Source organism: Acinetobacter sp. I-MWF, assembly GCF_025433935.1.
Classification (GTDB): Bacteria; Pseudomonadota; Gammaproteobacteria; order Pseudomonadales; family Moraxellaceae; genus Acinetobacter; species Acinetobacter guillouiae.
In genome coordinates, this window is sequence record NZ_JAMBAR010000001.1 from 1,751,825 (window position 1) to 1,809,495 (window position 57,671).

The following is a 57,671-nucleotide window of genomic DNA, read 5'->3' on the forward strand; positions in this document are numbered from 1 at the left end:
GTCACAGATAAATCTGAGTTAACCCGTATTTCAGGGATTGTGACCCAAGCCGATATTGGCGCATCTGATGGTTCTCTTACCATCTATCGTTTGACTGTAGAAGACCCAACAGCACTTTGGAAACACCGTAGAAACTCTCGAGTATTTATGAATAAGTCGGTTGTGGATGTGATCCAAACCGTATTCCAAGAATGGACACAACGCAGTCCGTTGTTTGCCTCAAGTCTGAGTTTAGATAAGAGTGGACTGAGCAAAGACTATGATGTGCGCCCATTCATTATGCAGGCATTTGAAAGCGACTTTGACTTCCTGACCCGTTTGATGAGAAGTGAAGGGATTAACTGGCTGATCGATGAAGCACAGCTTAAAGTATCGAGTTCAACAGAACAAATCCAAGCACAAAAACTTCGTTTAATTGATGATAATTCGCAATTTAGTGCCTTAGAGCGCCGCAATATTCGCTTTCATAGAAGCAGCGCCGTAGAAAAAACTGATTCAATCACCAATTTTATTGGTCAGCGTTCCATTCAACCGACTTCAGTGCATATCCAGCGTTGGCAAGCTGATGTATTGGATATTGATGAAGGCGCTGGCAGTGTCCAAAGTAAACACAGCCATAGTGAAAATTATGACAATGCCAGTCTAGCTTTAGAACAAGCATGGCACTTTAGCCCTGCATGGATTCAAGACTTGAATGGCGAAGATGGTGCAACGCCATCGGGCAATAGTCAGATTGAAAAATTTAACCAAAACCTCAGTAACTACTACGATTCACAAGCCAAACAATTTACAGCAACGTCAACTGTGCGCGATGCACATGTTGGTTATTGGTTTGAACTGAATGAACACCCTGAGATAGATCAACACTCAGGTGCAGACAAAGAGTTTTTAATCACGGCTAAAAGCTTTTATAACCAAAACAATTTACCTAAAGATCTCACCGATCAAGTCACCGCTTTAGTCCAACAAAGCAATTGGCAAGTCAGCCAAATCACCAGCAACACGAGTGATGAACGTCAAGCCAGCAATTTAACCATTCAACGTCGTAACATCAGCACGGTTCCAGCCTATAACCCATTACAACACCGACCTATTGCATCACCACAACGGGCCAAAGTGGTGGGGCCAAGCGGAGAAGAAATCCATGTCGATGAATGGGGGCGTATTAAAGTTCGCTTCCTGTTTAGCCGTAATGAAGACAACACCCATGATGGCGGTGCACAACACCGACCTATTGCATCACCACAACGGGCCAAAGTGGTGGGGCCAAGCGGAGAAGAAATCCATGTCGATGAATGGGGGCGTATTAAAGTTCGCTTCCTGTTTAGCCGTAATGAAGACAACACCCATGATGGCGGTGCGGGTTCTAATGACAATGACACAGATTCCGCTTGGGTCGATGTCCTGACCCCATGGGCAGGTGAAGGCTATGGTGCGCGATTCTTACCGAGAATCGGTGAGATTGTTGTGATTGATTTCTTTGATGGCAACATTGACCGTCCATTTGTGGTTGGGCGTATCCATGAAGCACAACGTCATCCAAGTAAGTTTGATGACAAAGGCAAACTGCCTGACACCAAGAAGCTGGCAGGAATCAAAAGTCGAGAGTATCAAGGCAGTGGTTACAATCAACTGAGGTTTGACGATACTACTGGCCAAATCAGCAGCCAGTTACAAAGTAGTCATGGGGCCAGCCAACTCAACTTGGGCAAACTGAGTCATCCTAAAGATAAAGCAGAAAGTGATGATCGTGGAGAAGGTTTTGAGCTGAGAACTGACCAATGGGGAGCAGTTCGCGCAGGGCAAGGTTTACTGCTTTCGACCTATAAACAAGACCCAGCCAAAGGTGATCACCTTGATTCAGAGCTTGCTAAAAAGCAACTTGAAGGTAGTCAGACCAACAGTAAAGCCTTAAGTGATATTGCCAAGAATCAAAAGACGGATGAAATAGAATCGATTGAGCAACTCAAAGCTTTTGCCGAAGAAATTGAAAAAGATGTTGCCAAGTATAAAAAAGCCATCATGTTACTCAGTTCTGTTGATGGGATTGCCTTAAGTACCCCTGAAGATATCCATCTTTCAGCCACAGGCATCATTAACCATACTGCGGGCGATAGTATTAACCTCAGTACCCAAAAGAATCTTTTGGGGCAAGCTTTAGGCAAAGTAAGCCTATTTGCTGCACAAGGTGGCATTAAAGCCATTGCAGCACAGAGTAAAGTTGAAATTCAAGCGCAGTCCGATGCTTTAGATGTATTTGCCAAACTGGGGATTACCATCTCATCTACAGAAGATCGGATAGAAATCAGTAGTCCAAAAGAAGTGTTGATTACAGGCGGTTCCTCACAGATTGCCCTAAATGGCTCAGGGATTTTCCCCAAAACAGGCGGTAAGTTTGAGGTCAATGCAGGGCAGCACACATTTAAGCCGGGTGCCAGTGTCAGTAAATCAGCACAACTGCCGCCATCGAATCCACTCAAAGGCGCACTCGACTTATTAAAAAGCTATGGTGGGCAAGACTTCTTTAAACAAACCGGCTTTAAAGTGATTGATTCATTTGGCAAGCAAGTGTCTGGCAAGCTGGATGGCAATGGCTTTGCCCAAGTGACAGGTATTGCACCTGGCCCTGCCAAAGTTGAATTTGAAACTGATCCACGAAGTGCATGGGATAAAGCAAGTCATTTTAACCGTGATTATACTTGGTCAGAAGAAGTGGTCGGTGGTGCCACAAGCTTTGCACAAAATGCTTTAAATTCAGTGGGACAAAATATGATGTCTCAACTCAAAAACAATTTATTCTCTTTGAATGCTGACTCATTGAAAGATATGGGCAAAAACGCTTTAAAAGACTTAGGCACACAAAGCTTGGGACAATTTAAAGAACAATTTACTCAAAGTGCATTAGGTTCAGTCTCTTCAGCATTGAATTTAAATTTATCTCCGTCACAGATGATGAACGTGGGCCAGATGATTGCTAATCCAAGTCAATCCCTACAAAATATTAAAGATCAAGGCATCGATTTCTTTAAAGACCAAGCCTCAGCATTGTTTGCTCAACAGACCAGCGGTTTAGTTTCTAATATAACTGCTGGAACAGGATTTGGGTCGTCACTGGGTCAAGGTTTTGTTGCAGAGTCATTTGGCGCTGCTCAAAATGGCTTAGATGCCCCAGTGAAAGTGGTGGATGATTTTATTAAAAAAGATGAATATTTCTCTCGCTTCTTAACCTATAGCATTACCACTCGAAAAGGCGATGCATCAGTACCCACGATCCCGCAAAACATTCCTCAACAAGTCAGTCAGCCTGCGCCAATTTTGACTCAACAGACTCCACAAGCGACAGCACCTGTCGAAGTGAGAAAACCGCAGTCGATTTATGATATGGATAAGGATGTGGTACGGATGGATCTGGAAGAGTCGCGTTATGTCACCAAACAAGTGACTGTGCGAAAAACGGCTGCTGAACAACCAGATGTATATAACGCGCGAAATAAATAATTGAACATTTTTTTGAATTTTAATTGATTGAAATTAAATTAAAAATTAGAACGTATTAAGGTTAAGTTTATGGCATTTATAGACAGTAAAAATCAGACCGCAGGGTCAAATACACAGCAACAACCAGCTGCTAAAGAGACCAAGCCAGCGGTAGAGTTGGCAGTATTTAATTTGGCCAGCCTGACGCATACAGAAGACCATAAGTTTATCGCGCATCAAATCCAAAACTATTTACAGGCTTGTGGAAATACCAGCCTAGAACAGATCAAAGCAAGCGCCAATGTAGCGACAGTCGCCAATATCTTTGCATTATCCGGCAGTGTTTTAGACCTTATTTTATTTGCCACTGAACCCAAACAAGCTGAGGCAGGCGTACAACAATCGGCATTGTTAAGCATGAACTTAATCGGTTTATTTTTACAACCGAATACAGAAGCACATGTGCGTATGGCTTTACGTCCAATGCTGGGTTTAATGGCAGAATGTTTATACCCAGCCAATGGCAAAATCAAAGAAGCTGATTTACGACGTATGCAGCTACACTTAAATGCGCAGATGGCCGGCGATTTAGAAAAATTCCTACAAGAAACACAAAGTAAATTATCAGGTTTATTGTCGAGTGCTACGACATTAGGGACTTCAATTCTGCAAGCTTTTAGTAGCAGTGTTGTAGCTGGATTACCCAGCGTTGCTTCAGCGGGAGCAACAGCTGAAAAACGTGATCCCAGCAAGCAGTTTAGCAACTGGGCACAGCCATTGATTGATTTGTTGGGTACACCTGCACAAGCTGATATGACTGCAAAGATGACCCCGAATATCGCAACACGATTAACAGAAGAAGTGCTTAAGGCGACACCACAACTTGCTACAGTGATTCAACAACAAAGCAATACAGGAACTCAATATAGCCTTGCTTGGTTGATTCAAGAAACCCTAAAAGCCATCCAAACTCAAGGTAAAAAAGCCACAGCCAGTGTGCCGTTAAACCAAACAGGCGAACATGAGCAGCATATCAATGGTGATATTTTAGAGTTTGTCACCTTACAACCTGATGCTTTAAATGATCCGAGTTGTGCAACCCAACAACCCGATTCCTTACCGAGTGATTCAGCAACGACACATAGTATTAGTTATGCGGTTGGTGCGGAGCGGGTTAATCATTCAGACTTTTACTTGCCTAAAGTTGGTTTTACCTTTAGTCGTCAATATAACTCTCAGATGAATGAGTTTGACCACAGTATGATCGGCGCACGTTGGATGATGCCATTTTCCAATGTGATCATACAAAATCAAAATGGGTATTTATTTATTGACAGCAATGGACGTAAACATCAGCTGCCTGCTTCGATCGTCTATGAAAAATATTACGTACCCTTTGAAGGCTTTAGTGTCGCGCCACATGACGATGGAGATTTATTGCTGAATTTTGGTTCAGACTGGAATTTCCATTTTCATAGTTTTAATGCTGGAAAACATTATCACCTCGTTCAACAATTTAATGATCAGACTGATGAAAAGGTGGTTCTAACCTATTTATTGTTTGAACAATTTGCCTATTTACAGGCGATTGATTTTCAATTGAAGCGCGCTAAACACTTAGTCAAGTTTGCTTTTAATGAACAAGCCAAAGTCATTGCCGCATTTGTCGATGAACAAGCGGAAGCATTGGCACGTTATGAATATGATCAACAAGGCAATCTGATCAAAGCCATTGATCAAAATGGACATACACGCAGTTATGAATATAATCATGCCCATCAATTGACCCGTTATACAGATCGTACTGGACGTGGGCAAAATATTCGATATGAATCTACCGCACCCAAAGCCAAAGCGATTGAGGAATGGGCAGATGATGGTAGTTTTAAAACCCGTTTAGAATGGCATCCACGTTTGCGTCAGGTGGCAGTCTATGATGCTTATGAAGTTCCAACCTATTATTATTTTGATTTAGACGGTTTTACCTATCGTACTCGTTTAGCCGATGGTCGTGAAAAGTGGATATCTCGAGATAGTCAAAAACGGATTACTCGACAAATTGATTTTGCAGGCTTAGAAATTGAACAAGCTTATAATGAACTAGGTCAGTTGGTGAAAATTGTACAGTCAAATGGTGGCATCATCCTTTTTGCCTATGATGAAAATGGTAATCTGACTGAAACTAAGGACCCAGAAGGCAATATCTGGAAAAAACAATATGATGCTGATGGTAATGTCAGCAAAGACATTAATCCTTTAGGACATATCACCCAGTATAAATATAATAATGATAATCAATTGGTTGAAGTGATTGATGCCAAAGGCGGCTCAAAGAAAATTCAATATAATGATCTTGGGCAGATGGTGTCGTATACCGATTGTTCAGGGAAAAGTAGTGCTTGGGAATATGATGCAGACGGTACACTGACTGCACAAGCCTCTGCGGATGCACAACAGGTTCAGTATCTCTACAGTACTCAAGGTAAAGACCGAGGGCAGTTACAAGCAATCACTTATCCTGATGGATTAAAAGAACAATTTGAACATGATGAAGAAGGGCGTTTACTTAAGCATACCGATAGCAAAGGCTTAATTACCCAATATAAATACAATCAAGTCGGACTATTAGAACAACGGGTCGATGCAAATAGACACCAAATCGGCTACCAGTGGGATAAACAAGGTCGAATTCAAAAACTAAGCAATCAAAACCATGCCGAATATCTATTTGACTATAATCATTTTGGGCAATTGGTGCGTGAACAAGCCTTTGATGGTGAAGAAAAGCACTTTACATATTATGACAATGGATTTTTATTTCAAATCCGCCAACCAAATATTCTGACTCAATTCGGCTATCATACGGATGGTTCGATCGCGTCAAAGACTTATACCCATTTGCAGACTCGGCATAGCCAAGTTGAAGAGTTTGAATACAACTTAAATAACCAACTCAGTAAAGCGACCAATACAGAAAGCCAAATTCATTTTTATCGCAATCAACTTGGACAATTGGTACGTGAGCATCAACACTATAAAGTACCAAATCTAAACCCACTGACCGCAGTATTACGTTATGAGTACGATGAATTGGGGAATTTGACTCAAACCATTCGTCCTGATGGACAAGTACAAGCCAATCTAAGTTATGGATCGGGGCATATTTATGGCATTGCCTTTAACCAACAAGATATGGTGGCATTCCAACGTGATGATTTACATCGTGAAACCACGCGACTGCTGGCCAATGGTTTAGTGCAAACTAAGGATTATAATGATGTGGGCTTACTCAGCTCACAAGTCATTCGCCCAGAGCAAGAAACAGCGGACAGGGTACAATTTCAAGCAGAACGTCATTATCACTATGATAAAAACTATTTGCTGACTCAAGTCGATGACAGTCGCCTAGGAAAGTTAAATTACCAATATGATCCAATCGGGCGTTTAATCAAAAGCCAAAACCTATATAAGACTGAAAGCTTTAGTTTTGATCCTGCGGGGAACTTGATTGATCCGATTGCCACACAAGCTGCGCAAGTGAAAAATAACTTGATTAGCCAGTATCAAGGCAAACATTATAAATATGATGCACAGGGCAATGTGATTGAAACCACTCAAGCAGGTCAGACCTTAAAACTCACTTGGGATAACTTAAATCGTCTGATTCAAAGTGACAGCAATGGTCAAATCACAGACTATGGTTATGATGTTTTTGGCAGACGATTATTTAAGAATAACCAAACAGACCACAGTTTAACCTTATTTGGTTGGGATGGTGATTTAATGATATGGGAGTCATATCAAGCAAACCAAAATCAATCAAAACAGCAAGACTACACCAAACACTATGTCTATGAACCGAATAACTTTGTACCGTTATTACAGACTGGTTATACAGGCTTTATTCAGCTGATTGAAACACCTGATTATCGCCAATTCCAAAATGTACCTTATTCGATTTATAAAGATCCTGTATGGAAAACAGAAACCAGAAAAAACAAAGCTGAATTAGAACGTGTTGCCTTTTACCACTGTGACCAAGTCGGTACACCACAAACCTTGAGTAATGAGTTAGGCGAGTGTGTTTGGGAAATCAAACAGGATACATGGGGCACTGCTTTAGAAATTAATACAACAAACCAAGACAATCCATTGCAACAAAGTAATATTCGTTTTCAGGGACAATATTACGATAAGGAAACAGGGCTACACTATAACCGTTATCGTTATTACGAACCGTATAGTGCAAGGTATGTGAGTAAAGACCCGATAGGGTTATTTGGGGGATTAAATAATTCTGCTTATGTAAGTGATCCAAATCAATGGGTGGATCCGATGGGGTTGATGGCTAACAAAAGCGATAAACAAAGGAATCAAGAAATATTAGAGCGAATTAAACAACAAAGAAAAGGAATTGAGCAAGAGAATAAAAAATATAACGATTGGGCAAAATCATCTAATGAGCAAAATAGAAATGATTATGAACAAAAAAAATTACAATTAGAAAAACAGAAACAGGCAGCGGAACTAAAGCGTATCATGCAAGGTGATGAATTTTATCGTGATGTGATTTGTGACAACATACCAAGTGCAAGACAGCCTGGCGGTATTCGTTCACAAGCAGTATTAGGCAAGAATGCCTATAGACATCTTTGCCCTGCTACAAATTCACAATTTATTGACTATCTAGTATGTAGTAGTAGCATAGGAGCAGTTGGAAAAACTGAAGTAATTAATTTACATAATGGGCAGATATGGTCATCACTAACAATGGATCCTATTGAAGCTGCAAAAAGCGTAAATAAGGCTCAATCCTATAAAAATAAATTATCATTAAATGATGTTGGAAAGAAATCAGTTAATAGCAATTACAAGTTGGGAGGTGGAACCCTAGGTCAAGTTTCTAAAATTGTTAAAGAGATGGGGGGTGCGAGTTGTATGGCTGGGCATATTGTTGGTAAAAACCAGTTCGATCCTATAGCGGAGCAGACAGACAATTTCTTAGGTGGTTGGGCTGTAAGTGTATCAAGTGGAAAATTAGTGAAGGCTGGTGTAACAGTCCCTTTAAATGCTAGTACTTTATCATCAAGTGGTACTTTTGGAATTGAGGGTGGGGTTGGATTTGGTTCCAATGGTGTTAGTTTCTCATATGGTGAAAAAAATGAAAACTTCAGTCTATTTGATTTTGTTGATCAAATTAGAAAATAGAATTAAATAACCTAAAGGGTAATGTATTGTGAAGAAAATTATTTTTTTAATGATATTAATTATATTTTTACAAGCGTGTAATGGTATAGGTAAAGATAGTTCCAAAAATAATGAAATTAATGTTGAAAAAGAGGTTTCATATTTATTTGATGGATATAATTATGATTTAAAGGCGGGGATGCAACGAGGTTTTGCGAACTACTATAATGTTTTTATTCCTAAGTCTGATTTATCCTTGTCCGATTTTAAAATGATAAAAAGTAAAATAGAAAAAAAATGGAAGTTAGTTTATACATCTGAGGATCAGTATGTTTTTTGTTATAATAAGTATAATCAAATGACAATTATTTATCCAAGAAAAATAGAATACTATGATAAATTTGGTCAGAAGTTATACATAAAGTCTAGTTCTCTTGATAAGTGGGGGATAAGTATAAAGTATATAAAAGAAGGAACTTCATATTGTAAGAATATAGAATTTTAAACTAATAGACTTTTTGCATAGAATAAAATGAATTACTCAGGTACATCTAAATTCTTTAAATTGAAACGATTATTTGAAGGTAAAAGCCCTAAAATGATAATTGAAAAGTGAGTGATGAAATGAATGTAAGGTATAGAGCGATATTTTTTATTTTTATGTTATTTATTATATCAATAATAGTATTTTTTTTAATCAAGGATTATCAGTATAAGCATAGAAAAATAGAAGAAAAACCTTACACTGATTTTGTATCTTTAGTTAAATCAGGAGATTACTTAGAGGCATACAAAAACTTGTATCCTCTTGTTTTAAATAATGATCCTAAAGCTATGAAATTGATTGGGGACGCATACCATGAGGAATATGGAATTGAAAGAGATTTAATAAAGGCAAAAATATGGTATCAAAAAAGTGAAAATATGGGGAGGGATGGAGGGAACGTCGAATATAGCCAAGCTATGGATTTTTTGAAAATAAAAGATTACGGAATGGCTTCAGAGTTTTTACAAAAATCAGCTGAACTAGGAAATCGTGATGCCATTGAGAAAATTAAAAACGAAGAATTTATTAAATTAAATAAACTGAATATAGATCCTAATTGGAAAGAGTATTGGAAAAGATTTGATTATGAAGATTTATATCCGTATAGAAAGGAGATGAAAAATAATAATTAAACTATTTTCTAATTTTATTCTTATAAGCGGTTATTAACTTTATTGAATAAGTATAATGATTTATAAACTATGATGAATCTCAAAAATGATCACAGGGCTTTACAAAGGGGGCATGAAAAAAGGTAGAGAATGAGATACAACAGAAAAATGAGGTGCTAATACTGAAAAATAATGAGAAAAATAACTAGTGTTCAATGTTGCTATTTAAGTGTTTGAATTATTTTTAAATTTTAGGAAATTACAATGTTAGAATTTGTTATCACTTTGATATCAAGCTTTTTAAGGATTGAGGATAAGCCATATCTAACTTTTTTCATAAGGACTGTTACTATTAGTCTAATAACGGCATTATTTTTAATTATTTTTGAATCTAGTGGGAAAGAAATAGTGGTAAGTTTAAATTGGTTAGTTGGTTGTTCTTTATTTATTGGACTGTTAATAAGTTTTATTGCTAGGATTTGTGAGATAGGGCGAGAGAATGTTGAAAGATAAACATATAAAATTATAGATATGTGATAATATTTTTAACCTGTGGTAAAGTTTCTGATATTGCTATAAGTGAATATATCATAGAAGAAGCTTTTTATAAATTAAATAAAAAAAAGTTTAATAAAGATATCGAAGTGATAAATCTAATTTTGTTTTGTCCCGGTTAAATTTTATTTTCGTTAGTATTTTAATTTAAATGAGTTAATTCAGTTGTAGCAAAAGAATTTCCATTTTTCGCTGATTCCTCAAACCAAGTTCTTGAAATAGATAAATTTTTATCAATACCGAGTCCATCTTTATAAATTTTACCTAAATGGTATTGCGCATCACTATCACCTTGATTTGCAGCTTCTAAGAACCACCGTCTTGCTTCTGAATAGTTTTGTTTAATATGATCACCAGTTAAATACATAAGCGCAATGTTGTATTGTGCAGTTATTACTCCTTGTTGGGCTGATTTATGAAACCACTCAAAAGCTTTTAATTTATCTTGAGCTACTCCTCGGCCATGCATAAGCATAATACCCATATTTGTTTGAGCATCTGGATCTCCATGATTCGCTGCTATGGAGTAATATTCAACAGCTTTTAATTCATTTTTTTCGGCTCCTAGCCCAGTACTGTATATATAGCCTAATTTATTGAATGAGGGCATATCTCCTTGACTTGCTGCTTTTTCATACCAAAATTTTGCTTTTTCATAATCATGTTTAATATTGGGATTGCTACTATATAAAAAGCCCAAATTATATTGAGCATTAACATTTCCTTGTTTTGCAGAAGATAAATACCATTTTATAGCTTCATTTATGTTCGGTTGAATATCTCCATATCCATCAGTATAAATTACACCCATATTGTATTGTGATTCAGAATCACCTTTTTCAGCTTTTGATCTAATATCATTAACATCAAGGTCATCTGAGTTAGGTTTTTGTTGAGTAATATTATTTTCATTATTATCCGAATCTACAGATTTTGCACAACTTGAATTTAGTGCGCTAAGCAAACAAATTGTTAGAAGAATTCTTCTTGATAACATAAAATTACCTGAAATTATTTGGGATTTTACTCCAAAGAGTTTTTTGTCTTAAAAATTAATACAAATGTAATATAAAAGATAATCTGTTTTTTCTATAATAAATAATTACACCAATCCTTTTTTAAGGATTAACCTAAATTTATTATAGCTTTTCTGATGAAAAATTTAAAGCATTTATCTATTATACAATGTTACAAGAATATCTTATTAAAACTAATGAAGTATAGGTTTATTAATTATGAAAATCTTAAAGGTTTTTGAATATTTTATTTATTTGTAGTACTTGTGCTCATAGTGCTTCATATGAAAAAAGTTATGAATTAGGATTAGCTAAGTCAGGAAATATTGACGCACAATACAATGTTGCAATGAATTTTCTAAATGGTGAAGAGGGATTTCCTAAAGATGAAAATGTTGCTAAAGAATGGTTTGAAGCAGCAGCAGAAAGGGGAGATGCCCCATCCCAAAATGCTTTAGGAATTATGTATCTGAGATGAATTGGTGGAGAGAAATACTTGGATAAATCTGAGCATTATTATAGATTGGCAGCTAATCAAGATCATGAGAATGCACAGCTTCAATTAGCTTTAATATTATTAAATAAAGATAAAAATAAGAATTTAAAAGAAGCTATATTTTGGTTAAAAAAAGTTGAGAAACAGGGGAATACAGAAGCTCAAGACAAATTAAAAGAGTTAGATCAAGCCGAGTAAAAGTCATATTTTAAAAGCATTTAATATTTGATCCAACCCAATGAACGAGTACAAAATATTTGAAGATTAACGTTAATGTGTTAGCTAAATGATAAGAGTCTATGGCTTAGTATGCGAATTATGGAAAAATCTATCACCGACATTAGGACAACGATAATGCTAAAGAAAACGCTCTTTATATTGTTAAGTAGTACAATTTTTACAGTACATGCAACTCCTGATTTTTTAAGCTATAAAAATTGCAGTCCGCTAAATTTAAGTGATGCAAATTTTAGTCTTTCATCGAAAGATGTCTTTCCTAAATATTCATACATCACTAAAAATTATAACTTTTTGACGTTACCGATTTCAGATCAAGATCAACGTTACTGTTTAATTATCAATAATAAAAATAAAGTGATTGTTGATGCTATTCCGACAATGTTAAGTGGTATGTGTGCTGGAAAGTGGGATAAGCAAAAAGATCTACCTATTTGGGAGGCTGATGTCGGTGGGGGAAGAGGCGCAGTTGTTTATATGAATTATTCAACAAGCCAAAATTTAAAGAAATTGAAAAAGTCTGAAAGATTAGAAATAGATGAAATAATCAAAAGTATAAATTGCCAATTGCCTGTATATAGCAAAAATGATATTCAAGAGCTTAATGATTCTGCATTTTATTTATATAAATTAGGTTATTACAATGAATCTTTAAGCATTTTAAACCATGTTATAAAGCTAGATCCAAGTAGAGCAGTAGCTTACTTAAATATAGCCGATATTTATGTCGCACAAAAAAATGAACCGCTCGCTAGGAAAAACTACGCTATATATTATGCCGAGATGAAAAAATTAGGTCTTTTAAGCAAAGTGCCAAATAGAATTAAAAAATACTTATAGTTAGTTTTTTTAGAGAAGATTTTTCTCTAATTATTTTATATCCATTAGGAAAATTCGCAAAGACTCCAGTAGGTATTCCATTAAGCTATGATGACATTAATGTCTGGCAGATTTTTGTTTATAAAAGTACATCAAAGTTAGCTGCATGTAATCAAAATTCAAACGATTTTATTGATTTTAAGACGCTTTGATTTGAATCGTTGCCATAAGTTTAGTTTTTCAATAAAACCTAAAAATCACAGCTTTTTACCCCCTTATCGTGATTGAATCAATCCGCATTAAACACAGTCTGTAAATTCCGACTTTATAGTTTGCCCATTGTTTGTTGTACATAAATTCTTCATTTTTATATGAGGTTAAACAAGGATGTACAACAATGAAGAAGTTATTTCTATTTATAGGTTCAATGGGGCTTTTGGTCAGCATGCCTAGTTTTGCAGCAGATTTAAGTATAGGTGACCCTAAAACAGAATCAGGTGAACTTAAACTTTCAGGCGCAATCCGTACCCGATATATGTACAAAGATTATATCGTTGAGGCAAATGAAGGTTCTAAAAACAAGGATTGGCAGCTTGCAGATATTAAAACGGTATTGAGTTATGAAAACCCAAATTGGATTGCCTCATTAGATCTACGCTGTTACCAATACAGCCGTTTATGTGACGGATTATTTCTAAAAGATGCTTGGGCTGGGTATAAAATTTCAGACCAACAACGCTTTACCGTGGGCTTTCAATCAGTTGATTTTGGATTTGGTCGACTGTGGGGTAACAGTTATTATGAAACCTTGCTAAATACCGTTGGCTTAGAAGATATTCAAAATCTAGGTGCGAAGTATCAGTTTAAAAATGATCAATACAATTTTATTTTAGGCTTTTATCCAACAGATGGTGGTAATTATACAGGAACGTCTAAAGACGCCAGCCGCTATAGTGGTAACTTTGTTCAAGCCGATGATTTAAGCCAAGGCACAGATATCGATGAAAAAAATATGTGGGTGACGCGCTTATCTAGAAAATTTGAGCTAGACCCAGCGCAAAAGTTTTCAACTGAGATTGGTGGTTCATTCTGGTACTCAGATCTGGAAAATAATCGCACGCAGCAAGATGGTCATCGAAGTACATGGAGCGTATTTAGCACAACCAATTATCAAGCATGGCAATGGCTTTTCCTTGCAGGTGAACAGAACATTAAAAATGCCGATAATCTTCTGCCAAATAGCTCAACCATCGGGGCATTTGATTACCCCTACCAAGTGGCCAATAAAGGCAAATTTATGGCCAATGAAATTAATTACACTTTGGCTCAACCCTTTTATCAGTTGGAAAATATTAAACCTTATCTGTCCTATAGCCGCTTCTTTAAAGATCAAAAGGGCTATCAAGATTCAGATCGTTTAATTGCTGGGGTGTATTTTAATTATAAAGCAGTAGGGATTCAGGGCGAATATATTTGGAGTCGTAATGATCCAATGACAGGCGGTAGTGCCAATGGTCTTGCACAAGGCGACAGTAATCAGTGGAATAAATTATTTTACTTATCACTGGGTTATTACTTCTAAAATTAACATTGAAGATCAACCAGTCTATTTAAAATAGGCTGGTTCTTTCGGTTCTGCCTACGCCAGCAACTCTTAGGAATAGATGGTACTTAGGAATAAATGGCTGTTAGGGTTAGACTGCTCTTAGGATCAATGCCCCGATTAAAATAATACATGAGGAGATAATACGTATCGCATTAACTTGTTCTTTAAGAATAAAAATCGAAATTAGCGTAGCAAATAAAATCGAGGTTTCACGCAGTGCGGCAACAATAGCAACTGGTGCAAGTGTCATCGCCCACAATGCAAGTCCATAAGAGAAAAATGAGCCAATCCCACCGATTAAACCGAAATGCCAATTATGACGAAAATAATCACCCATCTGGCGATACTGCATTTTCAAGGCAAACATAAAAAAGATCAGACCCGAGAGCACAAAGCTCCATAAGATATAAGAAATGGGTGATCCTGAGAGACGAATTCCATGACCATCCACCAAGGTATAGCCAGCAATTAAAACTGCATTAAGCAAGGCTAAACCAATTCCTTTTCGTCCTGTTTGAGAGGTTGCGAAGATCATGGATAAAATGCCGATGGAAATGGTAATGATCCCAAGCCAAGCATTGAATTCTAGTGTTTCATGCAGCAAGAATGTCCCTAAAACTGCCACAATAAGCGGTGCAGTACCACGCATCAGAGGATAGCTTAGTCCCATGTCAGCGACACGATAGATTTTGGCAACCATACCAAAATAGAGAATCTGTATTCCTGTTGAGGCTAAAATATAAGGCCAACTAGCGCGATGTGGTATCGGGAAAAAGGGCAGTAGTAGCGCTGCTAAAACTGCTGCTGATGCAGTCACCAGTACAGTGGTTAAAAATTTATTTGCGCCTGCTTTGACAATAGCATTCCATGTGGCGTGAAATGCCGCTGCGATTAAAATAAGGCCAAATATTGCCGTGCTCATATGCTGCCTGCATGTTCATGATTGAATTAATGTGCATGATGTTGTTAAAAAAAGAAAGCAGGCAGCTGATCTCGATTATAAAAATACCTTTTCAGCGTGCTGTGTTACCGATTCTACTGGTTGAATCAGTTGTCCACGTGATAGGTTCTGAACATGCTGCAATCGATTCTGTAATTCATTTTGGATAAACAGGATACAGGTCTGTAATTTAGACGAGCTTTTTAAACGTGACGGGTAGACAGCCCATACATCGGCATCTTGCCAGTATTCAGGCAAAATATGCTGTAACTGACCGCTAATCAACTCATCTGCAACATCCCAAATTGAACGTAAGATAATGCCATGACCTTCGACTGCCAATTGGTGAATAATTTCACCATTGTTGGAAATAAAACGTGGGGTGACATGTACCGACATATCTTCTGAAGCGTGGCGTAATTTCCATAATACCGAGGATTGATCACGTTCACTGATGGTTAAGCAATCATGACTACGTAAATCGTCTAAACTTTCAGGCATTCCATTTTTTAGTAAATAGCTTGGTGCAGCACAAAAAATTCGGAAATTAGAAACCATCTTTTTGGCAATCATATTGGGTGCAATTTCATTGCCAATCCGAATATCCAGATCAATACTGTGTTGAATTAAATCTTTCGTATTATCAATCGTATCAAACTGAATTTCTAATTTTGGATACATGGTCAGCAGTTTAGACAGGATTGGTGCAACGTGTTTCCGCCCAAAACCAAAGCTGCTGACAATATCCAGATGCCCTGTGGGGGTACTTAATGGGTTATTGACCAACTCACTGATTTCATCAAATTCATCCAAAATATGAGCGACTCGCTCCAAAATCAGTTTGCCATCCTCAGTCAAACTGACATGACGGGTACTGCGATGAAACAATTTACAGTTTAAATTGTTTTCTAAAATGTTGATGCGCTTACTAATAAACGCAGGCGAAACACCCAGTTCCTCAGCAGAATCAACAAAACTTTTACGTTTTGCGACTGTGCAAAAAACCTTTAAATCCGATAGGTTAGGTAGATTATTCACGATCCGTGTCCATTGGGGTGATAGTTTTATTATTGATCATTTTTGCTGAAAATAGCATGTTTACAGCTAAGGATATTAACCAAAGGTGTAAGGGAGCGTTATGGCAAAAAAGTATAAAGTTGCGACGATTGCAGGCGATGGAATCGGGTTAGAAGTTCTACCAGAAGGGATCAAGGTTGTAAAGGCAGCTGCAGACAAATATGGCATAGCGCTACAGTTCGATGCATTTGAGTGGGCAAGTTGTGATTACTATCTTGAACACGGAAAAATGATGCCCGACAACTGGTTTGAAATTTTACAGCAATACGATGCGATTTTCTTTGGTGCAGTGGGTTGGCCTGAAAAAGTGCCAGATCATATTTCTCTTTGGGGGTCATTGCTACAATTCCGTCGTCGTTTTGACCAATATGTGAATTTACGTCCAGTACGTTTAATGCCCGGGGTGAAATGCCCACTTGCAGGTAAAAAACCAGGGGATATTGATTTCTACGTGGTACGTGAAAATAGCGAAGGTGAATACTCTGCGATTGGTGGTAAGGCTTTTGAAGGTACTGAGCGTGAGTTTGTTTTACAAGAAGCTGTGTTTACCCGTCATGGTGTAGACCGCATTTTGAAATATGCTTTTGAGTTTGCCAATCAACGCGATGCTAAAAAAGTTACCGCTGCAAGCAAATCAAATGGTATTGCAGTCAGTATGCCGTACTGGGATGAACGTGTTGATGAGATGGCAAAACAATATCCGCAAATCAAGGCAGACAAACAGCATGTCGATATTTTGGCCGCGCGTTTTGTGTTACAGCCTGAACGTTTTGATGTCGTGGTTGCTTCAAACTTGTTTGGTGATATTTTGTCGGATTTGGGACCTGCATGTACAGGAACGATTGGTTTAGCTGCTTCTGCAAACTTAAATCCAGAACGTAATTTCCCATCGTTGTTTGAACCTGTACATGGTTCTGCACCCGATATTTATGGTCAAAAAATTGCCAATCCAATTGCTGCAATCTGGTCTGGCGCAATGATGTTGGATTTCTTGGCAGATGGCGACGAACAGGTGGTTCAAGCAGGCCAAGAGATTATGCAGGCGATTGAACATGTATTGCTACATGGCCCAAAAACACCAGATGTGGGTGGAACAGCCAAAACGGACGACGTTGGTGATGCGATTGCAGCATTTGTAACACATCAAAAAATGGACTTATTCGCGATGGAGTAATCGCCCTTAGGGAATAAACAATCAGGATCCAAGATGGATTGAATGGATATGGATAATCAAAATACAAAACTTTATACAGATAAGACACTTGCAATAACCAGTCTTGCCGTTGTGTTTATTTCGGTGGCTGGTTTGGCAATTTACTCGACTGAATCTATACAGCTTGCTGCTCAATGGATGAAGTGGACAACATCTGTTTTTACTACACCAGTGCTTTTATTTGCATTTTTATCAATTATTTTTACCTTTGCTTTGGCGTTCAGTAAATATGGAAAAATCAAATTAGGTGAAGGCAAACCGCAATACAGTACCATGTCATGGATTTTCATGTTCATTTTATCGGGTATTGGTTCTTCGACCTTATATTGGGGCTTCTTAGACTGGGCTTATTATTATCAAACACCGGGTTTAAATTTAACTCCTGAATCTGCGGAAGCATTGAAATATAGCGTTGCTTACTCATTCTTTCATTCGGGATTGAGTGCTTGGTCGATCTATGCGCTGGCTTCAATTTCACTGTGTTATAGCTACCATGTCAGAAAGAATAAAGGCTTGAGTTTGGCTTCAATGATTGAAGCGGTCACTGGCTTTAAAGCAACTGGACCTGTTGGGCGCCTTGTCGATCTGATGTTCTTGTTGTGTATGTTCGGTGCTTTAACGATTTCTTTGGTGCTGACTGCGGTGACTTTTACCAATATTTTGTCGCAGCTGACAGGTATCCCCAATACCTTTATGACCAAAGTGGTGATTATTTTTGCAGTATCGATTTTATTCGCCCTGAGTTCTTATGTGGGGATGGATAAGGGCATGCAACGTCTCAGCCATATGGTGTGTTTAGGTGTGGTGTTGTTTGCGATTTATGTGCTGTGCTTTGGGCCGACCCAATTCATTATGAATAACTCGCTGATGAGCTTTGGCTTAATGGCAACCAATTTTGTCGATATGAGTTTATTTACCGACCCAATGGGCGATGGAAAGTTCACCCGTGAATGGACCGTATTTTATTGGTTATGGTGGATTTCTTATGCACCGGGTGTGGCCTTATTTGTAACGCGTGTTTCAAAGGGACGTACCATCAAAGAAGTGATTCTTGCCATGGTCATCGGTGGTAGCGTTGGTTTATGGTTCATCTTTGGGGTGTTTGAAAACTACAGTGTCTATAACTTTATTCACGGTATGGTCAATGTGCCACAAGTTTTAAGCCAACAAGGTGGTGAAGTTGCGATTAGCCAACTGCTTGGTTTATTGCCTGCTGGCAAGCTGATGATGTGGATTTTCCTTGGGATTATGGTGATTTTTCTTGCAGCACATATGGATGCTGTGGGCTATGCAGTGTCGGCAACTTGTACCCGTGGTTTACGTGAGGGGCAAGACCCATCACCAAATGCACGTTTGTTCTGGTGTGTGATGCTAACCCTTGTCCCGATTGCGATGATTTTCTCTAAAGCACCTTTGGACACCATGAAGACCGCGACCATTGTGACTGCTTTGCCATTCATTGTGATTATTTTGATACAGACCTATGGCTTGGTGAAATGGTTGATTGAGGATTATTCAAAGGTTCCATCCCATCTGATAGAGCAAATGAGTTTTAGTGAGTTGGAATCTTTAGATCAAACAGACGCAAATAAACATATGCACATTGATGTTGCAATTGAACCCACTGCGGATAAAACCAGTCAAAAGGAATTGTCATGACACAACAACCGAGCATGCACTATAGATTGAGTGAAGAAATGCAAAGTCTGGTGTACTGGAGCAGCATTTATTCACCTGCGGATGATGATATCGATTCTATTCGGGCTGCGTATGATGCGATGTGCTTACATTACACCTTACCACGTGATGGTACGGTCAATATTGAAGATAAAACTGTGCCGCAGCTCAATCATCCAGTCAATGTTCGGTTGTATTCACCACTGGGTGAAGCACCAGCGACAGGTTGGCCATGTATTTTGTATCTTCATGGTGGCGGTTGGATGGTGGGGAATCTTGATTCACATGAGTTTATCACCCGCTATTTATGTCGTGATTTAAATGTTGCTGTGTTGAGTGTGGATTATCGCTTAACACCAGAACACCATTTTCCAGCTGCATATGAAGACTGTGAAACGGTATATCACTGGCTCTATCAACATGGCCTGCAATGGAAGATTAATCCAAATCAAATTGTTTTGATGGGGGACAGTGCGGGCGGTAATTTAGCGGCTGCACTTGCAGTGCAATTACAACATACAGGTGCTCAAGCCTGTGGTCTGGCAATGATTTATCCATGTTTGAGTAGCAGTTTTGATACAGCATCCTGTCAGCAGCAAGCAGATGCACCGTTACTGTCGCTAGCGGATATGCATGATTACTTGCAAGCCTATGCGCCAAATGCAAGCGACTGGCAGGACTTACGTTTATCACCACTGTTGGCACAGGATTTTTCCGATATGCCCCGTAGTTTTATTGCCGTCGCTGAGTATGACCCTCTCAGTGATGATGGGCGTATTTTTGCTGACAAGTTAAAACAGGCCAATATTGCAACCGAATTTTATCTCGGTAAAGGATTACTACATGGCAGTTTACGGTTAGTACGTGACTGTCCTGTGGTGCAAGATTTATATCAGCGCATGCTGAATTCGTTAAAGCCAATGTTCAATTGATTTGAACATCAGCCAATTTTAAACAAACGGTCGTTAGGACAAAAAAGAGTTTAATGGAGTAAAAACATGAATGCAGTTGAAAAATTACCAGAAGATTTCTGTTCAAACCCAGACGTTGCTTGGACATTTCCCAAAGTGTTCTATACATCGTCTCAAGTTTTCGAGCGTGAAAAAGAAGAAATTTTTGCAAAAAGCTGGATTTGCGTTGCACACGGCAGTGAAGTGGCACAAGCCAATGACTATATTACCCGTAAGGTCATTGGTGAAAATATTATTGTGATTCGCGGTAAAGACAGCGTATTACGGGCTTTTTATAATGTCTGTCCGCATCGTGGGCATGAGTTGTTAAGTGGCAGTGGTAAAGCGAAGAATGTAATTACCTGTCCTTATCATGCATGGACATTTAAGCTAGACGGAAGTTTGGCGCTGGCACGTAACTGTGATCATGTTGAATCCTTTGATAAACAAAACTCAAGTATGGTGCCTGTAAAAGTTGAAGAGTATGCCGGTTTTATCTTTATCAATATGGATGAAAATGCCACTTGTGTTGAAGATCAATTGCCAGAGTTTGCACAAAAGCTCAATGAAACTTGTGCGGTCATCAAAGATTTAAAACTTGCAGCACGCTTTGTGACGGAAACACCAGCGAACTGGAAAGTGATTGTAGATAACTATATGGAATGTTATCACTGCGGACCTGCGCATCCGGGCTTTGCTGATTCTGTTCAGGTGGATAAATATTGGCATACCACACATCAAAACTGGACCTTGCAATATGGTTATGCACGTTCTTCAGAAAAATCATTCAAGCTGGATCCATCGGTACAAGATCCAACCTTTAGTGGTTTTTGGACATGGCCTTGCACCATGTTTAATGTGCCACCAGGCGGTAATTTTATGACCGTGATCTATGAATTTCCTGTAGATGCTGAAACGACATTACAACATTATGATATTTACTTTACCAATGAAGAACTGACTCAAGACCAAAAAGATTTGATTGAATGGTATCGTAATGTCTTCCGCCCAGAAGATTTAAATCTGGTTGAAAGTGTGCAACGTGGCTTAAAGTCACGTGGTTATCGCGGTCAAGGGCGAATCATGACGGATAAGCAACGTTCGGGGATTAGTGAACACGGCATTGCTTATTTCCAAAACCTCGTTGCGCAATATCACAAATAATCATTTAAGGGAGCCTCTCAAAATATCACTGGGGCCAAGAGCTCGATCATGTGTTTTTTTGAGAAGCACTCAAGTTAAAGGTGCGGCAAATAAAGTCGTACCTTGCTTTCAAACCATAGGATCATGACATGTCAAGTTTGCAAGGTAGTCCGCTATTTCAACAACGCGGATGGGTAAATGGTCAGTGGATCAATGCACAATCCAATGCCACTGTACCCGTCACCAACCCAGCAACAGGTGAAGAGATTGGGCTTATTCCCAATATGGGGGCAGCAGAAGCAAGCCTCGCTGTTGATGTTGCATATCAAGCCTTAGCAACGTGGAAAGCCTTAACTGCACAAAAACGCGCAGATTTATTATTGGCTTGGTATCAGTTGGTATTGGCACATGCTGACGAACTGGCTCGTATCATGACCATTGAACAAGGCAAGCCTTTGGCTGAAGCCTTAGGTGAAGTGAAATATGCTGCTTCATTTATTCAATGGTTCGCAGAAGAGGGCAAGCGAGTTTATGGTGATGTGATTCCTACCACCAACAATCAACAGCGTTTTATCATTACCAAGGAACCTGTAGGAGTGGTTGCAGCGATCACGCCTTGGAATTTCCCAATCGCTATGATTACTCGTAAGGCTGCGCCAGCTTTAGCTGCGGGTTGTACGATTGTGATTAAACCTGCCAATGAAACGCCTTATTGCGCCTTGGCCATTGCCAAACTTGCAGAAATGGCAGGGATTCCTGCTGGGGTGATCAATGTTGTAACAGGTCAGTCACAAGAAATCGGTGCAGTATTTACCAGTCATGAAAAAGTCAAAAAACTGACTTTTACTGGCTCAACACCTGTTGGTCGTTTATTGATGCAGCAATGTTCAGACACGATTAAAAAACTTGCGCTCGAACTTGGTGGAAATGCGCCATTGATTATTTTTGATGATGCGGATTTAGATAAAGCAGTACAAGGTGCAATTTTTGCCAAATTCCGTAATGCAGGGCAAACCTGTGTTTGTGCCAACCGTATTTATGTACATGACAAGGTTTATCAGGCATTTACTGAGAAATTTGTGCAAGAAGTTGAAAAATTTAAGATTGGCAATGGTCTTGAAGAAAATGTACAGATAGGGCCTTTAATCAATGAAAAAGCCGTCCTTAAGGCTCAACAGTTGATTGATGATGCAAGAAAAAAAGGTGCACAAGTGGCTTGTGGTGGTAAACAGCATGCACTTGGACAGACCTTTTTTGAACCAACCGTGCTTACTGATGTGGATCAAAGCATGGAAATTGTCAAAGAAGAAATCTTTGGGCCAGTGGCACCACTGATTCGATTTAGTGATGAAGCAGATGTGGTTGCCCAAGCCAATGACACCATCTTTGGTTTGGCAGCCTATGTGTATAGCGAAAGCATTTCACGGATCTGGCGTGTCGCAGAACAACTTGAATATGGCATGGTGGGGATGAACTCAACTGCAATTTCAAATGAAGTGGTCCCGTTTGGCGGTGTGAAGCAATCAGGGGTAGGCCGTGAAGGTTCTAAGTATGGCTTAGAAGAATTCATGACCATTAAATATATGTGTTTAGGGCTATAGGATAAAGGCGTGTTGGACATTCATTGATGATCATCCAACACGCTGCCCTCCAATGAGAAAGCGCTTGAATAAGTACTTAAAAAAGCAACATGTGGTAAAGAGGATTTAGACATGGCAAGTCATTATGAAATGTTTGCATCAGTGGTCACTGGGGTAGAGCAACTTACACCATTGATCAAACGGTTTACATTTAAACGTCAGGATGGACAAAGTTTTCCTCAGTTTAATGGGGGCAGTCATATCATTGTAAAAATGAATGATCAGCTTTCCAATGCCTATTCACTGATGAGCTGTGCTCAGGATCTTAGCACTTACCAAGTATGCGTACGTAAAGATGTAGAAGGTAAAGGTGGCTCGGTCTATATGCATGAGCAATGCAATGAAGGCTGTGAAATTCTGATTTCAGAACCTAAAAATTTATTTCCACTTGCTGAAAATGGCGCAAAACATATTTTAATTGCAGGTGGGATTGGGATTACGCCTTTTGTGCCGCAAATGGATGAGTTGGCTGCACGTGGGGCAGATTACGAATTGCATTATGCCTATCGTTCGCCAGAGCATGCTGCACTGTTGCAAGAGCTCAAACAAAAACATGCTGAACATATTTTTAGTTATATCGATTCAGATGGGAAATGCCTTGATCTCGATCAATTAATTTCCGCACAGCCAAAGGGCACACACGTTTATGTCTGTGGGCCAAAGCCAATGATTGATGCGGTGATTGATCGTTGTAATTTTCATCGTTATCGAGATGAATATATTCATTGGGAACAATTTACTTCAACCGTACCTGAAGATGGTGAAGCGTTTACTGTGGTTTTAGCGAAATCCAATCAGCAAGTCGAAGTTCAAGGCAATCAGACTATTTTACAGGCGATTGAAGCACTGAATATCGATGTTGAGTGTTTATGTCGTGAAGGGGTGTGTGGTACCTGTGAAACTGCAATCCTAGACGGTGAGGCAGAGCACTTTGATCAGTATTTGAGTGATGATGAAAAAGCATCACAGCAATCGATGATGATCTGTGTATCTCGTGCTAAAGGCAAAAGATTGGTATTAGATTTATAAATAATCCTTGGCGTAAACCGAAGTGATTTATGTTGATATATTGCAGCTTTACTTTAACCCGAAATTGACGGTTTCTAAATTAACGCCGAATGAATTTCATTCGGCGTTAATGACTGATTATGAGTATGATTTAACAACTACATTTGAGCATCTGCGCAAAAAACCAAATATTGCTAAGTGCAAAGCATAGCCACTAAAAAGCCCAAACAAATTTTAATACACTCGTATGGCCTTCAGGGCGATTCTCAACATGAGTTTCTTTTAAATACTTTGCTTCAATTGACCAGTTTTTATCTTGATATTGTATGGCAGGACCAATTGCCAAAACTTGTCCACGCATCGCAATATTTTCACCCTGTTGCTTATCTGACTTGGTTTGCTTAAAAGCGTAGCCTTCAACAGCCACTTTAACCTGATCAGTAAGTTTATATCCAAGACTATAATCACCAGCAAAATATTCCCCAGATTTGTATTGGGTATCATCATTTTCAGTGTTAAAGCTATAAGAAATTTTAGTTGAAATATCTAAACCATTTTTTGGCGCATAGCTGTAAGCAAAAATCGGTCGAACAGTATTATAGTTTTTGCCAATATTGGCGACCAAAGGCTGTTGTGCTGTGGCCTTATCATATTGACCTGTGGCGAGTACTGTTTCTATCGCAGCAATCCAGTGGTGATCTCCTTGATGCCAACCTAACATTGACCCCAACATTAAATCACCTAAGGCAGTGTTATGGTCTGACATCCCCGCTGCAGATAATCTGAGATCTACCATAGGTTGTATGGCATAGAAACCCAGTTGACCACCGAGATAGTTTTGTTCTGTCATCCAGACCAAACGGGGTATAAAGGCATTTACATCTAAATGAAAATTCGCTGGGCCATTATCAAAACTTCCAGCATGGTAATTTTGATAATAGCTTAATAGATACACACCAGCAGGTGGTAGTGCACCTGCCATCATACCTTCAGCACCGAGAGCAAATGAGTCAGCCCCATTTTCTGTGGCACAGGCAATGCTACTGGTTAAACCGAGCATCAATGGAACTGAAAGTTTGAACATCAATTGTTTCATAGAAAATCCTTTTCAATGATATTTTTATTGCAGGTAGCTGTAGCTAAACCTAAGCGGGTTAAGCATCACTACATTGTTGACTAAGCAGCTACTCGACGACGATCAACCTCTGTAGAGGGGACTTGATCAGCGTCTTTGACCAATTGGAAATTAAACTTGATGTATTTAAAGGCTTTATCTAAATTGTATTGTTTAATTTTCGCGAGATCCGTTACATCCAGTGCAGTAGCAATCAGTCCATCACGAGTAGCAAAGGCAAAGTCATCCCAAAGGTATTTGTCACCTTCAATATTAAATTGGGTGGTCAGTTTGCGATAACCCGGCGCAGAGACAAAGTAGTGAACATGCGAAGGGCGGTTACCATGTCGCCCCAACAAATTGAGTAAAGCTTGTGTTGTACCTTCAGGTGGGCAGCCATAACCGACCGGCATGGTGGTTTGAGCGATATATTGACCTTGTGTATCGGTGAAAATACTGCGGCGTAAATTAAATGCAGACTGAGATTTATCAAAGAATGAATAGTTGCCTAAACTGTTTGCATGCCAGATTTCTACTTTTGCATTGGGAATAATCTGTCCAGCAGTGTCAGTGACAATGCCTTCAATGATTAAGGCATCGACATGCCCAGATTCAGAGCCATCGTCCATACGAGCAAAGCCAACGGACTCAGGCGCACCTGCAACATAAAGCGGTCCTTCAATTGTTCGTGGTGTTCCACCTGTAATACCGGCTTTAGCATCTGCTTCATCTGCACGTAAATCTAAGTAATGTTCTAGCCCTAGACCTGCTGCCAAAAGCCCCAGTTCATTGGCTTGACCTGCATCTGTCAAATATTCTAAGCCTTTCCAAATCTCGGTTTGCGACATATCTAAGTCTTCAATGGCTTGGAATAAATCACCAAGTAAACGAACAACGATTTGCTGAACACGCAGATTGACTTCACCTGTTGCTGTCGCGACGTTCATTTGCTGAACGAGGCTATCGATTTGTTGTCTATTCATTATCATCTTCCTTTGATTGATATGAGTATTTGGCATGAGTATCTTGAGAGCGATCTGGAATCAGTGCAGATCACTCAAGCTGGTGTTGCTATATTGGATAATTTAAGGGTTCAACCACTCAGCTTTAGATGTGTCTAAAAAGTGCCGAACGTGATTGCCCATTTGCACCATCTGCCGCGCTTAAAAAGCGTTCAGTATGGATGTCTTTTTCAAATAAACGGCTTTGCATCAAGGTGGAGATGGCGGCATCAATCATCGGTGGTGGGCCACATAAATATGCCTTGTGCCCACTGCATTTATTTTCAAAATAATTGGCAACCGCTTCATGTACATAACCTGTAAACCCTGTCCATTGGTCTTCTGGCTTAGGCGCATTTAAGGCAGGGATGTATCTGAAATTTGGATATTCTTTGACAAGCTGTTCGAATTTTTCACGGTTATATAATTCAGCAACATCCCGTGCACCTTGGAACAAATAAATGATACGGGTGTCACCGTGTTCTAAAAGATCCAGAATCATCGATTGAGGGCTTGAAAGCCCTGAACCACCTGCAATGAAAATGACATTTTGCTGATCAGACTTACGCACAAAAAATTGTCCATAAGGTCCTGAAAGCGCTATTTCTTCACCAACACTCAGTTCATCATGCACATAGCGTGTTGCACCACCACCTTGCACTTTACGAATATGTAATTCGATCAGATTTGCTTCGCTCGGTGTATTGGCGATTGAAAATGCCCGGGTTCCTTCAATATTAGGGAGTTGGATATTGATGTATTGGCCTGCTTGAAACTGCATTGGTCGATCAAGTTGAAGTCGAACACCTTTAATCGTCGGCGATAAATCCGTTATTTCAATGACTTTGGCTTGGTAGTCTTGGACTAAATAGCCTAAGAAATCCTCGTCTTCATCCACGTCCGCTTCGATGACCATGTCAGATTCTGGCTTGCAACAACAAGCCAACACTTTATTTTCTTCACGTTCAATGTCCATAAGTGCAAAAGGCGAGGCTTCACCTACATCATAAAAGCCGTCTGTGACTTGAACTTTACATGTACCGCAAGTGCCATGTCCGCAAGCAAAGGGCAACCAAACACCTTGACGCAATGCTGCATCTAAAATGGTTTGATCTTCTTCAACTTGAATGATGGTTCCTGCTGGTTCAATCGTGACTTGATAGCTCATCTGTGTTCTCCTTAAACATGTGTGCCTTGGTAACCTGCTAAATCAGGCGTTACAAAGCGCAGGAGAGATTTATGATCAAAACCTAAATCTTCTAGGGACTTAGAAAAATCAGCCTGTAAAAGATTGCGGTTTAAACGGAATTCAACTTTAGACCAATCAATATGTTTAAAATCGGGATGTTGCTCAAAACCTGCTTGAATTTGCCCATCGATCAAGGCTTGTAAGCTTTGTTTTGGTGAAACCACAAAAGCATGCGCCGAACAAAATAAGGTGTGATGATCCCAACCAATAAACAACAACATGTTTTCGCCGTAATTTTGTTGTAGATCTAGTGGTTCAAATTGATATTTTTCAACAATCGCTTGTACAGTCATGGTGTATTTCCTTAAACTTTTGAATAAATCCTTGAGCGGATGCTGTCGAGTTAGACAACATCCATTGCTTATTTTTTAATTTTTGGATGAGGGTTTAAGCTGCGTTGCCTTTCCACTTTTTCCAGCGCTGTTGGTCAGGTGAACCTTCAATATCGAGATTGTCTGCACCGACATTAAAGTTGTAGTAATCCCTTAAAATACTTTCTAAATCTGGACCACCACAGTTACCCTGCAAAATTTGATGTACAGGCAACCACGCTTGGATGTATTTCTCAGGTTCGCGTTCAAAAATGTCATGACAACCATCAGAGCAAGTGTGATAACGCTCATCTTTGTAAATTGAATCACGATAGCTAAATAGTGTTGGGTCGCCATCCATTTTAGTAAAGGTCATTGGAATTTGGCACACTTGGCACAATTGAGGTAAACCTGCGCTATAGAAGCGTTTACCTTCAGCTTCCATTTTTCGAGCAAGTTCCCAACGTGGGCGATAATATTTATCAAACGTGTCAGGATATTTTTCTGAGAGCCAATCCATTTCCTCATCTGTTGGGATCCACGTATGGAAGCCTGCTGCATGACCGAAGTTATAGAAAATCCACCATGCTTGATGCGAAACATGTTCTTTCTCTTTGCTAATCACTTCACTATATTTCGGCATACGAATCCCGTAGCGACTTAAGTCTTTAAATAAAGCGCCACCCGCTTCTTCAAAATAAGTTTCCCAAGCTTCTTTCCATGACATGACTTTATTTGGCAACATGTAATCCATCATCATGCCGACGATGGACAGCAGGCGAGTTCCTCGCCAGAACCATTTATCAATCCATTCTTGTACGATTGGCACATTATCTTCGTGCTGTTCCAGTAAGAATTTTACAATTTCCAGTCCTAGCGTCATGTGGCGTGCTTCGTCTGATTGTGCACTAAAGCCAAATGTTACGGTTGCCATATCACCATTGTAAGCTGCTCCCGACATGAAAGGAACGAACAATAAGTTAGTTAGGACATATTCAAAGGCAAAGCTGATTGCCAATAAAAACTCAAAAGGCCCCGCTGAACGTGCATCTTCAAAGAATGATTTAGGTACAGACAAGTACCAGACACGGTCATGCATATGTGCCCAGTCTTGGAAGCCATCAAAGAACTTGTTGTAATGGCTCATCGCATGAATCTGGGTTTGTACATGACGTAATTCATCAATGGATTGCATTTGCGAGGCGATACGTGCACCAATGCCACTGAACTGACGTCCAACATGTGCATAGCCTTGGTACGCTTGATATTCAAGCGGGGTTACCGCGGTTAAAAACAGTTTAATTGCGTTGACATAACGTTCATTTGAAACATTCATTTGCCCATTGTTTTGTGCAAAAGCATCAAAAATGGCATATAGCTTCTTTTCTTTTTCTGCTTGGTATTTCCAATAGTTATCCATGGTTAAACGGAAAGGATCTTCCCATTTCGACCAGTCGGTAATTTTGATGCCTTCAAACTCTTCATACGGAAAGGCATCTTTACGATCTGCATAGGAAAAGTCCCAATCTAGATCACGGGTGAGTATCCGATAACGTTCTTTGGCATTGAGCTTTTTATTGTTTACTTTGGCTTGGCTATTCATTTTGATCATCCTTTAATTTACATGCAGCTACCTGCTATTTATGCTTTAAATCTAGGGGAAGTGCGGCTTAGTTCCACTTCAAGGTAAAACTGTCATCATCTTCATCAACATTGCCACCCAAGGTAATCATGTTGAGTTGTAGTTCTTGGATATCCCAGTTTTGCCCAAGTTTTTCTGATACTGTTTCTGCACGTACCACCAGCTCGCCAGTGCTTTCGACCCGAATCATCGCGGGAAGATATTGAATTGTTGCTTCAGGATTGTCCTGTTCAATCGCTTCAATGATGTAGCGTGAAGTGTCATTGTCTTGCAGTGCTAAATAAACTTTAGAGGTCATGATGGCAAATCCTTATGCTGCTAAATCGAGTAAAATGTTGCCGGCTTTTTTGCTACGTTCAGAGATCTTATTTAGACCTGAATCAATCCCTGAATCCGTCAGTGCGGTTTGTGCCCAAGCACTAAATGCTTGTTTAACTTGGGGTAGTAATTCCGTGATCCATGTTTGAATCAGGGTTTTATTCTCTTCAGATTCTGAAATCGCAGTTTTTAAAACACTGTCTGACCACTTCGCTAAATCAGTTAAACAGTCCTTCATAAATTCGGTAAGAATGGCAATATCACGCCCGCCATTTTCAACCAGCCATTCATCGAGCTGTCCAAAAACCAGCTCTTGTAACATGCTGTCAATCAAAAGATTTTGCAAAATATAAAGTTTGAACCAGTCTTGTTCGGTTAGGCTTTGTTCACAAAGTTTACGTAAGGGTTGCCAAGTTTCATCATTTAGCCAAGCGTGTTTGGCTTGTTGTAAGGATTCACCTGTATTGCCATCAAGGATTAAGCCAATACGTGAAATGTATTGCGCCATACCGAGACGATCCATAGCCGCAAAAATACATGCTTGGGTGATGACAGTGCCATAACCATAGGCACTGCCTGACATCATATGTAAGTTGGCTGTTTGTTCGACATAGCGAAAAGGTAATAAACACTGGATGATTTTTTGTTTCACTTCATCACTGAGATTATTGACCAACTGACGTTTTTCAAAAAAAGCATAATGACTTTCAGCGGTATCTTGCAGACGTGCACGATGTTGTACATAAGCGCCATAATAAAATTGACGAGGGTCTTTAAATGCATACCAATCTTGCATTTGCAAAGCGGTATGGGTTTTATCATTTAAGGTTTTATCTGGCTTCCATAAGGGGCGATAGTGAAAATTTGTCGAAGCTTGAATATCAAAGCTGACTTCTTGATAGCGTGTTGCGGGCTTGGCTCCAAAACGGCGTTCGATATACGCATAAGTCTGACGAATCGGTTCTAAATTGGATGTTTTAATTTCTAAAGTCATTAGCTTCTCCTTGTAGAATTAAGCCTGATCTTCTTGATCAGAATGTTGGCGAGCATGATTTAAAACAGTCGGTTCAATGCCATAACGCCATTTATCTTCCTGCGCATCGTTCCAAGCCTGTTGTTCTGCGGTCATTTCAATGACATGATTAGTTTCACAAAAATGCTGGAAAGCCTGTTGGGGGAGAATCAGTTCAACAAAAAGCGTAGGATCTTGAATGGCAAAATCGAATTCGACAAATTTGGCATTCCGCTCACCAGTAATACGGATATATTTGACCAATGTGGTAGGCTGTTTAGCGTCAATCATGTGCTTATCCTTTTATCAACATCAAAACAATTTTGATGTAGAGCTTCATGCTCATATGCTAGGTTTGCTCTAGATATTCCAAAAGTCGTGCCAACTTTAAAATTTAATTAAAATTCAATTATTTATTATTTTTTGCTCATAAGGATATGAAGCGCGACAGCATTATTTTCATCAAATAATGAAGCTAAAGAGATGCTGATTTCATCAAAAGATGAAACAGTGATTTTGATGGGAAAGATCGAGTTAATGTTTATAAAAACCAATAACGACTTGATATCGATTAAAATAAAAACAATATACCTTAAAGGTATGAAAATATAAGAAAAGGTAGTGAAGCTTTTGGTTCAGAATTAGGTAATATCAAGATTGCATTCACAAAGACATATAGCCAAGGATGGATATATCATGCCCCCAGCCAAAGATGTGAAGGTATATAAAAAAATACTGGAACAGAACAAAGATATTCAAGATTTACTCGATAAAATCGTTTTTGATGCTCAACACGGACAAATCTGGTTTGATGAAAATCGAATGTTGTTAATGCATACCAGTATTTTGGGCTTTTTAAGAAAAGATCTCTATCAAATGTTGGGGCTTGAACGCACTAAACGCTTTTTTATTCGTTGTGGTTACCAAGCTGGCATGCGCGATGCAGAAGTGACCTCAAAACTACGACCAAATTTAAATGAAGCAGAAGCTTTTATGGCTGGACCGCAAATGCATGGCATTCGTGGTATGGTGCAGGTTGACGTCAATGAGCTACATTTAAGTCATGATTTAAAACAGTTTTATGCTGATTTTAACTGGCTTAATTCATTTGAGGCAGAGGTGCATTTAAGTGAATTTGGTGCTTCAGATCAACCTGCTTGTTGGATGTTATTGGGCTATGCCTGTGGCTATAGCAGCTTTGTCATGGGGCAGACCATTATCTATCAAGAGACACATTGCGTTGCTCAGGGTGATGAGCATTGTCGAATCATTGGAAAGCCATTGAGTGAATGGGAAAATGCCGATGAGTTGATTCGCTTTATGTCACCCGATGCTGTCTCGGACGAAATCATTGCCTTACAGGCGGAACTCAATCAATTAAAGAAAAATATTTATACCGATGCTGAAAGTGATTACACCATGTTTAATGCGGTAGGCGAGTCCGTTGCCTATCGAAAAGTCTGTGATCTACTTAAAAAAGCAGCAGGGAGTAAAGTCGCAGTTTTATTACAAGGTGAAACAGGCGTTGGCAAAGAAGCATTTGCACGGGGTATTCATAATGGCAGTCAGCGTCAAGCGCAACCATTTGTGGCAGTGAATTGTGCCTGTATTCCTCCTGATCTGATTGAGTCAGAACTGTTTGGTGTGGAAAAAGGCGCATTTACTGGTGCGGTTCAATCTCGAATGGGAAAATTTGAACGTGCTCATGGCGGAACAATTTTTCTAGATGAAGTGGTTGAGCTTTCACCACGCGCACAAGCTGCATTATTACGGATGCTGCAAGAAGGTGAGTTTGAACGGGTAGGAGATAGTCGAACACGCCAAGTCGATGTCAGACTTGTTGCTGCGACCAATGAGGATTTAGAGCAGGCCGTTAAAGATGGAAAATTCCGTGCAGATTTATATTATCGCTTAAATATTTTTCCTGTGATTATTCCGCCTTTACGTGAGCGAAGAGAAGATATTCCCTTGCTGATTAATCATTTTTTGGCACGCTTTGAAAATATGTATAACAAGACCCTAAAAGGGCTCAGTGATAAAGCAAAAAACTTTATGATGAAATATGATTGGCCTGGCAATATTCGTGAGTTGGAAAACTTGTTGGAAAGAGCCACCTTACTGACCGATCATCAACAGGAAATTAAATTGGACAGTTTGTTTCCTCAACATAAGGATTTAGAAGCAGTGAGTGAAACTGCACAATCACTGATCAATGTAGAGGATTTATTTAGTGAGAATTTCTCTTTAGATCAACTTGAACAAAATATTATTCGTAGCGCTATGGATAAAAGCCAACAGAATGTCTCAGAAGCTGCACGTATGCTTGGAATTAGTCGGGCAACATTGGATTACCGTTTAAAGAAAATTACGCTGGGCTAAAATCAAATTTGCCTCAATAACCATAGAAATGTGCTTGGATAGCGCTTTGATCAGCTTCAGGCCGCTATGTTATCTGTCTATAGTTGTTGATAGTTGTCAATTTAAAACAGATGAGTTGAATGCTTGTTTCAATGAAGTCAATTTTACACTTGGATATTGATCTCATATTTTATTTAAATCGTCGGGCTTAAATAAAATACTAAAACAACTTCCCCCTAAAGCTTGTGACTTGGAATATTCAATGCGACCTTCATGCGCGATCATAATTGCATTGACAACAGATAGACCTAAACCACTACCACCATTCTTCTTGCCTCTGGATTCTTCAAGTCGATAAAACGCATCAAATATAAAGGGGATATGCTGATCTGCAATACCGGGTCCTTGATCTTCAATGGTTAAAACCAAACCTTCTGATTTTTTTTGGGTGCTAATCCGTAAAATCCCTGCCTGTGCATAACGAATTTCATTTTCAAATAATGCAATTAAGATCTGTTCAAGCCGTTGTCGGTCAAAAAAGCAGGCTTGATCTGATAGATCGGTTTCGATGACTAATTTTGCTTGATCAAAACGGTCTTGAAGTAAGTTTACAGATTGTGTAATGACGTCAGATAGACAAACTGACTCTAGGTTAAGTCGAAGTTGTTGATTATCCGCCAGACTTAGGGTTCTTAGATCTTCGATTAAAAATGACAGTTGCTCAACTTGATTGAGCAAATTTTTTAATAAGGCCTTATCGGGGGTAAATATATCGTCAAGCACGCCTTGTAAGCGACCTTGTAAGATGGTCACAGGAGTTCTTAATTCATGTGCTATTGCGGCATTCCAAATAGATGCATTGTTGACTGAGATTTCCAGTTTTTCTGCCATACGATTAAAGTCATTGATCATCTTTGTGATTTCAGCGACAGAAGAGGGATTGTCCAATTGCGCTCTTACGGAAAGATTGCCCAAACTAATTTCTCTTGCTGCAATGGCTAAAGAATTTAGCGGGGCGATAAAGCGTTGCGCTAATTTTAATCCTAAATAAACAGAAGTTAGTGAACCGAATAAAGTCACCAATAAAATCCAAGTGAGATCAACAAAATTAAATGACCAGTCTTCGGAATTTAATTGTTCAAGTGAGACCAATTTAAACTCAATGGCGACAAAATAAGTTAAATAGCCAAAAACCAAGGAAAAACAAGTGGTCAATAAGCTCACTTTGGCCATGGTGATAATCAGCTGGCGGCTAATTCCAATGTTATTTTTCATCATTTTGCCTTAAACGATAGCCAACACCACGGACATTGATCAGTAAGTCAGTTTGATGATGATCTTCCAGTTTTTTACGTAATTTACTGATATGACTGTCTACAGTACGCTCTAAGGCATCACCATCAGGCAAGCAATGGTTCATTAATTCTGATCGGGTAAAAACCTTGTAGGGCGCTTGCGACATCAACGCAAGGATCTTAAATTCCGTTAAGGTAAGGTTTAACAGTGCTTTAGAATGTTCTTTGATAATGTATACACAAAGTGTTTCTATATTAATTTCAATTGATTTAAAGCTAATGATTTGGGCTTTCGCCTGAGATGACATTGCACTTCTTCTCAATACGGCTTCAACTCTGGCAATAATTTCATTTGGATTGAATGGTTTTACCACAAAGTCATCAGCGCCGATTCTAAGTGCTGTGACTTTATCCACTTCTTGATCTAATGCGGTCAGCATAATCACAGGGGTTTGTTTGGATTGACGAATATGATTTAAAACTTCCCAACCATTTAAGATCGGCAATTTCACGTCAAGAATCACCAGATCAATCTGTTGCTGCGCATGTATTTCGATGGCTTGCTGTCCATTAAGTGCTCTAAGCACATTGAAGCCATTTTTTTTCAGATAATGCTCCACAATATCACCGATATCATAATCATCTTCAACGACTAAAATTTGTTTACTGGCTGGATCAGACGCAAAAGAAATATTGCCCATCGCTGGATACTTTAAAATGGATACAGCCCCATCATAATTTATTTTTAGTGGTTATATCCACACAATCTCCACACTTTAGTGACGCTAAGTACACAAATATTGCCAATAATCGTCATATCTAGAACTCTGGGTGCAGATGATGCCTAAGCCTTATTTTTTTATTATTTTATTGGTTGTTTTAAGTGGGAGTGCGTTAACTGGATGTAATCGCTCAGGAAATGCTGAAGCAGAACAAGCACAGCAGGCTGCACCAGCCAAAGTCAGTATTTATACAGTTCAACAGCAAGATATTCATTTGATTGAAAACTTACCTGCACGTGTACAAGCCTATCGAATTTCAGAAATTCGCCCACAAGTTGGCGGAATTATTGAAAAGGTGCTGTTTACCCAAGGCAGTGAAGTTAAGGCTGGACAACCTTTATTTAAGATCAATTCGGAAATTCTTCAAGCAGATGTCAATAGTAATCAGGCTTTATTGGCAAAAGCACAGGCAGAAGTGGTGCGTCTAAAAACCCAACAGGAGCGATATCGACAACTGCTTCCTTCCAATGCCATTAGTAAACAGGAGTTTAATAATACGGAAGCCGCTTATCAACAGGCTTTGGCCGAAGTTGCTCAAACCAAGGCAGCATTGGCACGACAAAATTTAAACTTACGCTATGCGACTGTACGCGCCCCGATTTCAGGTCAAATTGGTAAGTTGCTGGTAACCGAAGGTGCATTGGTCAGCACCAGCGATACCAATCCAATGGCTTTGGTACATCAGTTAGATAAAGTCTATGTTGATGTTAAACAATCAATCTCTGAATATGAGCAATTGCAAGATCGTTTGAGTGATGGTTCGTTATTACAACGTGGCGGTGCTGAAGTCAGCATATCCAATAGTCAGGGTAAATTATATCCAGTGACTGGAAAGATTTTATTCTCAGATACCAGCGTAGATCCCAATACTGGTGATGTCACTATCCGTGTGGAAGTAAATAATCCTCAACGGAAATTATTGCCAGGGATGTATGTCAGAGTTGGTTTAAACAGAGCATCACAGCCCAATGCCTTACTTGTACCTGAGCAAGCCGTGCAAAGAGATATTTCAGGTCAAGCACAACTGTTGATTGTAAAAGCAAATCAGACTGCAGAAACACGTCCAGTGAGTTTAGGACAGTTATATAAAGGTTTCTATGTGGTGAATAGTGGAATTAAAGCTGGTGAAAAAGTCATCGTTGAGGGATATGATCGAATTCAACAGCCAGAACAGCCTTTAAAAATAACCCAGTGGAAGTCGCAATACACAACCGATGTTGGGACTTTACAAACGCAAAATAAGGGCAGTGATCAAAGCACTGCAGGTCAGTCTTCTCCGAATACAGGAGAAAAATTATGATATCGCAGTTCTTTATTAAACGGCCAATCTTTGCTTGGGTGATTGCACTCTTTATTATTCTGTTTGGTGTCTTAAGTATTCCAAAGTTGCCGATTTCTCGTTTTCCTTCAGTTGCACCACCTTCGATTAGTATCTATGCAACTTATCCGGGAGCAACACCAGAAACCTTGAATGATAGTGTTGTTACCTTGATTGAGAGAGAGTTATCGGGAGTAAAGAATTTACTTTATTACAGCGCCACCTCTGATGCCAGTGGTCAAGCGAGTATCACTGCCACATTTAAACCGGGGACTGATCCAGAGTTGGCTCAGGTAGATGTGCAAAATAAACTAAAGTCTATTGAACCGAGATTGCCACAATCGGTTAGACAGCAAGGCCTGATTGTTGAAGCGGCATCCTCTGGATTTCTGATGATGGTCGGAATCAACTCACCAAATGATCAATTTAAAGAAATTGATTTAAGTGATTATTTGGTTCGAAATGTGGTTGAAGAATTAAAACGGGTTGAAGGAGTAGGACGTATTCAATCCTTTGGATCTGAAAAGGCCATGCGTATTTGGATTGATCCAAACAAATTGGTGTCTTATCAGCTGTCGATTAAAGATGTCACAAATGCCATTCAAGCACAAAATACGCCGATATCTCCGGGAAGTGTCGGGAGTTTGCCTGCGGTTCAAGGACAGATGATTACACTGCCATTAACGGCTGAAGGGCAGTTAAGTACAGTTGAAGAATTTCAAAATATTACCCTACGTGCCAACCAGAGTGGCGCACAAGTCACACTGAAAGATGTTGCACGGGTGGAGCTTGGGGCGCAAACCTATAGTTTTTCTATTTTAGAAAATGGAAAGCCAGCAACCGCTTTGGCGATTCAAATGAGCCCGGGTGGTAATGCAGTCAAGACCTCTGAAGCGGTCAAAGCAAAAGTTGAGGAGCTGAGCAAGGTTTTACCAAAGGGAATGCAATATTCGATTCCTTATGATACTGCGCCGTTTGTTAAAATTTCGATTGAAAAAGTAATTATGACTTTGCTGGAAGCAATGGTGTTGGTTTTCTTTGTCATGTATTTATTTTTACATAACATTCGCTACACTTTGATCCCTTCAATTGTTGCACCGATTGCACTTCTAGGCACATTTGCGGTGATGTTGATCAGTGGTTTTTCGGTCAATGTTTTAACTATGTTTGGTATGGTTTTAGCCATCGGTATTATTGTCGATGATGCGATTGTGGTGATTGAAAATGTGGAACGCATCATGGCAACAGAGGGTTTATCACCAGTTGATGCCACCTCTAAAGCAATGCAAGAAATTACCAGTCCAATCATCGGGATAACCTTGGTGCTGGTGGCGGTATTTTTACCAATGGCCTTTGCCAGTGGTTCGGTCGGGATTATTTATAGACAATTTACCGTGACCATGGCGGTATCCATTGCATTCTCAGCATTTTTAGCACTGACCTTAACCCCTGCACTTTGTGCAACCTTGTTAAAACCGATTGAAGCCGATCATCAGAAAAAAGGCTTCTTTGCGTGGTTTGATCGCTTTTTTGACCGCATCAATAAAAAGTATGAAGCAATTTTAGTGAAATTGTTGAAACACATTTTTACTGTGATGATTGTATTTGTTGTCCTGACAGGTTTCTTATTATTTGCGTTTAAATCGATCCCAACCGCTTTTTTACCAGAAGAAGACCAAGGCTCATTTATCACCTCATTTCAATTGCCTGCAGATGCCAGTCAAGAGCGGACATTGACCATTGTAAAATCATTTGAGGAACATTTAAAAAGCAGAGAAAGTATTAAGGAAAATGTCTCTGTGCTTGGGTTTGGCTTTAGTGGTTCTGGTAATAACACAGCCATTGCCTTTACAAATTTAAAAGATTTTAAAGACAGAAATACCTCAGCTGCAGATGAAGTTAACGCTGTAAATGCGGCCATGGCAGACAGTGCAGAAGGTACGATTATGTCTGTTTTACCGCCTGCAATTGAAGAAATGGGAACAACTTCGGGCTTTACTTTACGTTTACAAGATCGCGGTAATCTTGGAATGCAAGCTTTGAATGAGGCACAAGCGCAGTTGATCGGTCTTGCAGCAACCAGTAAAAAACTGGCTTATGTTTATCCAGAGGGTTTACCGCCAGGTAGTAATGTCGATTTAAAAATTGATCGGAATAAGGCAGAAGCTTTAGGAGTGAATTTTGCTGATGTGACAGACACCATTTCATCTTCAATGGGTTCAATGTATGTCAATGATTTTCCAAATCAGGGACGAATGCAGCAAGTGATTGTTCAAGTCGATGCCGATTCACGGATGAAAGTTACTGATATTCTAAATTTGAATGTGGTTAACAAGACTGGAGCACTGGTTAAGCTGTCTGAGATTGTAACACCTGTGTGGACACAGTCTCCGCAGCAATACAATCGCTATAATGGACGACCATCATTGAGTATTGCAGGGGCAGGCGCAGAAGGTGTTTCTTCAGGAGTAGTGATGAAGGAAATCGAGCGATTGATTGAGCAGTTACCAAAAGGAATTGGTTATGAGTGGACAGGGCAATCCTTGGAGGAAAAACAGTCAGAAGCGCAAACCAATTTCTTATTGGCATTGTCAATGTTGGTGGTCTTCCTCGTCCTTGCTGCCCTTTATGAAAGCTGGTCGATTCCATTGTCGGTGATGTTGGTTGTACCTTTAGGTATGATTGGTGCAGTGGTTGCGGTATGGATCCGAGGAATTCCCAATGATATTTTCTTTAAAGTGGGTTTAATTACCATCATTGGATTATCTGCAAAAAATGCCATTTTGATTGTTGAATTTGCCAAAATGCTAAAAGAAGAAGGAATGACTCTGATTGAAGCCACTGTTGCGGCTGCCAAACTTCGTTTAAGACCGATCTTGATGACATCCTTGGCTTTTACCGCTGGTGTGATTCCATTGGTAATTGCTACAGGTGCAAGTTCTGAAACTCAACATGCGATTGGTACAGGGGTTTTTGGTGGTATGGTCAGTGCGACGATACTTGCAATCTTTTTTGTGCCAGTATTTTTTGTGTTTATCCTCAGTGCTGTTGAGAAATTACGTGGCAAAGCTTTAGCTGTACGTAAACTGCCTTAAGCGCTCTGCGTTAAGTTTTTAATTTTAAGTCTTGTGTTTTGTAGAGGATGAAGCATTTGTCCTCTACAATATTCCTAAGTCCTCCATCGCATTTATTATATGCATTTATTTGGATGCCTAATTTTTCTTCCTATTATTTTTATCTCGTATTGTTTTCTTTAGATATACAGGTCAGTTGTTTTAACTGCATTATTTATATAAGTTTATTTTTTACATTTAAATAAATACATTCAGTGGCCCACTGTTTTATCGTCAAATCATACCTCCTAAACCATTCTTATTTACATTTAATTACATTTCTCATTAGGCATTTTTGCCTTCTCATTCGTCTATATAGATAAAGGCAGTGTTTTTTAAATTCACGGCAATTGACCTGATAGACGAAGCAGGAAGGATTCATGAACAGTACAACGCAATACAATAGATTGAGCAGACAAGAAAAGCACAGGGTTTTATCCAGCACTCAGCAAATGCGCTACATTTATTTGTGCTGTATCTAAGCCTATGTCTGCTGTAATTCTCGCTTCAAATGATAAGCAAAAATACTCTACGCTTTGTGGGGTAGTGATCAGTCATATATTGTTGTTATGGTCTTTGTCTTATTTAAAAACAGATGTTCGTATTGAATCACATTCACCTGAAAATGCGATTCAAATTCGTTTTATCAGCTTGAACAAAACCGATGTTGTACAACAAAGCAGTACAAAGCTGCAGACGGCATCAGAGCAAGCTGCAACGCAATCAAAAGCACAACCTCAATCTACAGTAGCAACAGCGGTACAACATCAACAACAGGTCAAAGTGATACATAGTACTGAGTCAAAAAAGTTGAAGATGGATCAAACAACACAACAGACAACAAAAGCACAAGAAAAAAAACCAACCGATCAACAGACGGAAAGTAAATCTGAATCAAATCGTCAGTCAACACAAACATTCACTGAAACAAAATCATCTACGAATACTGAACAGACTGCTTCAGGTCAGTCAAATGAGATAGCCAAACGTGCAGGTGGTGAAGCAGGCAAAGACAATAAAAAAGAACAAAACGCTGCCTCTACTTCTCAACCACAGCAACCGCTTCCCGTGAGTCGGGTTGATGTACTCAGCTTTGGCAAGCTTAATTACGATGATCGCGAATTGCAAAACCAGCAGCGCTTATTGGTTCTCACCATCAAAATTAATCCACAAGGGCAGCCGATAGATGTCAGAGTAAAGCAAAGCTCGGGCATGAGTAGTTTGGATGAAAGAGCTATACAAGCTGCACAAAAAGCAAAATTTAAACCACATATTGTCAATGGTGAAGCATTGGCAATCGTGGTGGATTTTCCCATTCAGCTTAAGCTTGGTCGTAATCGCTGATTGGATCATTAAACAATGAAAGGGTTTATTTAGGAGTTTTTATGAACGCATCAACAGAAAAAGTGATCAGCAGTAGTTTAATGCAACGCTTGAAACAAGAAACACTGGCAGAGCATGAACGTATGGAAATCTTGATGCAGCAATCAGGCGCGTTTGAGAGTAAAGAGAATTATGCGCAATTCACCCTGTCGCAATATTATTTTCAGAAAGATGTTGAACATCTTTATCAAGATTCACAGGTTGAACAATTGATTCCCGATTTAGATGTGCGTGGGCGTTCCGATGCAGCTTTACAAGACTTGGCTGATTTAGGTTTAACACCTCAGCAGCAGGGTATTGCAACCGATGAAATTAGTTTTCCACAATCTTTGGGCTGGATTTATGTTTCAGAAGGTTCAACCTTAGGCGCAGCATTTTTACTCAAAGAGGCTCAGGCTAGATTTGGCTTTAATGCTGATTTTGCTGCACGTAACTTAGCAGCATATCCAGAGGGTCGTGGATTAGTATGGAAGCGCTTCAAGCAAAGCCTAGATGATGCAAATTTTAGTTTAGAGGAACAGCAATTGATTATTGAGGGGGCTATGCAAGGCTTTCATCGTTTTGGTGAACTTTTAGCACAATTAAAAACACTGAAATAAATAATTGATGATGGATAAAGGAAATCAAGCAATGAAGCAAACGGGGTCAGAGACCAATCTAAATACCAGTATTTCTATGTCGGAGCCGAGATTGGCGAAGTCATGGTTGGTTCGCTGGATCTGTATTGCACTGGCGGGGTTATGTCTGGTCTTAGGGACGATCGGTTTGGTGGTTCCTGGTTTGCCTACGTTTGATTTTTATTTTTTGGCAACGTTGTTTGCTGCAAAGGGTTCGCAACGAATGCATCAGTGGATTGTTAATAATAAAGTCATTGCTCCGATTTTACAGCAATGGCAACTCAAACGAACTTTGCCCGTAAAAGTAAAACTATTTTCTTTGGCCAGTATGAGTGTAGCTGCTGGCATTTTAATTTGGACTGTGCCTCATCCATGGGCAGTAGGAACCATTATTGTGATGATGGTTTGTGTGCAATTGTGGATGTGGTTAAAAGCATAAATGAGGATAATCTCAGGATGGAAATCTTTGAATATTATAAAAATACTGAAGAACTTAAATGCTTGCTGTTGCAAGCAAATTTAAAAGTAACTACAACACGATTGACTGTACTGAATATTTTAAGAAATGCACAACGAGAGCTGACAGCAGCCGAAATTTTGTATAGTCCAGATTTAAAAGTGAAAAAATTATCTTTTGCTGGTGTCTATCAAACCCTGAAACAGCTTGTTAAAGCAGGATTGTTGGTTAAATTTAAGCTGGGAAGTGAACAAGCATTATATTCATTCAAGGGAAGTCAAACCAATATGAGAATATATTGTAAAAAGTGTAGTCAGTTGCAACAAATTAATGATGAGGCTTTAGAGCAGCAAATTCGAGGACTTATTTTAGAACATGGTGCAAGTTCATATCATCTTGTTATAGAAAAACCCTCTTGTCCTTATTGTAGTCATTAAAACAACATGCCAAAGGGTAGATTATTTTATGATAAAAATATCCATAAATAATAAATCGGAATTTAAACTGAATAATAACCAAGATATTGAGGTTCAATGGGCATTAACTATTGATAATTTAACTTTATTTTTTAAGTATATTAAATGATCAAATAGAACATAAGGATGTACATAAACTAAAAAATAATCATATATACGGGGATTTTCTCTCAGGGTGTCTTGACATTTAAATGATAATTATTATCATTTAAAAGACCATCAAAGAGTTGATCCTATTGTGAACAAAAATCCTGCATTTGTAGATCAATTGTACCGTAATCACCAATCTTGGTTGCATCAATGGCTTAGAAAAAAAGTAGGCAATAGTGAGCAAGCCGCAGATTTGGTACAAGATACGTTTATTAAAATTCTGCAAACGCGTGATGAACTTTTTGGAGTAAAAGAACCTCGTGCATATCTGGTGACTATTGCTAGAAATTTAATGATTGATCAGGTGCGCCGAAAGCGCATAGAGCAAGCCTATCTGAATGAATTAAGTCAGATGGAATATATGCTGGATACAATTCCTTCACCAGAAGATCAGCTTCAGGTTGTTCAAGCCATTGACCAGATTTGTCAGGCTTTGATACGCGTCTCTGAAAAAGCACAACAAGCTTTTGTGCTCCATTATTTTGAAGGTTTAACCCATAAAGAAATTGCAGAAATCATTGGTGTTTCAACCAAGATGATTCAAAAATATCTAGCAACTTGCCTTGTGCAATGCTACGCACTGAAACAAGAGAAGGATTTGTTTGAGTAAATGATTGAAGAAGAGAAGAGTAAGCAACAATTAATCGAAGAAGCAGCGGAATGGATTGTGCTGCTGAGTACCGATGATGACTTACTCAAAAGAACAGCGCAAACAGATTTTGATGCTTGGAAAAGCAAGAGTCCACAACGCCAAAAAATTGCTCAAGATATTGAGCAATATATTACTTCGATTCAAAAACTGGTACAGAATCCACAACAACAGAAAATGACCCAATCTGTATTAAAAACTGGTTTACATAGTGCTCGTAAGCAAAAAAATATGCGCTATGGTGGAATTTTGACGGTGATATTGTGTTGTGTAGGGGGTATTTATAGTTATTTTATTTATCATCCAGTGTCATATCTAACCGCTGATATTAAAAATCATGCAGGAGAATGGAAAACCCAAACCTTAGCAGACGGTTCACAACTTAAACTCAGCGGTCAGAGTGCGGTTAATCTGGACTTTTCATCAAATCAGCGTGTTGTGGAGTTGGTTCAAGGGGAAATATTTGTAGATGTGGCCAAAGACAAAGCCCGTCCTTTTATTGTCAAAACCCAACATGGTCAAATTGAAGCATTGGGAACTGCATTTAGTGTTCAATATCAGCCAGATGCGACTGGGCTTAAAATGCTACATTCCAAAGTGAAAGTGCAGTCCTCGAAACAAGACGAAGATCAAACCAAAGCATCTTCTGTGATTGTGACAGCAGGGCAAGAAGTCATACTTGATCGAAATGGTATACAGCCTATACATACTTTTAATTTATACAATGAACAGCAGAAATGGAATCAACGGCATTTGATTGTTGAGAATATGTCTTTGTCAAAAGTGCTAAATGAGTTGAATCGAAACAGCAAAGAAAAAATTATATTTAACGCTGCTAAGTTAGAGAAAATTAAGGTCAATGCTGTATTGCCTTTAGATCATACCGAAAGTGCATTGCAATTATTAAGCAGTGTATTCCCTCAGCTAAATGTCTATCAAATCACTCCATATTTCACAGTTGTGACTTTGCAATAAACAGCATGATTTAAGCACTTGGTTTGAATCATGCTGTTTAGCTTTAAATTAGGCCTAAAATTTATATCGTTTTTTACTAATTGTTTGATAAATATAATTAATAATAAACTTAGAAAAATAAAAGATAAATCATTTAAATTTATTTTGAATAAATGGTTCCACTTTTTCAATTCTGAAGCGTCATAGTAAGTAGAAGCAAATATTAGGAATACATTTAATTTAATATATTGAATGATTCTTATTTATATTTACTGGGGCGTAAAATGAGTGAAGCTGTTTGCGGTCAAAAGCATCCAAAATATTCTTTCAAAGTGACATCATTGGCATTGGCGATTCATCTCGTTTGTGTGGGTGTAGCAACAACAGTCGCGACACAAAGCACTTATGCGCTCAGTACAGAAACGCAGTCATATCATATTCCAGCGGGTTCACTTGCCAGTGTTCTGAATACCTTTGCCGAGCAAGCGGGGACCTCGATTGCAATTGATGCAAATCAGCTTAAAGGTAAAAGTAGCTTAGGTTTAAGCGGACAATATAATTTAGAAAACGGCTTTCAACATATTTTAGCAGCAACCGAGTTTACTGTGGTGAAAGTTGGAAATGGCTATATATTGAAGCATGTGGATAAAGCTGAAATTAGAACCATTCCAGTACAATCTCAGCCGATGATAGCTGATCAAGAAAATGTCGTACAACTTAGCCCAATGACTGTTTTTGGCACTGTCAGTCGCGATACAAAAGGGCAGAATGATGTTTATGATCAAGATATTTCTAGCGTCTATGCCAGCAAAGAGCAAATAGAACGATATAAAGGCGCTCAGCCAGCAGATTTATCCAAGGGAATGGTCGGAGTATACAGTGGTGATGCCCGAAACAGTGGTGCTTTAGATCCAAGTATCCGTGGTGTTCAAGGACCGGGCCGTGTTCCTGTCCTTATTGATGGGACAGAACAGGCACTCACTGTATGGCGTGGTTATAACGGTGCGAATAATCGGAGTTATATTGACCCTAATTTAATCGGTGGGTTACAAGTCATTAAGGGGCCTTCCATCACACGCAATGTAAATACAGGTGTGGGTGGTGCGGTCGTTATTCATACTCTAGCTGTAGATGATGTTTTAAAAGAAGGTAAAAATTTTGGTGGGGAGATAAAAGTAGAAACCAGCAGCAATGCAGTGAAACCTCGAGAACCACAACTATTAACTGGTCAAAGCATTTACGATAATCCAAATTATCCAGCTACAGGAACGGACTGGCAAGGCAATCCAGTGTTCGAGCCTTATTATGATCCATCCTTATTTAAAGTAGCACGTCAGAATAAAGAAAATAATATTTATTCAGGCGATGATGTTGCAACACGTATTGCTTTGGCGGGACGTAGTGATAATTTTGAAGTTTTGGCTGCTTATGCTTATCGTAATAAAGGCAATCACTTTGCAGGAAAAAATGGCAGTGATTTTTATGATAAACCTGCCACAGGACGATTTAATTACGTTCCATACCTTGCCAAAGTTTACCCAGGAGGTACAGAAGTTCCCAATACATCCCTTGAAACAGAATCTTATTTGTTAAAAGCGGCGTGGAAACCCACAGATGAACAGCGTTTAGAGTTCGGTTATCGGGACAGTTCAATCATCAATGGAGAAATTTTACCTTCACGAATTGCTTGGGGTGAAGTCGTCAAAAATAAAGCAGGGGTACCACAATGGCCTTTAAGTCATATCGACTCTAAAGCCTATAATATGGAATACAAATATCAACCTCAAAACAATAATTTAGTCGATTTCTACGGCAATATTTGGCGGACTGATACCAAGAGTCATACCTCTAGTTCAGGTGGATTTCCCAATGATACCAATGCAAACTTGGGTGTTTTTGTGAACAGTGCTACCGCAAACTCAGACAATACTCGCCAAGGAATGACCTTAAGTAATAAGTTTAAATTGTTGTCTAATCTGGGTTTAACTGTTGGGGGGAGTTTTCAAAAAGAAAAACTCAGTTCGGATGATATTTATAAAGACCCGAATATTAACGGAACAAATTCGGGTTATAGGATGTTACCGAGAGCAGGTCGTCGAGAAGAAAAAGAATTTAATTTTAACTTTGACTATCAACCTGTCTCATGGCTGAATTTAAACGCTGGTGCAAGATATCAAAACTATTGGGCCTTTGATGATTTTCTTAATGAACGAGTCAATGCGGGTGATCCCCAGTTTAGCCTGATTAAAAAAGCCACGGCATTAAGTATGACTTATTATACAAAAAGAGCAAATATGACTCCAGAGCGAGAACAACAATTAAGAGAAACGATTGACGCAGCAGCCTTGGCTCAGGGTTGGTCTGAAGAGTATAAGCAAAATGAATTAAATAGAAGTCTCTACGCTAAAAGCAATACGATTGACTATAAAAAGGATAGTCGTGGAAAATTAACCATTGCCAATAATCCCTTTTTAAATGGGACCTTAGTACAAGGGCGGGATTATGGATACTATACTAGTGGCACTCTTGGTGCTTATGAGGATATTGATTTAACTAAAACAGGTGTGCAAAAAACTAAAGATCATGGTTGGACACCAACAGCTTCAGCAACGGTCAATTTTAATTCAAATAGTCGAATGTATTTGCGTTATAGCGAAGCTTTTAGAATGCCAAGTATGTTTGAAAGTACGCTTGGGTTTTCTGGTACCTTAAGTGGTTATAAGTTACAACCAGAGCATGCATCGAACTATGAACTCGCCTATGTTCATAATCTATCTGAGTTATTTAAAAACAGCAGTTATGCAGATATTAAATTGGCTTATTACTATAACAAAACTAAGAATGCGATTGAGCGTAGTCCAACTTTAGCATTTAGTAATGTCGATAGTCTTACTACAGAAGGGTTGGAACTGCAAAGTCGCTTTGATAATGGGCATTTCTTTACCGACTTGAGTGCCAATTATCGTTTTAAAAACAAAGTTTGTGATGAGAATTCAGCGATGCTTTTAGGGGCGAACCACCAGTTTTCATTAAATCGTTGTGTAGATGATGGATTTGTAGGGGGATATTTGGTCAGTATGGCAACCCCTAAATATTCAGTGAATTTAACACTTGGTGGTCGATTCTTTGATCAAAAACTTGAAGTCGGAACTCGTGCGAGTTATCACCATAAGTATGAAAATCCTGAAACGAAAAACTATAACGATATAGAGATGAGTTATTACGCCAATACCCCTTTGGCATGGAACTCGATGACCATTGTGGATGCTTATATCAATTATCGACTTAAACAAGACACCTTATTTGAACTAGTGGGGACTAATCTCACTGACGAATTCTATATTGATCCATTAACTCGTTCGGCAATTGCAGCACCAGGTCGAACATTTAAGCTAAGCATTAGCCATAAGTTTTAAAGAAACTTTGGGTAATCAACTGAATTTGTTGTCACTCCATGTGCAACAAATGTGTGGAAAATAAGACACGTACTCCTTGATTTTTACACTTAAATTGAATATTAAGATCAACGCAGCACATGTTTTATTTTAAATAATAATCATTAAGACTTTTATTTTTATTCTTAATGAAAAACTTTAAACTCATATCGAGGAATTTAAAATGAAACTTCAATCTATCTCTTTGGCTGTTTTACTATCAGTAGGTTTAGTCGGTGTGGCACAAGCAGCTATAGTCGGTGAGTCGAGTGATAACACTAAAATTCTGGTTGGTTCAACTGGTTCACTTGGACCAACTCATCCAAACTCAGGTGTTGGTTTTGGTGTTAAAACCCTTTATAACGGTGCAATAGTTGCATTCTCAGGGTTTAACGGCTATGCAGATGGCAATGGTGTTGTACGTCTAAGCCCGTACTTACCTGGGCTTCCAGCATCTCATGCTGGGATTGGTTATGCTAATTACAAACAAGTGCCTACACAAGATGTTTGGTTTGGTGAGTGGAATGCCGAAGCCAAAGATGCCAGCGGTAAGCGTCTAGGTACAGTTGATCCTGCGACACATACGGTTTATTACAATGGTAAAGATGCAGATACCAGCGTACCGTCTACAGGTACTGCAAATTATAGTGTTCAAGGTGTCAATAATTATAATGGCTCTAATTTATTGTCAGGTACTTTTACTGCTAACTTTGCAACCAAACAGTTAACGGGGTCATTGAGCGATAGTTCACGTACCTTTAATTTAGGTACTGCAACGATTAATAATGATGCAACGATTAGTGGTTCAAATGCATCTTGGACAGGTGGCCCTTCAGGTGGTGATGTTTCAGGTCAATTCTATAATAGTCAAAGCAGCTTAGCAGGAATAGCAACATTCACTGGTAACAGAACATATGATGTTGCTTTTGGTGGTAAAAAGTAATGATTTAAATGAGAAAGGCTTACTTCGGTAAGTCTTTCTTTTTTTATTCTATCAGGTGAGTTTATAGATGAAAAAAATAGTATTGCTTGGTGCCATATTGCAGTGTGGACAATGTGTTTATGCAGCGGATGATACTAGTATTAGGTTAAATCAGGAAATTAGCCAACAGCAATATCAAAATGATAAGAAACTACTCAAATCAGAAGACCCTAAAAACACACAAGCATTACCGAATCTGATCATACAAGGTCAAGAATATGTGGTTAAGGATGAACCCGCAGAAGTCGCATATGCACTTTACTTGGCAGTGATGCAAAAACAATGGCAAGTGGCTTTAAGCTATCTTGAAAAATATAAAAAATTTCCAAATTATGATCAGGCTTTGACTGAGTTCGCTGAGGGCGTCATGGCACGAACACAGGGGAATTTAAGTTTAGCTGAGAGCAAACTAAAACACAGTTTAGAGATTCAATCGAATAATTTAATGACTCAACTTGAACTGGCTCGTATTTACACGGAACAACAAAAAAATCAGCAAGGTCAACAGTTATTTCAGCAGATTCAATCTCAACTAGCCCTGTCTACAGATCCCGCTGCCCAAGGTATTCGTCAAACCGTAGAGATGTATCTCAAAGGGCTTAAACAACGAGATGAATGGCATGGTTCATTGGCTTTTGGTTCACGTTATGCTAGCAATATCAATAATGCTTCCGATAAATACGACATTATTACTTACTACGGTATTGACCCAGTGACCAAGGAAGTAGTGCCGGTTGAACAATTAAAGCGTGGCACACCTGATGCGATCAGTGCGCAAGGTTTGGACTATGAAGCCACCTTAACTAAACGATGGTCGCTTTCTGGACAACATGGCATTGCATTGCGTGGATTATTCTATGGTCAAGTTTATCCAGAGCAGGCTGATTATAATGAATTAACTTTTAACTTAAATGCGGGTTATAGTTATTACAACGAACGTAATCAAGTCTTGATTGCACCCGTATTTGAACATAAATACTATGCCCACGACCCACTCTATAGTGCCTATGGGCTAAGGGGTGAGTGGATGCGTTTTATCTCCAACGACAAAGCTGTCAAGTTAGAAGCTGAAATGAAGGATATAAATTATTCCCAGTATAAAGGCCAAGCTGGTTTGGAATATTCTGTCTATTCAACCTTTTGGAAAATTTTACCGAAAAACTGGACGCTATTTGGTGGACTGGATTTTGTCGACCATAACACCCAAGAACAATATTTTACAGCTTATCAGCAACAGGGCATACGTTTAGGCCTTTCCAAAAACTTTGACTCAGGTTTTAACGCAAATTTATTTAGTTCTTTCCGTTGGCGTCAATTTGATAAATTTACTCCAGTGTTGGAGGCTAGACGACATGATTTTGAACAAAATTATACTTTGATTCTAAGTGCACCACGCTGGGCTTTTTATGGTTTAACACCTAATCTCACTTATCAATATAATCAAAATAACAGCAATGTAGAGTGGCTATATTCTTATGATAAACACAATGTCAGTTTAAAGCTGGAGCATCGGTTTTAAAGTGTTGTAGATGTTTTATCTCTATTTGATGAGTTGAAACCGTACAAAAGCAGTCTTCTTACTGAATTCTAATTTAGACATCTATATAGCCAAATTGAATTTCAATAAATCTAAGTTTTAAATGGTTCTAAGATATAGAGGAAATCCTTCGATTTCCTCTATTCATTCATCATTTATTGAGCAAGAAAACTGACAGCTTCCTCAATCAAGTCTGAAATTTCTTTTGGATGTGATGCCAAAGAAGCATGACTTGCATCTAGCGAAATCACTTTTTTTGCATTTAAGCGTGCAGACATGACTTTTTGATTTTCAGGGTGGATCATTCGGTCTTGAGTCGAGATTTGATACCAAGATGGTTTCGTTTTCCATGCTGGCGTGGAAATCGTATCGCCAAAAGTGCTTGCTACTGGCGCCTTTTGGGTGACACCCATTGCAAACCCTTCATCTTTGGTTAAATCCTGACAGAAACTTTGATGGAATTTATCTGCTTTAAGCCAGAGATAACCATCACTGTCTGGTTCTAAGTTTGGTGCAGCTTCAGGTAAATGTTGTTGAGTAATGCCGCCAGGGCTTTCGTTTGAGTCAGGCGCAAAAGCAGCAATATAAACCAGACCTACGACATTCGTTTGATTGCCAACTTCAGTAATTACAGCACCACCATATGAGTGACCAACCAGAAGAACATCACCTTTAACTTGCGCAATCATTTTTCTTGTTCGTTCAACATCTTCAGCCAATGAGCTAAGCGGGAGTTCTACTGCACGTAATGATTCATATCCTCGGTGAGACAGCTCAGTTACCACTTTACTCCAATGAGCAGCGCCTCCCCAAAATCCGTGTACGAATATAATTGTTGGTTTATTACTCATGTGTGTCTCCTAGCTAAATGCTATTGTATTTGTTGAGCTAAATGATTGAAGACTTTCTGTATAAAGATTGGATAGATACTGGATGTAATTTTTATACTCAAAAAAGCTTCTATAAGCGATTATTCATGTTTAAATTCATTTTAACAATAACAGAAACACCAATGTTTTTGCAGAAACACTTTTTAGGAATTGTGACAAAAAATGAGAGATGAATATGCTGAAAAAAGTGCTTTAACGGATCTATTCTTTGATATTTATCAGTTTGCAAAAATATCAGGTGAGATCTATGACTTCGCGCGATTTACAGATCAACAACAGTTAAGCTTTAAACAGGATTATGCATATATCCATATCGTTCAGCAGGCGACATGCAGACTTAAAGTTGCATGCACTAATCTAGATCTGGTTTTAAAAGCAGGGGATATTATTGTTCTACCTTCAGCTGGAGAACACACGATTGAATTGTTGGATGCTGAAAATCAAGCAGCCGCTGTGATTAGCTGTATTTTTAAACTTAGTGGAATTTATGGTGAAGCTATAATCGAAGGGTTACCTCGCTATATCCATGTCCCATCACATAACGCTGCTGACAAAGTCGCAGAATGGGTGCCAATGACTGTTGCTGCGATAAAGCTTGAGCTTGAGCATCCTAGCCTTGGAAGTCAAGTGATGCTTTCACGTATCATTGATCTTCTATTGGTGTGGTCAATACGGTTTTGGTTGGCAAAGGCAACCATTGAACATAAAAGCTGGATTGTCGCTTTACGTGATCCCACGATTAGTAAAGCATTATCTTTGCTGCATGATCGTCCTGCTTATGCATGGGATGTAGAAAATTTGGCTCAATCCACCCATCAATCACGTTCAAGTTTTGCTAAAAAATTTGTAGAACTGGTGGGAGTTTCACCAATTCAATATTTAAAAAATTGGCGGATGAGACTCGCAGGTCAGTTTCTAAAAGAGACAGACAAAAATATCTTTCAAATTGCTGAATTAGTAGGATATAGCTCACAAGCAGCATTCACTCGTGCTTTTACACAAACATATGGATGCGCACCAAAAGTATTTAGAGCGTCATTGATACAAAGTGATCAATAAATACAAATGATCAAATTTAGTTTTTATGTTTTAAAACTTGCTTTAACACTGAATCGTACTTAGCCAAACTGATCTGGAACAGCAATAAAACTTGAAGATTTAGGCTAGATTTCAGATTTTTATTAAAGACTTGCTTAGATTGATTAATGTCATAAATGTAATTCCCAAGACCGTGAATTGTATAGTTTCGACCTCTAGAATGAAATGATATCTCAATGGGAAGAATGACATGAAAACTTTAATCAGATTAGCTGTTATTGGTCTTTGTAGTGTTTCAAGTTTAAGTTTTGCATCACATCAAAATATGCAAGAAATACGCATTGATCACTTTGGTACAGGTAGCGATGGAGATAATACGTCAGGTCTTTTATTGAAAGAGCCAATAAAACTGGTGCCTTATTCAAAACTTGATCAAAATAAGGAGCCGAGAATTGAACATTATGGCACAGGCAATGATGGAGACAATACCACAGGGTTATTATTAGTCGATCATGAAAAGTACTATGCGGCAAACACATCTACTGTGCAAGTTGATACTGTACGTATAGATCATTACGGTACTGGAAATGATGGAGACAATACCACGGGCTTGCTCCTCAAAGATTGATTTACAAAAAATATAGAAGCTTGTTGATAAGTAAGATCAACAAAGATAAAAAAATGGGTGTAATCAATACCCCCATTTTTTATTTAAACCAACTAGTATTATTGTGCTGCTTTTTCAGCTGCGATTGAAGCAATTGCTGCATCAATACCGTCAATAGAATCTGCAGCTTTTTTAATACGAGCAAGTGCATCAACAAGTACTTCATCTGCAGTCGCATAAGAAATACGCATATAGCCGCCTAAACCAAAAGCATCACCAGGAACAACAGCAACACCAGTTTCTTCCAACAACCATTCTGAGAATTCTGTGCAAGATTTTAAACCTTTTGCACGAATCAAAGGACGAATGTTGGCATAAGCATAGAATGCGCCATCAGCAGGTAAGCAGCTAATCCCTTGAATTTCATTCAAACCATTCACAACTAAATCATGACGACGTTTGAATGCTTCAATCATCGGTTGAAGTACATCCTGAGGACCATTCAATGCAGCTTCAGCAGCAACTTGTGAAATCGAAGTTGGGTTTGAAGTTGATTGTGATTGGATTTTTTTCATTGCGCCAATCAATTTTGCAGGTCCTGCTGCATAGCCGATACGCCATCCAGTCATTGCATATGCTTTAGATACACCGTTAAGCACGATAACACGCTCATAAAGGTCAGGCGCTACAGTCGCAATATTGTAGAATTCATCATCCCAACGGATCGGCTCATACATATCATCAGAAGCAACATAAACTTGAGGATATTTACGGAGCACTTCTGCTAAAGCTTCAAGCTCAGCTTTGCTGTAGATCATGCCTGTTGGGTTAGAAGGGCTATTTAAAACCACCAAACGTGTTTTGTCTGTAATCGCAGCTTCTAGTTGAGCAGGTGTAATCTTGAAACGTTGCTCTTCACCACATTTCACGATGACAGGAACACCTTCAGCAATGATCACCATATCTGGATAGCTTACCCAATATGGTGCTGGAATAATGACTTCATCGCCTTTGTTTAACAAAGCAAGTGCTAAGTTAAAGAAAGACTGTTTACCACCGCAAGACACCAAAATCTGATTTGCAGCATAGTCAAGATTGTTATCACGTTTTAGCTTCGCAATAATTGCTTTTTTAAGGCCTGGTGTACCATCAACAGCGGTATATTTGGTAAAACCGTTGTTAATCGCTGTAATAGCAGCATCTTTGATGTGTTGTGGGGTGTCAAAATCTGGTTCGCCAGCGCCCAATCCGATTACATTTTTACCCGCAGCTTTTAATTCAGCAGCTTTGTTGGTAACAGCAAGCGTTGGAGACGGTTTGATGGCATTTACACGATCAGAGAGACGTACGTCCACGGCATTATTCCTTCTTATAGGGATTAAAAAAATAAAAAGCACATTATCATAGCCTAATTTTTCATGTTTGGTCGTCTAATATCTATGCAAATTCAATAAATATTCATCAAAAGCAGAAATTAATGTATCAAGAGAATACAAATAAAAGCGAAAGTTTAAGAGCACTCGCATCAAAGCTGAAATTTACGTACAATATAGCCAGTTAAAATTGAGTGAATCACATGAGCACCCAAAATACTCCCAAAAAGAAGCCATTGGTGAATTTACCATTTCCAATGCCATCATCTTTAGAAAATGATGATGATGTTGCCCACAACAACGTCCGTCCTAAACCTGAGCAATATGCAGATCGTACTTGGATGCCACCTCGTGGTACACGCCGTTCGATGGGAAAACGCTAAGTGTTTGAGATATAAAAATAGGTGCTTGATGCACCTATTTTTATAATAAGAATTAAAAAGAATATTTTTATTAAGGCTATAACATTTATCCTTATGGATTATTAAGCACTACCATTTAACATTTCCGTAACATATTCATAATAATTTTTTTTCTTTTGATACATCAATAAATCTGCACGTTTCAACATATTGTCTATACTTTCATTTGCAGATGTTGTTGCATAACCAATGGCAATGCTAATTGGCTGTGACGAATAATATTGATTGTCAATATTGAGTAATTCTTCAATGGTCATAATCATCGATTCTACGGTCTGTTCATTTGCCGCAGGCATAAGGATCACAAACTCATCTCCACCAATACGGGAAGCGGTATAACTTGTATTGGCAATGGTACGAGTCAGAATATTGCCCATTCGTCGCAATAATTCATCACCAACATCATGACCCAATTGATCATTGATGGCTTTTAAACCGTTCATATCAATAAAAATGGCTGAAGTCGGACGCAGTACACCACGTTCTAAACGATTAATTTCCTCTGTATAGAACGAACGATTGAATAATTTAGTCAGAACATCATGTTTTCCTAGATATTCCAAATATGTTTCTGCTTTTTTCCGTGCAGTAATATCAGTCAAGGCAACTTGCACTAGACTCCAGTCATGTTCATAACCCGGGAAAACAGTGAATTGAAGTAATACATTTCGTACTGAACCATCCAGTGCATAATTTACAGCTTCACGTTGATGATGAATTTTACCATTCCAGAGTTCAATCAGTTGCTCACGGAAAGTTTGATACATCTCTTTTGCAAATACTTTATTTAAGTTTTTAAACAGAGTTTCTTTATCTTTGGCTTTAAATAAATCAAGGGTTGCTTGATTGACATCCAATAAGATGATGTCTTCGATACACTGGTTTACAAAGTCGGTATGCACATCTAAGAAGGTGCGAAAATCTTCGATACCAATTTCACGGAGTTGATCTATACGGAGTCTTACACGGCTAAAATCTTCAACCCACAATGAAGTCGGCGAGTAAATAAAGCGAGATTCTGCCAGTTGGCGATTTTTTTCTTCTAAACGGCGCGCATTTTGATAGTCAGTAATATCTTCAGTGGTGATTAAAACTCGGTCTAAACTGACTTCTGAACCTGGCATGATGATACCGCGTAATTTGATATCTAATTTTTTTCCAGAAATCGTGTAATTGACCGTGGTATTTGAAAATTCAGCTTCTCCATTCCAAAGCGCAACCAGCTCTTTGATATGTGAGTGCAGCATTTCTTTCTGAAAAATAATATTTAAGTTCTGATACAGGTGTTGCTGATTTCTGGCTTCAAATAAATCTAAGGTTTTTTTATTGACATGAAGAATCTTAATTTTATGTGCGCAAGCCGTAATCTGATCTGGATTTTCTTCTAAAAAGCTTTGAAGATTTGTGATTCCTTGGCCTTTCCACTGATTAAATTGTTCTCTTACTTCGCTATAGTCCTCTATCCACATCGGGGTAGGTGATATATCAAAAATAGAAGAATCAGAAAATTCCATTATAAGATTCTCGTGTGTTGAGCGGTGATCTAGAATGTTTGAAATATATCCTAAAAAAGAGCGATATAAAATAATAAAATCCAAGTTATTTATTACTTATTGTATTTTATGATCGCTGGTTATCCTTTGATTGGATTTACTTTGATGTTGTTTATTTTTAATTAATTTCTTTAATTCTTAAAAGACATTAATCCGTATTTAATAAATAAAATGCTTGCTTATCTTGATACATAATTTGATCTGCTTTTTTTAATAAATCATCAATATTTTTATAATGGCTTGTTGTCGCATAACCAATCGCCACATGAATTGGATATTGAGGATTGTTCAGTCGATCTATCTCTAATTCTTGTTGAATGATCTTCAGTAATGTTTCTATATGCAGATGATTTGATTCATACATAAGAATCACAAATTCATCCCCCCCAATACGCGAAACAGAATAAGGTGTTTTGATGGTGGATTTTTTTAACAGATGTGCAAAACGTTGAATCAGTAAGTCGCCGACATGATGTCCCTGTAAATCATTCACTCTTTTTAAACCATTGATGTCTAAATACATACATGAAAGTGAATTAAATTTTTGAGATTGTAAGCGTTGAATTTCACCGATAAAAAATGTTCGATTATATAACTGCGTTAATTGATCATGTTTACTGGCATGTTGCAGATGATCTTCTAATTTTTTTCGTTCCGTTAAATCGGTAAAGGCAATTTGCACGGTATCCCAGTTATGTTTTGAATCTGGAAAAATAACAAACTGTTCGAGTACATGCAGCGAATCTCCGTTAATTGATTGGTATTCACATTCTCGTTTAAGTTGATGATGATTATTCCATAAGTGTAATAATTGTTTGTGAAAATTTTGTTGATAATTCTCTCTAAAAATATGATTTAAATGCTGATAAAAATGTTGTTCATTGTCGGAATTAAATAAGTCCAGTAAAGCTTGATTTACACCCACTGATCGGATGCTTTCAAAACAAAGAAATAGAAAATCTGGATTTTGCTGAATATATTGATCTAAGTCCGTGACATTATTCGCTACTAATTGATTAAATAATGATTTTATTTTGCTGTAGTCTTTGACCCAGAGGGCAGTGGGCGAATGCAAAAATAGGGATTCTGCAATCCGACGTGCATTTTGACACTGAGAGATATCTTCCGTGGTTAATAAAACTCGATCCCAGCTTTGTTTGGCATCCGTTAAAACATTGGCTCTGAGTTGGATATCAATTTTTTTGCCTTTACAGCTAAGATTGACCACTTGAATTGAGCAATCTGTTTCTTTATTCCAAAGCGCTGAAAAAAATTGGATATGTAAGAGTTCAGTATTTTCTGTATGCATTTCTGGAAATTTTTCTAAAATCTCCGCTAAATCATCAGCTTCATATAAAATCAGGGTGCTTTTATTGATATGAATGGTGCGGATCGCCGCCAAACAGGGTTTTAAACGATTGGTGTCTTCCAATAGAT

At 38.7% G+C, this 57,671-nt stretch carries 47 protein-coding genes (1 of these 47 cut by a window edge); 30 read left to right on the forward strand and 17 right to left on the reverse strand.

Annotated features, from left to right (window positions below):
- The 5 genes from M2R48_RS08095 to M2R48_RS08115 all read left to right on the forward strand — a co-directional run.
- On the forward strand, nucleotides 1–3,498 hold a 3,498-nt coding region (locus tag M2R48_RS08095), incomplete at its 5' end, for a type VI secretion system Vgr family protein (protein WP_262085721.1).
- A 69-nt stretch (nucleotides 3,499–3,567) separates the two neighbouring features.
- Nucleotides 3,568–8,685: an RHS repeat-associated core domain-containing protein gene (locus M2R48_RS08100; protein ID WP_262085722.1), complete on the forward strand. Its 5,118-nt coding sequence runs from the start codon at nucleotides 3,568–3,570 to the stop codon at nucleotides 8,683–8,685.
- 28 nt (nucleotides 8,686–8,713) lie between these two features.
- A complete protein-coding gene (locus M2R48_RS08105; RefSeq protein ID WP_262085723.1) occupies nucleotides 8,714–9,169 on the forward strand; it encodes a hypothetical protein in 456 nt (151 codons plus the stop codon).
- Nucleotides 9,170–9,276: 107 nt separating this feature from the next.
- Nucleotides 9,277–9,843, forward strand: coding sequence for a hypothetical protein (locus M2R48_RS08110; protein WP_262085724.1), 567 nt, complete (start codon nucleotides 9,277–9,279; stop codon nucleotides 9,841–9,843).
- Between the two features lie 243 nt (nucleotides 9,844–10,086).
- A complete protein-coding gene (locus M2R48_RS08115) occupies nucleotides 10,087–10,335 on the forward strand; it encodes a hypothetical protein (protein ID WP_056512549.1) in 249 nt (82 codons plus the stop codon).
- A 184-nt stretch (nucleotides 10,336–10,519) separates the two neighbouring features.
- On the opposite strand, the gene M2R48_RS08120 is transcribed toward M2R48_RS08115, so the two are convergent.
- Nucleotides 10,520–11,374 (reverse strand): tetratricopeptide repeat protein, encoded by an 855-nt coding sequence (locus M2R48_RS08120; protein WP_262085726.1) that lies wholly within the window; start codon nucleotides 11,372–11,374, stop codon nucleotides 10,520–10,522.
- A gap of 257 nt (nucleotides 11,375–11,631) precedes the next feature.
- Here M2R48_RS08120 and M2R48_RS08125 point away from each other — a divergent pair, with 257 nt between their 5' ends.
- The 4 genes from M2R48_RS08125 (at nucleotide 11,632) to M2R48_RS08140 (ending at nucleotide 14,527) form a co-directional block, all read left to right on the forward strand.
- Nucleotides 11,632–11,871 carry a tetratricopeptide repeat protein gene (locus tag M2R48_RS08125; RefSeq protein WP_262085727.1) on the forward strand — a complete coding sequence of 80 codons (240 nt, stop codon included), beginning with the start codon at nucleotides 11,632–11,634 and terminating at the stop codon, nucleotides 11,869–11,871.
- An 18-nt stretch (nucleotides 11,872–11,889) separates the two neighbouring features.
- Entirely contained in the window at nucleotides 11,890–12,087 is a 198-nt protein-coding gene (locus M2R48_RS08130; protein ID WP_262085728.1) for a hypothetical protein, read from the forward strand.
- A gap of 156 nt (nucleotides 12,088–12,243) precedes the next feature.
- Nucleotides 12,244–12,966 carry a tetratricopeptide repeat protein gene (locus tag M2R48_RS08135; RefSeq protein ID WP_262085729.1) on the forward strand — a complete coding sequence of 241 codons (723 nt, stop codon included), beginning with the start codon at nucleotides 12,244–12,246 and terminating at the stop codon, nucleotides 12,964–12,966.
- Between the two features lie 376 nt (nucleotides 12,967–13,342).
- A complete protein-coding gene (locus M2R48_RS08140; RefSeq protein WP_004820613.1) occupies nucleotides 13,343–14,527 on the forward strand; it encodes a hypothetical protein in 1,185 nt (394 codons plus the stop codon).
- A 112-nt stretch (nucleotides 14,528–14,639) separates the two neighbouring features.
- On the opposite strand, the gene M2R48_RS08145 is transcribed toward M2R48_RS08140, so the two are convergent.
- Together M2R48_RS08145 and M2R48_RS08150 are read right to left on the reverse strand one after the other, a co-directional pair.
- A complete protein-coding gene (locus M2R48_RS08145; protein WP_262085730.1) occupies nucleotides 14,640–15,473 on the reverse strand; it encodes a DMT family transporter in 834 nt (277 codons plus the stop codon).
- A gap of 75 nt (nucleotides 15,474–15,548) precedes the next feature.
- Nucleotides 15,549–16,529: a LysR substrate-binding domain-containing protein gene (locus M2R48_RS08150; protein ID WP_004721384.1), complete on the reverse strand. Its 981-nt coding sequence runs from the start codon at nucleotides 16,527–16,529 to the stop codon at nucleotides 15,549–15,551.
- Between the two features lie 100 nt (nucleotides 16,530–16,629).
- Here M2R48_RS08150 and M2R48_RS08155 point away from each other — a divergent pair, with 100 nt between their 5' ends.
- The 6 genes from M2R48_RS08155 to cntB all read left to right on the forward strand — a co-directional run bounded on the left by M2R48_RS08155 (nucleotide 16,630) and on the right by cntB (nucleotide 24,220).
- Nucleotides 16,630–17,742, forward strand: coding sequence for a tartrate dehydrogenase (locus tag M2R48_RS08155; protein ID WP_262085731.1), 1,113 nt, complete (start codon nucleotides 16,630–16,632; stop codon nucleotides 17,740–17,742).
- Nucleotides 17,743–17,784: 42 nt separating this feature from the next.
- The gene (locus M2R48_RS08160) at nucleotides 17,785–19,440 is read left to right on the forward strand and encodes a BCCT family transporter (RefSeq protein ID WP_016539053.1); all 1,656 of its coding nucleotides are present in this window, start codon (nucleotides 17,785–17,787) and stop codon (nucleotides 19,438–19,440) included.
- Nucleotides 19,437–20,390, forward strand: a complete 954-nt coding sequence (locus tag M2R48_RS08165; RefSeq protein ID WP_262085732.1) for an alpha/beta hydrolase — start codon at nucleotides 19,437–19,439, stop codon at nucleotides 20,388–20,390. Before M2R48_RS08160 ends, M2R48_RS08165 begins: the two co-directional genes overlap by 4 nt.
- Before the next feature lie 66 nt (nucleotides 20,391–20,456).
- Nucleotides 20,457–21,572 carry a carnitine monooxygenase subunit alpha gene (gene cntA, locus M2R48_RS08170; protein ID WP_004721375.1) on the forward strand — a complete coding sequence of 372 codons (1,116 nt, stop codon included), beginning with the start codon at nucleotides 20,457–20,459 and terminating at the stop codon, nucleotides 21,570–21,572.
- A gap of 128 nt (nucleotides 21,573–21,700) precedes the next feature.
- Nucleotides 21,701–23,152, forward strand: coding sequence for an NAD-dependent succinate-semialdehyde dehydrogenase (locus M2R48_RS08175; RefSeq protein WP_262085733.1), 1,452 nt, complete (start codon nucleotides 21,701–21,703; stop codon nucleotides 23,150–23,152).
- 111 nt (nucleotides 23,153–23,263) lie between these two features.
- Complete coding sequence (gene cntB, locus M2R48_RS08180; RefSeq protein ID WP_262085734.1) at nucleotides 23,264–24,220, forward strand: carnitine monooxygenase, reductase subunit CntB; 957 nt, start codon at nucleotides 23,264–23,266, stop codon at nucleotides 24,218–24,220.
- A 193-nt stretch (nucleotides 24,221–24,413) separates the two neighbouring features.
- Here the strand turns inward: cntB and M2R48_RS08185 are convergent, their stop codons facing one another.
- The 8 genes from M2R48_RS08185 to M2R48_RS08220 form a co-directional block, all read right to left on the reverse strand.
- Nucleotides 24,414–25,295, reverse strand: a complete 882-nt coding sequence (locus M2R48_RS08185) for a transporter (RefSeq protein ID WP_004721369.1) — start codon at nucleotides 25,293–25,295, stop codon at nucleotides 24,414–24,416.
- 80 nt (nucleotides 25,296–25,375) lie between these two features.
- Nucleotides 25,376–26,296 carry a catechol 1,2-dioxygenase gene (gene catA, locus M2R48_RS08190; protein ID WP_262085735.1) on the reverse strand — a complete coding sequence of 307 codons (921 nt, stop codon included), beginning with the start codon at nucleotides 26,294–26,296 and terminating at the stop codon, nucleotides 25,376–25,378.
- 124 nt (nucleotides 26,297–26,420) lie between these two features.
- Entirely contained in the window at nucleotides 26,421–27,482 is a 1,062-nt protein-coding gene (locus tag M2R48_RS08195; RefSeq protein ID WP_262085737.1) for an NADH:ubiquinone reductase (Na(+)-transporting) subunit F, read from the reverse strand.
- An 11-nt stretch (nucleotides 27,483–27,493) separates the two neighbouring features.
- The gene (locus M2R48_RS08200) at nucleotides 27,494–27,856 is read right to left on the reverse strand and encodes a phenol hydroxylase subunit P4 (protein ID WP_004721365.1); all 363 of its coding nucleotides are present in this window, start codon (nucleotides 27,854–27,856) and stop codon (nucleotides 27,494–27,496) included.
- A 94-nt stretch (nucleotides 27,857–27,950) separates the two neighbouring features.
- Nucleotides 27,951–29,477: an aromatic/alkene/methane monooxygenase hydroxylase/oxygenase subunit alpha gene (locus tag M2R48_RS08205; protein ID WP_262085738.1), complete on the reverse strand. Its 1,527-nt coding sequence runs from the start codon at nucleotides 29,475–29,477 to the stop codon at nucleotides 27,951–27,953.
- 67 nt (nucleotides 29,478–29,544) lie between these two features.
- Nucleotides 29,545–29,814 (reverse strand): MmoB/DmpM family protein, encoded by a 270-nt coding sequence (locus M2R48_RS08210; protein ID WP_004721361.1) that lies wholly within the window; start codon nucleotides 29,812–29,814, stop codon nucleotides 29,545–29,547.
- Nucleotides 29,815–29,826: 12 nt separating this feature from the next.
- On the reverse strand, nucleotides 29,827–30,828 hold the full coding sequence (locus M2R48_RS08215; protein WP_262085739.1) for an aromatic/alkene monooxygenase hydroxylase subunit beta: 1,002 nt from the start codon (nucleotides 30,826–30,828) through the stop codon (nucleotides 29,827–29,829).
- Between the two features lie 18 nt (nucleotides 30,829–30,846).
- Nucleotides 30,847–31,137 carry a phenol hydroxylase subunit gene (locus tag M2R48_RS08220; RefSeq protein ID WP_262085740.1) on the reverse strand — a complete coding sequence of 97 codons (291 nt, stop codon included), beginning with the start codon at nucleotides 31,135–31,137 and terminating at the stop codon, nucleotides 30,847–30,849.
- Nucleotides 31,138–31,542: 405 nt separating this feature from the next.
- Here M2R48_RS08220 and mobR point away from each other — a divergent pair, with 405 nt between their 5' ends.
- Complete coding sequence (mobR, locus tag M2R48_RS08225) at nucleotides 31,543–33,225, forward strand: phenol degradation transcriptional regulator MobR (protein WP_262085741.1); 1,683 nt, start codon at nucleotides 31,543–31,545, stop codon at nucleotides 33,223–33,225.
- 162 nt (nucleotides 33,226–33,387) lie between these two features.
- Here the strand turns inward: mobR and adeS are convergent, their stop codons facing one another.
- Together adeS and adeR are read right to left on the reverse strand one after the other, a co-directional pair.
- Complete coding sequence (gene adeS / locus M2R48_RS08230) at nucleotides 33,388–34,479, reverse strand: two-component sensor histidine kinase AdeS (protein ID WP_151957417.1); 1,092 nt, start codon at nucleotides 34,477–34,479, stop codon at nucleotides 33,388–33,390.
- Nucleotides 34,469–35,200: an efflux system response regulator transcription factor AdeR gene (gene adeR / locus M2R48_RS08235; RefSeq protein WP_004820644.1), complete on the reverse strand. Its 732-nt coding sequence runs from the start codon at nucleotides 35,198–35,200 to the stop codon at nucleotides 34,469–34,471. The genes adeS and adeR overlap by 11 nt, the downstream gene beginning before the upstream one ends.
- A 136-nt stretch (nucleotides 35,201–35,336) precedes the next feature.
- Between adeR and M2R48_RS08240 the strand changes: the two genes are divergently transcribed.
- From M2R48_RS08240 to M2R48_RS08290, 11 genes are all read left to right on the forward strand, one after another.
- Complete coding sequence (locus M2R48_RS08240) at nucleotides 35,337–36,581, forward strand: efflux RND transporter periplasmic adaptor subunit (RefSeq protein WP_262085743.1); 1,245 nt, start codon at nucleotides 35,337–35,339, stop codon at nucleotides 36,579–36,581.
- The gene (locus M2R48_RS08245; RefSeq protein ID WP_315972841.1) at nucleotides 36,578–39,694 is read left to right on the forward strand and encodes an efflux RND transporter permease subunit; all 3,117 of its coding nucleotides are present in this window, start codon (nucleotides 36,578–36,580) and stop codon (nucleotides 39,692–39,694) included. Before M2R48_RS08240 ends, M2R48_RS08245 begins: the two co-directional genes overlap by 4 nt.
- A gap of 504 nt (nucleotides 39,695–40,198) precedes the next feature.
- Entirely contained in the window at nucleotides 40,199–41,056 is an 858-nt protein-coding gene (locus M2R48_RS08250; RefSeq protein WP_262085744.1) for an energy transducer TonB, read from the forward strand.
- 41 nt (nucleotides 41,057–41,097) lie between these two features.
- Nucleotides 41,098–41,694, forward strand: a complete 597-nt coding sequence (locus M2R48_RS08255; RefSeq protein ID WP_262085745.1) for a biliverdin-producing heme oxygenase — start codon at nucleotides 41,098–41,100, stop codon at nucleotides 41,692–41,694.
- Nucleotides 41,695–41,725: 31 nt separating this feature from the next.
- Nucleotides 41,726–42,151: a YbaN family protein gene (locus M2R48_RS08260; RefSeq protein WP_034615170.1), complete on the forward strand. Its 426-nt coding sequence runs from the start codon at nucleotides 41,726–41,728 to the stop codon at nucleotides 42,149–42,151.
- Between the two features lie 17 nt (nucleotides 42,152–42,168).
- Nucleotides 42,169–42,606 (forward strand): Fur family transcriptional regulator, encoded by a 438-nt coding sequence (locus M2R48_RS08265; protein ID WP_151802770.1) that lies wholly within the window; start codon nucleotides 42,169–42,171, stop codon nucleotides 42,604–42,606.
- Nucleotides 42,607–42,883: 277 nt separating this feature from the next.
- Nucleotides 42,884–43,405 carry a sigma-70 family RNA polymerase sigma factor gene (locus tag M2R48_RS08270; protein ID WP_004721334.1) on the forward strand — a complete coding sequence of 174 codons (522 nt, stop codon included), beginning with the start codon at nucleotides 42,884–42,886 and terminating at the stop codon, nucleotides 43,403–43,405.
- A complete protein-coding gene (locus tag M2R48_RS08275) occupies nucleotides 43,406–44,419 on the forward strand; it encodes a FecR family protein (protein WP_262085746.1) in 1,014 nt (337 codons plus the stop codon).
- Between the two features lie 263 nt (nucleotides 44,420–44,682).
- On the forward strand, nucleotides 44,683–47,814 hold the full coding sequence (locus M2R48_RS08280) for a TonB-dependent receptor (RefSeq protein WP_262085747.1): 3,132 nt from the start codon (nucleotides 44,683–44,685) through the stop codon (nucleotides 47,812–47,814).
- 202 nt (nucleotides 47,815–48,016) lie between these two features.
- Nucleotides 48,017–48,775 (forward strand): Slam-dependent surface lipoprotein, encoded by a 759-nt coding sequence (locus M2R48_RS08285; RefSeq protein ID WP_262085748.1) that lies wholly within the window; start codon nucleotides 48,017–48,019, stop codon nucleotides 48,773–48,775.
- Nucleotides 48,776–48,842: 67 nt separating this feature from the next.
- Complete coding sequence (locus M2R48_RS08290; protein WP_262085749.1) at nucleotides 48,843–50,333, forward strand: surface lipoprotein assembly modifier; 1,491 nt, start codon at nucleotides 48,843–48,845, stop codon at nucleotides 50,331–50,333.
- 173 nt (nucleotides 50,334–50,506) lie between these two features.
- On the opposite strand, the gene M2R48_RS08295 is transcribed toward M2R48_RS08290, so the two are convergent.
- The gene (locus tag M2R48_RS08295) at nucleotides 50,507–51,202 is read right to left on the reverse strand and encodes an alpha/beta hydrolase (protein WP_262085752.1); all 696 of its coding nucleotides are present in this window, start codon (nucleotides 51,200–51,202) and stop codon (nucleotides 50,507–50,509) included.
- Nucleotides 51,203–51,403: 201 nt separating this feature from the next.
- Between M2R48_RS08295 and M2R48_RS08300 the strand changes: the two genes are divergently transcribed.
- Both M2R48_RS08300 and M2R48_RS08305 read left to right on the forward strand, forming a co-directional pair.
- Nucleotides 51,404–52,300 carry an AraC family transcriptional regulator gene (locus M2R48_RS08300; RefSeq protein ID WP_262085753.1) on the forward strand — a complete coding sequence of 299 codons (897 nt, stop codon included), beginning with the start codon at nucleotides 51,404–51,406 and terminating at the stop codon, nucleotides 52,298–52,300.
- A 229-nt stretch (nucleotides 52,301–52,529) separates the two neighbouring features.
- Complete coding sequence (locus tag M2R48_RS08305) at nucleotides 52,530–52,907, forward strand: hypothetical protein (RefSeq protein ID WP_262085755.1); 378 nt, start codon at nucleotides 52,530–52,532, stop codon at nucleotides 52,905–52,907.
- Nucleotides 52,908–53,005: 98 nt separating this feature from the next.
- Here the strand turns inward: M2R48_RS08305 and M2R48_RS08310 are convergent, their stop codons facing one another.
- On the reverse strand, nucleotides 53,006–54,241 hold the full coding sequence (locus M2R48_RS08310; protein ID WP_004820670.1) for a pyridoxal phosphate-dependent aminotransferase: 1,236 nt from the start codon (nucleotides 54,239–54,241) through the stop codon (nucleotides 53,006–53,008).
- A 221-nt stretch (nucleotides 54,242–54,462) separates the two neighbouring features.
- Here M2R48_RS08310 and M2R48_RS08315 point away from each other — a divergent pair, with 221 nt between their 5' ends.
- Complete coding sequence (locus M2R48_RS08315; RefSeq protein ID WP_004721316.1) at nucleotides 54,463–54,642, forward strand: hypothetical protein; 180 nt, start codon at nucleotides 54,463–54,465, stop codon at nucleotides 54,640–54,642.
- Nucleotides 54,643–54,743: 101 nt separating this feature from the next.
- Here M2R48_RS08315 and M2R48_RS08320 read toward each other — a convergent pair whose 3' ends face one another.
- Entirely contained in the window at nucleotides 54,744–56,195 is a 1,452-nt protein-coding gene (locus M2R48_RS08320) for a GGDEF domain-containing protein (RefSeq protein ID WP_105712947.1), read from the reverse strand.
- A 187-nt stretch (nucleotides 56,196–56,382) separates the two neighbouring features.
- Nucleotides 56,383–57,671, reverse strand: partial view of a GGDEF domain-containing protein gene (locus M2R48_RS08325; RefSeq protein WP_262085756.1) — the 3' portion only. Its footprint extends 115 nt past the window's final position; 1,289 of the gene's 1,404 nt are visible here — the last part of the coding sequence; its start codon lies beyond the right edge, outside the window — the gene reads right to left on this strand; it ends in the stop codon at nucleotides 56,383–56,385.

Excerpts from the sequence above, each read along its gene's own strand:
- M2R48_RS08100 (WP_262085722.1), top strand. The coding sequence starts at position 3,568 with ATGGCATTTATAGACAGTAAAAATCAGACCGCAGGGTCAAATACACAG.
- M2R48_RS08115 (WP_056512549.1), top strand. The coding sequence starts at position 10,087 with ATGTTAGAATTTGTTATCACTTTGATATCAAGCTTTTTAAGGATTGAG.
- M2R48_RS08120 (WP_262085726.1), bottom strand. The coding sequence starts at position 11,374 with ATGTTATCAAGAAGAATTCTTCTAACAATTTGTTTGCTTAGCGCACTA.
- M2R48_RS08135 (WP_262085729.1), top strand. The coding sequence starts at position 12,244 with ATGCTAAAGAAAACGCTCTTTATATTGTTAAGTAGTACAATTTTTACA.
- M2R48_RS08140 (WP_004820613.1), top strand. The coding sequence starts at position 13,343 with ATGAAGAAGTTATTTCTATTTATAGGTTCAATGGGGCTTTTGGTCAGC.
- M2R48_RS08145 (WP_262085730.1), bottom strand. The coding sequence starts at position 15,473 with ATGAGCACGGCAATATTTGGCCTTATTTTAATCGCAGCGGCATTTCAC.
- M2R48_RS08155 (WP_262085731.1), top strand. The coding sequence starts at position 16,630 with ATGGCAAAAAAGTATAAAGTTGCGACGATTGCAGGCGATGGAATCGGG.
- M2R48_RS08160 (WP_016539053.1), top strand. The coding sequence starts at position 17,785 with ATGGATATGGATAATCAAAATACAAAACTTTATACAGATAAGACACTT.
- M2R48_RS08165 (WP_262085732.1), top strand. The coding sequence starts at position 19,437 with ATGACACAACAACCGAGCATGCACTATAGATTGAGTGAAGAAATGCAA.
- cntA (WP_004721375.1), top strand. The coding sequence starts at position 20,457 with ATGAATGCAGTTGAAAAATTACCAGAAGATTTCTGTTCAAACCCAGAC.
- M2R48_RS08175 (WP_262085733.1), top strand. The coding sequence starts at position 21,701 with ATGTCAAGTTTGCAAGGTAGTCCGCTATTTCAACAACGCGGATGGGTA.
- cntB (WP_262085734.1), top strand. The coding sequence starts at position 23,264 with ATGGCAAGTCATTATGAAATGTTTGCATCAGTGGTCACTGGGGTAGAG.
- M2R48_RS08185 (WP_004721369.1), bottom strand. The coding sequence starts at position 25,295 with ATGAAACAATTGATGTTCAAACTTTCAGTTCCATTGATGCTCGGTTTA.
- catA (WP_262085735.1), bottom strand. The coding sequence starts at position 26,296 with ATGAATAGACAACAAATCGATAGCCTCGTTCAGCAAATGAACGTCGCG.
- M2R48_RS08195 (WP_262085737.1), bottom strand. The coding sequence starts at position 27,482 with ATGAGCTATCAAGTCACGATTGAACCAGCAGGAACCATCATTCAAGTT.
- M2R48_RS08200 (WP_004721365.1), bottom strand. The coding sequence starts at position 27,856 with ATGACTGTACAAGCGATTGTTGAAAAATATCAATTTGAACCACTAGAT.
- M2R48_RS08205 (WP_262085738.1), bottom strand. The coding sequence starts at position 29,477 with ATGAATAGCCAAGCCAAAGTAAACAATAAAAAGCTCAATGCCAAAGAA.
- M2R48_RS08210 (WP_004721361.1), bottom strand. The coding sequence starts at position 29,814 with ATGACCTCTAAAGTTTATTTAGCACTGCAAGACAATGACACTTCACGC.
- M2R48_RS08215 (WP_262085739.1), bottom strand. The coding sequence starts at position 30,828 with ATGACTTTAGAAATTAAAACATCCAATTTAGAACCGATTCGTCAGACT.
- M2R48_RS08220 (WP_262085740.1), bottom strand. The coding sequence starts at position 31,137 with ATGATTGACGCTAAACAGCCTACCACATTGGTCAAATATATCCGTATT.
- mobR (WP_262085741.1), top strand. The coding sequence starts at position 31,543 with ATGCCCCCAGCCAAAGATGTGAAGGTATATAAAAAAATACTGGAACAG.
- adeS (WP_151957417.1), bottom strand. The coding sequence starts at position 34,479 with ATGAAAAATAACATTGGAATTAGCCGCCAGCTGATTATCACCATGGCC.
- adeR (WP_004820644.1), bottom strand. The coding sequence starts at position 35,200 with ATGGGCAATATTTCTTTTGCGTCTGATCCAGCCAGTAAACAAATTTTA.
- M2R48_RS08240 (WP_262085743.1), top strand. The coding sequence starts at position 35,337 with ATGATGCCTAAGCCTTATTTTTTTATTATTTTATTGGTTGTTTTAAGT.
- M2R48_RS08245 (WP_315972841.1), top strand. The coding sequence starts at position 36,578 with ATGATATCGCAGTTCTTTATTAAACGGCCAATCTTTGCTTGGGTGATT.
- M2R48_RS08250 (WP_262085744.1), top strand. The coding sequence starts at position 40,199 with ATGTCTGCTGTAATTCTCGCTTCAAATGATAAGCAAAAATACTCTACG.
- M2R48_RS08255 (WP_262085745.1), top strand. The coding sequence starts at position 41,098 with ATGAACGCATCAACAGAAAAAGTGATCAGCAGTAGTTTAATGCAACGC.
- M2R48_RS08260 (WP_034615170.1), top strand. The coding sequence starts at position 41,726 with ATGAAGCAAACGGGGTCAGAGACCAATCTAAATACCAGTATTTCTATG.
- M2R48_RS08265 (WP_151802770.1), top strand. The coding sequence starts at position 42,169 with ATGGAAATCTTTGAATATTATAAAAATACTGAAGAACTTAAATGCTTG.
- M2R48_RS08275 (WP_262085746.1), top strand. The coding sequence starts at position 43,406 with ATGATTGAAGAAGAGAAGAGTAAGCAACAATTAATCGAAGAAGCAGCG.
- M2R48_RS08280 (WP_262085747.1), top strand. The coding sequence starts at position 44,683 with ATGAGTGAAGCTGTTTGCGGTCAAAAGCATCCAAAATATTCTTTCAAA.
- M2R48_RS08285 (WP_262085748.1), top strand. The coding sequence starts at position 48,017 with ATGAAACTTCAATCTATCTCTTTGGCTGTTTTACTATCAGTAGGTTTA.
- M2R48_RS08290 (WP_262085749.1), top strand. The coding sequence starts at position 48,843 with ATGAAAAAAATAGTATTGCTTGGTGCCATATTGCAGTGTGGACAATGT.
- M2R48_RS08295 (WP_262085752.1), bottom strand. The coding sequence starts at position 51,202 with ATGAGTAATAAACCAACAATTATATTCGTACACGGATTTTGGGGAGGC.
- M2R48_RS08300 (WP_262085753.1), top strand. The coding sequence starts at position 51,404 with ATGAGAGATGAATATGCTGAAAAAAGTGCTTTAACGGATCTATTCTTT.
- M2R48_RS08305 (WP_262085755.1), top strand. The coding sequence starts at position 52,530 with ATGAAAACTTTAATCAGATTAGCTGTTATTGGTCTTTGTAGTGTTTCA.
- M2R48_RS08315 (WP_004721316.1), top strand. The coding sequence starts at position 54,463 with ATGAGCACCCAAAATACTCCCAAAAAGAAGCCATTGGTGAATTTACCA.
- M2R48_RS08320 (WP_105712947.1), bottom strand. The coding sequence starts at position 56,195 with ATGGAATTTTCTGATTCTTCTATTTTTGATATATCACCTACCCCGATG.